Origin of the sequence: Streptomyces sp. HD, assembly GCF_028369295.1 — a bacterium.
In the GTDB taxonomy this organism is placed as follows: Bacteria; Actinomycetota; Actinomycetes; order Streptomycetales; family Streptomycetaceae; genus Streptomyces.
Genome location: NZ_JAQMYP010000044.1, coordinates 1 through 56,624, shown reverse-complemented (window position 1 = coordinate 56,624; position 56,624 = coordinate 1). Strand labels below are relative to the sequence as shown.

Below are 56,624 nucleotides of genomic sequence, written 5' to 3'. Positions count from 1 at the left end.
TGGTGACGTGGATCACCTGAGCCGGGTGGCGATGTTAGGGCCACGGCGCGTGATCCGACAGGGGGCTCGATCCTGCTCGCGCCTCCTTCCCAAGGTCACGGCGCCGCGCGAGGACCGGTTCAACTCCGAAGGCTTCTTTCCGAAGTCGCTCGGATCAGTGATTGCTGGCCCGGAAGATCAGGGATAACTTCGCTCCAGCACGAATCGTCATGTACCTGCCCGGCCACCCATCCCTGCTTCGGGCGGGCCTTCCGTTCCGGATGATGTGGAGAACCCATGGCTCATCTGCGGTCCAGACGCCGACTCGGCCTCGCCGTACCCCTCGCCCTGTCACTGACCGCCTCGCTCGGCTTCCTGCCGGCGGCGGCCTCGGCCGCACCGCTCGGGGAGCCGTCCGTACAGGCCGCGGACGCGACCGCCCTGGCGTATGTCGTCAACACCCGACCGGACCATCGCACGATCGAGTCGGTGAAGAAGGCGATCGCGGCGGCCGACGGCACCGTCGTGACGTCGTACGACAAGATCGGCGTGATCGTCGTCCACTCGGCGAACCCCGACTTCGCCAAGGTGATGCGCAAGGTGCGCGGGGTGGAGTCGGCGGGTGCGACGCGTACGACGCCGCTGACCGCCGCCGGCACCACGGACGAGGGTCCCGTCCAGCTGCTGACGAAGAAGCAGGCCACGAAGACCGCGCGGGTGTCCGACGCGGCGGCCGACAGCGAGCCCCTTGAGGCCGACCAGTGGGACCTGCGGGCGATCGGCGCCGACAAGGCCGCCAAGATCAACCCGGGCAGTTCGAACGTCACCGTCGCCGTCATCGACACCGGCGTCGACGACACCCATCCGGACCTGGCCCCGAACTTCTCCGCGTCCCAGTCGGCGAACTGCGTCGGCGGCGTCCCGGACACCAGCGCGGGCGCCTGGCGTCCGTACAACCCGACCGAGGACTACCACGGCACGCATGTCGCGGGTGAGATAGCCGCGGCCCGCAACGGCATCGGTGTCGCGGGTGTGGCGCCCGGCGTGAAGGTCGCCGGCATCAAGGTGAGCGACCCCAAGAACGGCCTCTTCTACCCGGAGAACGTCGTCTGCGCCTTCGTGTTCGCCGCCGACCACGGCGTGGAGATCACCAACAACAGCTACTACGTTGACCCGTGGCTGTACAACTGCATGGACGACCCCGACCAGAAGGCCATCGTTGACGCGGTCAACAGGGCCCAGCTGTACGCCCAGAAGAAGGGCACGCTCAACCTGGCCTCGGCGGGCAACTCCAACCACGACATGGACGCCGACTCCATCGTCGACGACACCAGCCCCGACGACTCCACGCCGGTCAACCGCACGATCGACCCGCACACGTGCTTCGATGTGCCGACCCAGCTGCCGGGCGTGGTCACGGTGAGCGCGACGGGCGTCAAGAACGAGAAGTCGTACTACTCGTCCTACGGTTACGGCGTCGTCGACATCGCGGCCCCGGGCGGCGACCGGAAGTTCCAGATCCCGACGGACACCCCGTCGCAGAACGGCCGCATCCTGTCCACCATGCCGAACGGCGAGTACGGCTGGCTGCAGGGCACGTCGATGGCCTCGCCGCACGCCTCCGGCGTCGCCGCGCTGCTGAAGTCCAAGTACCCGAAGGCGACTCCGGCGATGCTGCAGGCGCTCCTGAAGGCCCAGGCGGACAACCCGGGCTGCCCGGAGTCGTACGACCAGGACGGCGACGGCAAGCAGGACGCGGTGTGCGAGAGCGGCAAGCGGTTCAACGGGTTCTACGGGTTCGGCGTCGTTGACGCGCTGGACGCCGTCGACTGAACATATTGATTCAGTCAATACTGCATAGTGCAGTCATGACTGAAATCAGTACAGCCTGGTCCGCGGTGGGCGGCGATCCTGCCCTGCTCCCCCGGGTGTCGACCGTGGTGCGGGAGGGTGCGCTTCATGCGCGCCTTCCCGTACGGGAGTTGGCGCGCGCGTGCGTGGGCGCGTGCGCGCTGGCCGCGGCCGAGTTGGGGGCGCGGCGGGCCGGGCTCGCCGAGGTGCCCGGGGTGCGGCTGGACGACGGCGCCATCGCCACGGCGTTCGTGAGTGAACGGCATCTGCTGGTCGACGGCCGCGCACCGGTCAACTTCGCGCCGCTGTCGCGGTTCTGGCCGACGGCGGACGGCTGGGTGCGGACGCACGCGAACTATCCCCACCACCGGGCCCCGCTCCTGGCCGCGCTGGGAGTGGCCGAGGAGGACCCGGACGCCGTGGGCGCGGCCCTGGCCGAGCGGTCCTCTCACGAGGTGGAGAAGGCCGTCTATGCGGCCGGCGGACTGGCCGTGGCGCTGCGCACCCCGAAGGAATGGGCGGCGCACGAGCAGGCCGCCGAGGTGGTCCGGCGTCCGCTCGTCGAGCACGAACGCCTGGACACGGCACGCGTGCGTGCGCTCCCGGTGCTCGACGGCACTCCCCTGCTGCCCGCTGCCGGGATACGTGTACTGGACCTGACCCGGGTCATCGCCGGACCCGTCGCCACACGCACGCTCGCCCTGCTCGGCGCCGACGTCCTGCGCGTGGACGCGCCGCAGCTGCCCGAACTCGCCGACCAGCACGCCGACACGGGTTTCGGGAAGCGCTCGGCGACGCTGGACCTGGCGGCCGACCGGAGCGCCTTCGAGGAACTCCTCTCCGCTGCGGACGTCGTGGTCACCGGCTACCGGCCGGGCGCCCTGGACCGGTTCGGACTGTCGGCACACGCGCTGGCCGAGCGCCGGCCCGGGCTGGTCGTGGCGCAGCTGTCGGCATGGGGAGACCACGGACCCTGGCGCGAGCGGCGCGGGTTCGACAGTCTCGTCCAGGTCGCCACGGGGATCGCCGCGATCGAGGGATCGACCGAGCGACCCGGCGCACTGCCCGCGCAGGCCCTCGACCACGGGACGGGGTATCTGCTGGCGGCGGCGGTACTGCGGGCACTGACCGAGCAGCGGGAGCAGGGGTACGGCCGGTGCGTACGGTTGTCACTGGCGCGCACCGCGCAGTGGCTGGTGAACGGGCTCCGGCCGGGGCCGCGGGGGGAGCGGGTATACGCGGCTCCGGACGCCTGGCTCAGTGAGCGGGACAGCCCCCTCGGGCGGTTGCGGTACGCCCTGCCACCAGTGTCGTTCACGGGCGGTCCCGCCGACTGGGGGCGGCCGCCGGGGGTTTGGGGCGCGGATCCGGCGGGATGGGTCTGAGCGACGAGGATCCCGGCTCAGTGTGACGAGGCTGAGCGGTAGAGGTCCCGGTTCCGTGGGGCGGGGGCGAGCGGCAGAAACCCCGGCCCCGTGGAGCAGGGGCGAGCGGCAGAGACCCCGGTTCCGGGTAGCGAGGCTGATCGGCAGAGACCCCGGCTCCGCAGGGGTGGGCCCGCGCGGCAGAAATCCCGGCCCCGTGGGGCGGGGTCGAGCGGCAGAGACCCCGGTTCCGGATGCCGAGGCTGATCGGCAGAGACCCCGGCTCCGCAGGGGTGGGCCCGCGCGGCAGATGCCCCGGTTTCCGCGTGATGGTCTGAGCGCCGGGGCCGTCGGAAGCGTATCCCTGGGCGGAATGCCGTACCGCCACTTGTTTTCCGGCACTTGCCCGGCTCTGTGTTGCTTTGTGAAGATCCTGAGGTGACGTTGACCAGACCTTCCCCTGGTGTGTCCGCCGGGGGTGAGCCCGCGGGGCGCCCCGGTGTGGGCCGGGCCGTCGCCGTGCTCGTCCTGGTCGCGCTCGCGGCGCTGATCCCGCTGCTCGGGCCGTCGGCCGCGCTGCACGGCACCGGGGAGGCCCCCGCGCCCGGCACGGCCGGGATCGCGCTGCTGCGCACGGTGCTGTTCGCGGCGTTGTGCGTCCCGTTGGGGGAACTGTTCCTGCGTCGGCTGGCCCGCTCGATGCCCGGCACTCCCCCGGCCATGCCCCGCAGTTGGGCGCCGTACGCGGCCGCCGCCGGTTTCGTCGCCGCCCTGGGCCTCGCCTCGGTCGTCTCCACGGGCAACCTCGTGCCGACCAGCCCGGCGGACCTCGACGTCGGCGGCCTCTACGCGTCGCGCGACGGCAAGCTCGCCCTGCTGGAGGTCAACGCCTTCGCCGTGGCCGGGCTGTGCGCCCTCTCGCGCCGGCCGGCGACCCAGGTGTGGCCGCTGGCCGCGGTGGCGGTCGCCGAGTCGCTGCGGGCGCACCCCACGACCGAGCACGGCCCGCTGCTGGGCTCCGGACTGACGCTGGTGCACCTGCTCTGCGCGTCGCTCTGGGCGGGCGGGCTGCTGTACGCCCTGCGGACCCTGCGCGGGTGGGACGACAGGGAGGCGGGCGCGGCGCTGCTGGGGCTCTACGCGCGCGTGGCGGCCGTACTCCTCGCGGCCGTCACCGCGACAGGGGTGTGGAGTTCACTGCGCCGGATGCCGTCGGACACGATCCTGGAGCAGCTGACCGACACGGCGTACGGGCGCGCCCTGCTGGCCAAGGTGATCCTCATGGTGGCCGTCGCCGCGCTCGCCCTTTGGGCGCGGATCCGGCTGCGCCGGGCTGCCGACCCGCTGACCGCCTGTACTCCCGCGCGGGCCGAGGTCGTCGTCCTGGGGGTGGTGGTCGCACTGTCGGGGCTGCTGACGGCGCTGCCGGTGCCGATCCGCTGGTGAGCGGCCTCAGTTGGCGACCAGGACCTTGAGCGCGGTGCGCTCGTCCATCGCCTTGTAGCCGGCAGGGACGTCCTCCAGACCCACCGTCAGGTCGAAGACGGGCGACGGGTCGATCGTGCCGTCCAGGACGTCCGGCAGCAGCTCGGGGATGTAGGTGCGGACCGGAGCGACGCCGCCGCGCAGCGCGATGTTCCCGTCGAACATGACGCTGAGGTCGAGCCCGGTGCCGCTGCCGTGCGGCACACCGACGAAGCCGATGGCGCCGCCGTCCCGGGTGATGTTGACCGCCGTACGCATGGACTGTTCGGTACCGACGGCCTCGACCACGGCGTGTGCGCCCTGCCCGCGCGTGAGTTCGCGTACGGCCTCGACGGCCGCGTCCCCGCGCTCGGCGACCACGTCGGTGGCGCCGAAGCGGCGTGCGATGTCCGTGCGGACCTGGTGCCGGCCGAGCGCGATGATCCGCTCGGCGCCGAGGCGCTTGGCGGCGAGTACCGCGCACAGCCCGACGGCACCGTCACCGACGACCGCGACCGTGGCACCCGGGCGGGCCCCGGCGCCGAGGGCGGCGTGATGACCGGTGCCCAGGACGTCGGAGAGGGTCAGCAGGGCGGACAGCAGATGCTCGTCGGAGGCGGCGTCCTTGGGGAGCTGGACGAGGGTGGCGTCGGCGTAGGGGACGCGCACGGCCTCGCCCTGGCCTCCGTCGGAGCCGACGGACCCCCAGAAGCCGCCGTGCTCGCAGGAGGTGGTGAGGCCCTCGCGGCAGTAGTCGCAGACGCCGTCGGACCACATGAAGGGCGCGACGACGAGGTCGCCGCGCCTGACCCCGGTCACCTCGGGACCCGCCTCCTCGACGACACCGAGGAACTCATGGCCGATGCGCTGCCCCGGCTGCCGGGCCGCCTCGCCCCGGTACGCCCACAGGTCGCTGCCGCAGATACAGGCGCGCAGCACCCGGACCACGGCGTCCGTGGACTCCTGGAGCACGGGGTCGGGCACGTCCTGCACACGCATGTCGAAGGGGGCGTGGATGGTGGTGGCGCGCATGGCGAGGGTCCTTCTCGTCGCTGGTGGGGCGTGCGCTCGGGGGGTGTTCGAGCACGCGTCTCACCGTACGTCGCGGTCGGCGCCCGGCGCGCTTCGAGGGGGCCGAGCGGGTCACTGACCAGCGGAAATCGCTCGGATCCGGAGCGGGAGACGGCGAAGCGGAGGATGCCGGCGAGAACCGGGAGCACCGTGCCGGCGTGATGGTGATCAGCGGCCCAGTCCGGGCCGTGGATCCGAGAGCGGAGTCGGTGCTGTGACGGAAGTGGCCAAGGACTTACGGGAGGCCGGGTCGGAGTACGACGGTCGGAGCCTGTGGCGTCAGCGGGACTTCATGCTGCTGTGGAGTGGGCAGTCGGTCAGTGAGATGGGGTCGGCGGTCACCCAGGTCGCTCTGCCGCTGGTCGCGGTCGTCGCGCTCAAGGCGAGCACGTTCCAGGTCGGGCTGCTGACCGCCGCCACCACGGCGGCGTTCGCGCTGATCGCGCTGCCCGCGGGCGCGCTCGTGGACCGCGGCTCCAAACGGTCCGTCATGCTCGTCTGCAACATCCTCCGCCTGCTGATCATCGGCTCGGTACCGCTGACGGCCGCGCTCGGCACCGTGACGATGGCCCAGCTCTACGTCGTCGCTGTCGCAGCCGGCGTGTGCACGGTGTTCTTCGACGTCGCGTACCAGAGCTATGTGCCGTCGCTGATCCGCGCCGATCTCCGGATGGACGCCAACGGCAAGCTGGCGACCACGCAGGCGTTCGCGCAGCTCGGGGGTCCCAGTCTGGGCGGGGGGCTGGTCGCGGCGTTCGGCGCGGCGGGGGCGATGGCGGCCGACGCGATCTCGTACGCGGTCTCGGTCTTCTCGATGTCCGGCATCAGGACGCGCGAGGAGCCGCCGCCCGCGCGACGCGAGGACGAGACGTTGCGGAGCCAGATCGCCGAGGGACTGAGATTCGTGGTCCGGCACCGGATACTGCGGCGGATCGTGGCGTGTACGAGCACCGCGAACCTGTTCTCCGGCATGACGTCGGCGCTGGCGATGGTCTTCCTGATCCGGGTGCTGCATGTGAGTCCCGCGCTGACCGGGCTGATCCTGGCGGGCTCGGCCGTCGGCGCGATCGCGGGCGGAGTGTTCGCCGGCCGGCTCGCCAAGAGGATCGGCTCGGCTCGGATCATCTGGGTGTCGATGCTGGTGTTCAGCGCGCCACAGGTCATCGCGGCCGCCGCCTGGCGCGGCTGGGGGGTGCTGCTGTTCCCGCTGGGCTGGGGCATCACGGGCTTCTCCGTGATGGTGTACAACGTCGCGCAGCTCAGCTATCGGCAGTCGGTGACGCCGCCGGAGCTGATGGGCCGGATGAACGCGGCCGTGCGCTGGGTCGCGTGGGGCACGCTGCCGGTCGGCGGCGTCCTCGGCGGGGCGCTGGGGACCTTGATCGGGGTGCGGCCCACACTCTGGCTGGCCTTCGTCGGTACGTGGGCGGCCGGCTGGTTCGTGTTCTTCTCCCCGCTCCGCCACATGCGCGATGTTCCCCAACCCGCGCCCACCGCCGTTCAGCCGGGCCGGGACGGCGACGGGTGACCGGCTCACCCCGGTCCCCCGGGTCCGGCCCAGGATCAGCTCCCCTACGCCCCCTGCTCCCGCGCGCCTACACGCCCGCCCCTACACGCCCGCCACGTCCAGCAGCGTCCCGGCCAGGTAAGTGACCCCCATCGCCAGCGCCCCGCCCGCCGCATTGCGCAGCACCGCGCGTGGGGGCGCGGCGCCGCCCAGGCGGGCGCTGCTCCAGCCGGTGAGGGCGAGTGCGGCCAGGACGGAGGCGACGGTGACCGGCAGCCGCCAGTCCGCCGACGGCAGCACCATCGCGAGCAACGGCAGCAGCGCCCCGGCCGTGAACGCCACGAAGCTCGCCCACGCCGCGTGCCACGGGTTGGTCAGCGCGTCCGGGTCGATACCGAGCTCCACGCGCGCGTGCGCCCTGAGCGCGTCCCGCTCCGTCAGCTGGACGGCCGCCTCCATGGCCACGTCCCGGGACAGCCCACGGCGCCGGAGCAGTCCCGCCAGCTCCTCCAGCTCCGCCTCGGGCCGCTCCCGCAGTTCCCGCTTCTCCTGGGCCAACGCGGCCCGCTCCGAGTCGCGTTGGGTGGACACCGAGACGTACTCCCCCGCCGCCATCGACATCGACCCGGCGAGCAGCCCGGCCAGCCCGGCGGTGAGGAGGGCCGAGCGGTCGTCCGTCGCGCCGGCCACACCGACGACGAGTCCCGCGGTCGACACGATGCCGTCGTTCGCCCCGAGAACGGCCGCCCGCAGCCAGTTCAGCCGCTCGCTCAGTGCGCCGCCGTGGGCCTCGTCATGCGTTGCTTCGGTCACATGCGGAGGATCGCACCGCAGGGGACATCCCGGACGTACCGACGCTCCCGGGCGGGCACCGGGCCCGGCACGGTACGGCAACACCGGGTACACGCCGACCGGTTGACGCCCGCGTGTTCGCCGGGTTCGAACAGGCGGACGCGGCAAGGCACCTGACGGTCAGGGCTGTCAGTGGCGGCCCGTATCCTCAGTGACCATGCTCGAAGACCGTACGACCGCAGCGCCCTCCCCCCATGCGTGGCCGGCCGCGTATCCCCAGGGATACGCGGTCGTTGACGTGGAGACCACGGGCCTGGCCCGGGACGACCGGATAATCTCCGCGGCCGTCTACCGGCTGGACGCGCGCGGCGAGGTCGAGGACCACTGGTACACCCTGGTCAACCCGGAGCGGGACCCGGGCCCGGTCTGGATCCACGGTCTGACGAGCGACGTGCTCGAAGCGGCCCCCCTCTTCACCGACATCGTCGAGGAGTTCTCGAACCGGCTCGACGGCCGGGTGCTCGTCGCGCACAACGCGGTCTTCGACTGGCAGATGATCGCGCGGGAGTACGCGCGCGCGGAGCGCGAGGCCCCGGTACGGCAGCGGCTGTGCACCATCGCGCTGTCCAAGGAGCTGAGCCTGCCGCTGCCCAACCACAAGCTGGAGTCGCTGGCCGCGCACTTCGGCGTCGTACAGCAGCGCGCGCACCACGCGCTGGACGACGCGCGCGTGCTGGCGGAGGCGTTCCGGCCGAGCCTGCGGGCCGCGGCGGCGGGCAGTGTGCGGCTGCCGCTGCAGGAGTGCCGGCCGCTGACCGAGTGGCGGGACACCGCCACGCCCCGGATCGGACAGCAGGCGGGCGGGCACGGCGGTTACAGCGGGTACCGGCCGACCAGTTGGCGCCCGTCCCGGAAGAGGCCCGCCTGCCCCTACCCCAACCCCGGGCGCTACGAAGAGGGCAGAAGGCTCAAACAGGGCATGCGGGTGGCCTTCTCCGGGGACACGTCGGTCGAGCGCGACCTGCTGGAGGACCGTGCGATCGAGGCCGGGCTGCATGTGTCGACGAGCCTGTCCCGGATGACCAGCCTGCTCGTCACGAACGACCCGGACGCGAGCACCTCGAAGGTGGTCAAGGCCCGGCAGTACGGGACGCCGGTGGTGGACGAGGCCGCGTTCGGGCAGCTCCTCAGGGACGTGGAACCGGCGTCGGAGCAGTGACCGTACGGACGGGTGATTGCCGCGCGACTCGCCCCGAGCCCCCTCGCCCGGACCGCGACGACGGCTCACCCTGTGGCGCATGGCGACATGTGAAGTATGCGGAAACGACTACGGCATGAGCTTCGAGGTGCACGCGCAGGGCGCGGTGCACGTCTTCGACTGCTTCTCCTGTGCGATCCACCGTATGGCCCCGGTCTGCGAGCACTGCCGCGTCCAGATCATCGGGCAGGGCGTCGAGGTCGAGGGTCACTGGTACTGCGGCGCCCACTGCGCCCGCGCGGAGGGGAAGGTGGGGATCGTCGACAAAGTGTGACCCCGGCCGGGCCCCCACCGCCGCCCGTCCGGACCGGTACCCGCCTGAAGACACCCCACGACCGAGTTGTACGGTCGTGGGGTGTACCGCTTCCTGTTGTCCCGGCAGTGGGTGATCCTCACGCTGGTCGCCCTGCTCCTCATCCCCACGATGATCAGGCTGGGCATCTGGCAGATGCACCGCTACGAGGAGCGCTCCGCCCGCAACCAGCTGGTCGACGACGCGCTGGGCGCCAAGTCGGTCCCCGTGGAGGAGCTGACGTCCCCGGGGCACACCGTCACCACGAAGCAGCGGTACCGCACCGTGACGGCCGAGGGCCGTTTCGACACCGATCGGGAAGTCGTGGTCAGGCGGCGCGTCAACGCCGACGAGGAGGTCGGCTTCCACGTCCTCACCCCCCTCGTCCTGACGGACGGCAAGGTCGTGCTGGTCAACCGCGGCTGGATCCCCGCCGACGGCCCCAGCCAGACGGCGTTCCCCAAGGTCCCCGCCCCGCCGAGCGGCCGGGTCACCGTCACCGGGCGCCTGATGCCCGACGAGACGACCGAGGCGAGCGGCATCAAGAACCTCAAGGGCCTCCCCGACCGGCAGGTCATGCTGATCAACAGCGAGCAGGAGGCCCGGCGCCTCGACGCCCGGGTGCTCGGCGGCTACGTCGTGCAGACGACACCCGAGCCCAAGGGCGACACCCCGGAGCTGATCGGGAGGCCCGGCGACGAGAACGCCCCGCTGAACTACGCGTACGCCATCCAGTGGTGGCTGTTCGCGGCAGGCGTTCCCCTCGGCTGGTTCATCCTGGCCCGCCGCGAGGCCCGCGACCAGGCGAAGCCGGCCGCACCGGAGGAGTCGGAGACGACGCCGGCCCCGGTGTAGCACGGGGCGCCGCCCGGCAGGAGCGGCGCGGTAGGAGCGGCGCGGTAGGAGCGGCGCGGTAGGAGCGGCGCGGTAGGAGCGGCGCGGCCCCGCCGGCCTGGCAGCTCGCGCCACGGCACCAGCCGCGAGGGCCCTTTTGCCCCGGCAGCTCGGCCTGACGCCAGCTGTGAGGGCCCCGTCACGTCCCCCGTCCGGTCGTCTGGTCCCGCCAGTAGCGGAAAGTGCGTTCCGGTGCAGGCAGCAGGTCCCACGGGTGGGCGGTCATATGGCGGCCGATGCGCCGGAAGACGAGGGCCGCCTCGTCCGGGCGGTGGGCTCGGGACAGGGCGAAGGCCAGGACGTTGAGGTCGGCGACGGCTTCGGCGTGAGGTGTGGCGGCGGCGCGGAACCACCGGGACAGGGCCGTGTCGATCTCCTGCACCGCCCTGGGTTCGCTCCAGTGAGCGTTCTCGCCGAGCCCGTCGAGCGCCGACTGCTCCGACCGCGCCTGGCGGTGGGCGGCGAGTTCCACCCGGGCCGTCACCGGCAGCAGGGCGACCGGGGATCCGTGCGGTGCCTGGAAGGCTGCCTGCCAGGCGAAGTCCATCATGTCGGGGACCGTGCCGTGGCCGCGCGGGGACAGGTACCGCAGCATCAGGTGGTAGGCCGGTGGACACGGCGGTCCCAGTCGCGGCCGGTGGCGTGCAGCAGGTCGGCCACGGGTTCCCATGCGGGGCTGCTGCGGCCGGCGCCCAAGCCGTGGAGCTGCTGGGTGGGGCGGAGTTCCAGCAGGGTCCGGTGCAGGGGGCTGTCGTCGAGTTCGGGGCGGATCAGTAGGGATGATCGGCGTCTCGGCATCTGGCTCTCGCCGCGGGGGTTTCTGTCTCATGGGCGCGTGCGGGTGGTTCGTGGTTGCTCGCGCAGTTCCCCGCGCCTCTTGGGTACGTGCAGTGGACGTACTCAAGAGGCGCGGGGGCTGGATCGATGTGCGGTGTCAACAGCAGCGACTCTGCGGGTGCTCCTCCCTGTGCAGAGTCCGCAGCACCTCGTACTCCCGTCGGGTCGGCACCGGGGCATGGGGGTGATGGCGACGGTGGCGCTCGCAATAGCGGTCGTACTCGGCCTCCCCGGTCAGCTCGCGCAGATACCAGCGCACCGCCCCGGCCCACCGTCGGACGATCACGACCGGACACCCACGAGCGGCTCACCGGACTGCTCGGGCGCCTCGATACGGGACTCGACGTAGGGCGCCTCGGTCGTCGCCGGCGGATGAGGCGCGCGGACGGCGCGCACGCACACCACCGCGCAGTTGACCAGGACCGTGAGGACCAGCAGGAGGAAGACGGCCATGAGCACACCGTCGACCGTGTTGTTGAGGACGATGGTGTGCATGTCGTCCATGTTCGTGGCGCCCGGCAGCAGCTGACCGTCCTCGATGGCCCGCGCGTACTTGTCCCGCAGGGCGAAGAAGCCGATCGCCGGGTTGTCGGAGAAGATCTTCTGCCAGCCGGCGGTGAAGGTGACGGCCACGTCCCAGGCGAGCGGGATGCCGGTGACCCAGGCCCAGCGCAGCTTGCCGGACTTGATCAGCACGGTGGTGGTGACGGCCAGGGCCACCGCGGCGAGCAGCTGGTTGGCGATGCCGAACAGCGGGAAGAGCTGCTTGATGCCGCCGAGCGGGTCGGTGACACCGGCGTAGAGGAAGTAGCCCCAGGCGCCGACGACCAGGGCGCTGGTGATCCAGATGCCGGGCTTCCAGGTGACCCGGCCGATCGGCTTCCAGACGTTGCCGAGCATGTCCTGGAGCATGAAGCGGCCGACGCGGGTGCCGGCATCCACCGTGGTGAGGATGAACAGCGCCTCGAACATGATCGCGAAGTGGTACCAGAAGGCCTTCATCCCGGCGCCGCCGAGCACCCCGGAGAAGATCTCCGACATGCCCACGGCGAGCGTGGGCGCGCCACCCGAGCGGCCGATCAGGGTCTCCTCCTCGACCGCCTGCGCCGCGGCCGTCAGCTGGTCCGGGGTGATGGTGAAGCCGAGGTTCTTCACCGCCTCTGCGGCGCTGTCCACGGTCGGGCCGAGCAGGGCGGCCGGGGAGTTCATGGCGTAGAACAGGCCGGGTTCGAGCACGCAGGCGGCGATCAGCGCCATGACGGCGACGAAGGACTCCGTGAGCATGGAGCCGTAGCCGATCAGCCGGACCTGGGACTCCTTCTCGATCAGTTTCGGCGTGGTGCCGGAGGAGACCAGGGCGTGGAAGCCGGACAGGGCGCCGCAGGCGATGGTGATGAAGAGGAAGGGGAACAGGGAACCGGCGAACACCGGTCCGGCGCCGCTCGACGCGAACTCCGTCACCGGCTCGGCCCTGAGGTTCGGGGCGGCGATCAGCACCCCGACGGCCATCAGGGCGATGGTGCCGACCTTCATGAAGGTCGACAGGTAGTCGCGGGGCGCCAGCAGCATCCACACCGGGAGTACGGAGGCGACGAAGCCGTAGCCGACCAGGCAGAAGACGAGGGTCTCGGGGCTCCAGACGAAGTACTCGGCGAGCGAGGAGTCCTGGATCCAGCCGCCGCCGAGGATGGCGAGCAGCAGCAGGGTCACACCGATGAGACTGGTCTCCACGACCCGGCCGGGGCGCAGACAGCGCAGGTAGAAGCCCATGAAGAGGGCGATCGGGATGGTCATGGAGACCGAGAAGGTGCCCCATGCCGACTCCGCCAGCGCGTTGACGACGACCATCGCGAGCACCGCGAGCAGGATGATCATGATGGCGAAGACGCCGATCAACGCGGCGGCGCCGCCCACCTTGCCGATCTCGTCCCGGGCCATCTGGCCGAGGCTCTTGCCGTCCCGGCGCATGGAGAGGAACAGGACGATCATGTCCTGCACCGCACCGGCGAAGATCACGCCGGCGATGATCCAGATCGTGCCCGGCAGATAGCCCATCTGTGCGGCCAGGACCGGGCCGACCAGCGGGCCGGCGCCGGCGATCGCCGCGAAGTGGTGGCCGAACAGCACCCTCTTGTCGGTGGGGTGGTAGTCGACACCGTCCTCCAGGCGTTCGGCCGGGGTGGCGCGGGTGTCGTCGACCTGGAGGACCTTCCGGGCGATGAACCGGGAGTAGAAGCGGTAGGCGATCGCGTACGAGCCGAGGGCCGCCACGACCAGCCAGACGGCCGAGATGTCCTCACCCCGGGACAGGGCGAGCACGGCCCAGCCGAGGGCGCCGGCGAGGGCGACGGCGCTCCAGATCGCCACCGACTTAGGCGACATCGGTGATTTTTCCGGCGCTCCGCGGCGGGATTCGGGCACGGCTGAGGTGGGCATGGCGACTCCTGACCTGGACAAGGGGGTGCAGCAGAGGAAGCAGAGGTACGAATCAGCGATGTCGGTCCGTCAGCGCATACGCCGCCAGCAGACAGAGGCCGCACCCCGGTACCCAGAGGAGTTGGTACCAATAGAAGAACGGCGTGCCGGCCAGTTTCGGTTCAGCACCGGCGTACCAGGGGACCCACAGCAGTCCTGCCGCGGGCGCGAGAAGCAGTACGGCGATCGCGACACGCCGTAGCCGGTGATGACCGGTCCGTGCCATGGCCTGCGCTCCTCTCCCGCTCGCTGTCGGTCTGTGCAAGAGTTGCCCACCCCCTCGGACCGGTTGACAGCGAATTTCCAGGAAATTTCCCGCCGGTTCCCTGTCCTCCGTTCCGGCCGCCCGCGCAACTCTCCCGCGAGGGCACAGGCACACCAAGGACGGTGACCCATGGCCGACGGCGCCATGACCGCGACGTTTCTCGCCGTGATCGGCGGGGCGTCGCTGCTCGCCGTCACGGCGCGGCGGCTGCGCCCCAGCGACCGGCTTCCCGCGCTGGAGGGCTGGGCGCTGGCCGACCGCAGCCTCGGCCCGGTGTGGACGTGGCTGCTGCTGGGCGGCACGATCTTCACCGCGTACACCTTCGCCGCCGTGCCGGGTCTGGCGTACGGCAACGGCGCGCCCGCCTTCTTCGCGGTGCCCTACACGGTGATCGTCTGCCCGTTGGCCTTCGTGCTGCTGACCCGGCTGTGGACCGTGGCCGATCGGCACGGCTATGTCACGGCGGCCGACTTCGTGCGCGGCCGGTACGGCTCACCGCCGCTGGCCCTGGTGGTCGCGCTGACCGGGATCCTCGCGACGATGCCGTATCTCGCGCTGCAACTGCTCGGGATACGGGCGATCCTGACGGCCGGCGGTCTGTATCCGCGGGGTGCGGCCGGTGATCTGGCGATGGTGGCGCTGTTCGCCGGGCTGGCCGTCGCCACCTACCGGCACGGGCTGCGTGCCCCCACCGTGATCTCGGCGCTCAAGGCCGTGGCCGTCTTCGTGTCGCTGACCGCGGTGACCTGGCTGGTCCTGGACCGGGTCGGCGGCCCTGGTGCCGTCTTCGACGGTGCGGCCGAGCGCCTCGGCGGCCCGGCGCTGCTCCTCACCCCCGAGCAACAGCCCGCCTACGCCACCCTCGCCCTCGGCTCCGCGCTCGCCCTGCTGATGTACCCGCATGTGCTGACCGCCGGTTTCGCCGCCGACGGCCCCCGCACCCTGCGCAAGGCGGCCGTGTCGCTGCCCGCCTGGACCGGGCTGCTCGCCCTCTTCGGCTTCCTCGGCATCGCGGCGCTCGCGACCGGCGTGCGCGCTCCGGCGGGCGGCGCCGAGGCGGCCGTACCGATGCTGGTGGACCGGCTGATGCCGGCGCCGCTGGCCGGGCTGGTGTTCGGGGCGATCACCGTGGGGGCGCTGGTCCCGGCGGCGGTCATGTCGATCGCGGCGGCCACCAGTTTCGTACGCAATGTGTATGTCGAATACGTCCATCCGACGGCCACGCCCAAGCGGCAGGTGCGCATCGCCAAGGCGGTGTCGCTCACCGCGAAGGTGGGCGCGGTGGCGTTCGTGTTCGGGCTGCGCGACCAGGACGCCATCAACCTCCAGCTGCTCGGCGGGGTCTGGATCCTGCAGATCTTCCCGGCGGTCGCGGTGGGACTGTTCACCGGGCGGCTGCATCCACGGGCGCTGCTCGCCGGGTGGGCCGTGGGCATGGTCGCCGGAACCTACCTGGTCGTACGGGAGGGCTTCTCGTCGATCGTGGCGCTCGGCTCCGGACCGGAGATCTACGCCGGGCTCGCCGCCCTGCTGCTCAACCTGGTCGTCGCCGTGGCCGGGACCGCGGTACTCGAACGTCTGGGCGTCCCGCGCGGCGCCGATCTGACCGACCTGCCGTCACGCCTGAGCGTCAGACGGCGCCCCGAGACGGGAGCGAACAACCCGTGAGACAGCATTTGAGACCAGAGGGCGGCGGCCCACCGGTACCGGCCGTGCCGCTCGCCCCCGCGGTGAGCGACCCGGCGGACCTGGAGCGCGAGGCCGGTCTGGCCCGCCTGTTCGAGCTGAACTACGCGTCGATGCTGCGCCTCGCCGTCCTGCTCGGCGCCGACGACCCGGAGAACGTCGTGGCGGAGGCCTACTACCAGATCTACCGGAAGTGGCGGCGCCTGAGGGACACCGAGGCGGCGGAGGCGTATCTGCGCTCCACCGTGTGCAATCTGACGCGGATGCGGATACGGCATCTCCAAGTGGCCCGCAAGCATGTGGAGAAGCCGGCCGACGAGCTCGTCGCCTCGGCCGAGAGCACCGCGCTGCTGCGGGACGACCAGCGGGTTCTGATCGACTCGTTGCAGCAGCTGCCGGCCCGCCAGCGCGAAGCGCTGGTGCTGCGGCACTGGCTCGGGCTGAAGGAGAGCGAGATCGCCGCGGCGATGGGGATCTCCTGCGGTTCCGTCAAAACCCATACGGCGCGCGGCCTCGCCGCCCTGACCCAGGCGATGGAGGCCCGGCGATGACGCATCGAGATGCGACCGGGTCGCGTGGCACCGGTCCGGACCACACCGAGCGGGAACTGCGCGAGGCGCTGGCCGCGCTCGCCGACGGGGTACGGCCCCCGCCCGACGCCTATCGCACGGCGCGCGGCGAGTGGCTGCGCCGGGAACGCCGGCGCCGGCTCGTGCTCGCCGTCCTCATCGCGGTCGTGTTCGCCCTGGCCACTCTGATCGGCCTGTGGGTCCTCAACCAGGCCCCGACGGACCCCGGCGTCATCTTCTCCGGCACCGGATCGACCGCCGCCATGCCACTCCCGCGGCCCCTCCCCTGACGCATCACTCCCCCGGCCCCCACCTGGATTGGCCCACCGGCCCTCGGGGAACCCGCACTTGCGTGCACCCCCGCATCGAGGACTACGCCCTCATCGGCGACGAGCAGACGGCCGCCCTGATCAGCAGGGACGGCTCCGTCGACTGGCTGTGCCTGCCGCGCTTCGACTCGGGTGCCTGTTTCGCCAAACTCCTCGGCCACAAGGACAACGGCCACTGGCGTATCGCCCCCAAGCACACCAAGGGCCCCTGCACCCGGCGCGCCTACCGCCCGGACACCCTGGTGCTGGACACCGAGTGGGAGACCGCCGACGGCGCGATCCGCGTCACCGACCTGATGCCCCAGCGCGACCACGCCCCCGACCTCGTGCGCATCGTGGAGGGCCTGCACGGCCGCGTCACCGTGCGCAGCACCCTGCGGATCCGCTTCGACTACGGCTCGATCGTGCCCTGGGTGCGCAAGTCCCGCGGCCACCGGGTGGCCGTCGCGGGCCCGGACTCGGTCTGGCTGCGCAGCGAGCCCGAAGTCCACACCTGGGGCGAGGACTTCGGCACCCACTCGGAGTTCACGGTCGAGAAGGGCGAGAAGGTGGCGTTCGTCCTCACCTGGCACCCCTCGCACGAGCCGCGCCCACCGCTCGTCAACCCGCACAAGGCGCTGCGCGCCAGCGTCCGCGACTGGCAGAAGTGGTCGGGCCGCTGCCACTACGACGGCCCCTACCGCGACGCCGTCATCCGCTCCCTGATCACCCTCAAGGCCCTCACCTACCGGCCGACCGGCGGCATCGTCGCCGCCCCCACCACGTCCCTGCCCGAGGAGCTGGGCGGCGTCCGCAACTGGGACTACCGCTACTGCTGGCTGCGTGACTCCACCCTCCTGCTGAACGTGGGGCTGTCGGCGGGCTACCGGGAGGAGGCGGAGTCCTGGCGCGACTGGTTGCTGCGCGCGGTCGCGGGTGACCCGGCCGACCTGCAGATCATGTACGGCCTGGCGGGCGAGCGGCGACTGCCCGAGTTCGAGGTGCCGTGGCTGTCCGGCTTCGCCGGCTCCGCGCCCGTACGCATCGGCAACGAGGCCGTGAACCAGCTTCAGCTGGACGTGTACGGCGAGGTCATGGACACACTGGCGCTGGCCCGGCACGAGGGCCTGCCCATCAAGCCGCACATGTGGGCGATCCAGTCCGCCCTGATGGAGTGGCTGCGCACGGAGTGGAGGCAGCCGGACGAGGGGCTGTGGGAGGTACGCGGCGGCCGCCGGCACTTCGTGCACTCGAAGGTGATGGTGTGGGTGGCCGCGGACCGCGCGGTGCGCACCCTGGAGCTGAACCCCGGTCTGGAGGGCGACCTCGACGGCTGGCGCGAGTTCCGCGACGAGGTGCACCGCGAGGTGTGCGAGAAGGGCTACGACGCCGAGCGCAACACCTTCACGCAGTCCTACGGCTCCCAGGAACTCGACGCCGCCCTGCTGCTGATCCCGCGCGTGGGCTTTCTGCCGCCCGACGACCCGCGCGTCGTCGGCACCATCGACGCGATCCGCGCCGAGCTCAGTCATGACGGCTTCCTGCGCCGCTACGGCGTGGACGGCACGACCGTCGACGGACTGCCGGGCGGCGAGGGCACGTTCCTGGCCTGCTCGTTCTGGCTCGCGGAGGCGCTGCACATGACGGGCCGCACCCAGGAGGCGCACGAGCTGTTCGACCGGCTGGTGGGCCTCGCCAACGACGTGGGCCTGCTGTCCGAGGAGTACGACCCCGTCGCCGGCCGCCAGCTCGGCAACTTCCCTCAGGCCTTCAGCCACATCGGCCTGGTGCACACCGCCCTCGCCCTGTTCGGGGCGGACCGGGCAGGATAGGGGCCATGGATCTTGGACTGAAGGACCGGGTGTACGTCGTCACGGGGGCCACCCGCGGCCTGGGAAACGCTGCGGCGCGTGAGCTGGTGGCCGACGGGGCGAAGGTCGTCCTGACCGGGCGGGACGAGGAGCGAACCGGCGCGGCCGCCGCCGAGCTGGGCGCGAACGCCGTCGGGGTGGCCGTCGACAACGCCGATCCGGAGGCGGCGGCCCGGCTGATCGCCGTCGCACGTGAGCACTTCGGTGGGTTCGACGGCATTCTCGTCAGCGTGGGCGGGCCGCCGGCGGGTTTCGTCGCCGACAACACGGACGAACAGTGGCAGGCCGCGTTCGAATCCGTGTTCCTGGGAGCGGTACGACTCGCGCGGGCGGCGGCAGCGGCACTCGAAGCCGGCGGGGTCATCGGATTCGTGCTGTCCGGTTCGGTTCACGAGCCGATCCCCGGGCTGACGATTTCCAATGGACTGCGCCCCGGGCTCGCCGGATTCGCCAAGTCCCTCGCCGATGAGCTGGGGCCACGGGGCATTCGGGTGGTGGGGCTGCTTCCCGCGCGTATCGACACGGATCGGGTGCGGGAGCTGGACGGCATGTCCGCCGACCCCGAGGCGACCCGGGCGGCGAACGAGTCCCGTATTCCGCTGCGGCGGTACGGCGCTCCGGAGGAGTTCGGACGTGCGGCGGCATTTCTTCTGTCGCCTGCCGCTTCCTATTTGACGGGAATCATGTTGCCCGTCGACGGCGGAATGCGGCACGGTTTCTGAAAGGCCGCTCGACGCACGGTCAACTCACCCTTTCCGCACGGTGCTTGACGCCCTTCATACGGACCTCGGTCGGCAATTCCGCCAAGCCCGCTGAATTACGGGCGTGCGCGAGCGCCTCGGCGGTGAGGTAGTTCAGGGCCGTCCCGGGATCCACGTGCGGCTCCAGCAGGAGCCGTACCCGGGCCGCGGGCGTGCTGCGGCGGCCCGTCAGGTGGACGTGGGCGCGCTGGACGCCCTCCAGCCCCGCCGCCTCGCTCGCCAGTACGCCCTCCAGGGCCCGGCCCCGCAGCAGCGCGCCCTCGCCGTCGCCCGTGTCGACCAGGACCTCGGCGAGCCGGCGCCGGCGCAGGTTGGCGGTGATCCACCACAGGGCGAGCAGGACCAGGACGGCCAGCACGGCGATGACCGTCGGCCACCACCAGCCGTCGTCCCGCCAGCGCGTCCGCTCGGCGTCGCTGAGCAGGACGTCGTGCCGGCTGTCGTGGATCCACCAGGACGGGGGTTCCAGCCCGAGTCCGACGGCCAGTACGGAACCGCCGATCACGAGCAGCACCAGTCCGACGATCCCGATCAGCACCCGGTTGACCACCCTGAGCACGGCCCTCACCCCTTCCGTCCCGGCCGGCGGACATGCACCGACAGCGCGGGCGGGCGGGACAGGCCCAGGCCCCTGATGGCGTCGGCGAGTGTGGTGTCCAGGTCGGCGCGTACGTCGTCCAGCTCGCGGAAGTGGGCGACCGCGCGGACGTCGGCCCGTTTGCGGCCCATCCGTACCCGTACCGACTGGACACCGGAGACCTCCATGGCCCGGTCGCGCAGGACGAGGGCGGCCAGGTCGCGGTGGAGGCCGGCGCGGACGTCGGGGTGGGTGCGCCGCATCGGCAGCACGGAGCGCAGGCCCGGCGTGGTGGCCAGGACGAGCAGCCAGAGCCCGAGGACGGCGGCGACGCCCGCGCCGACGAGCACCCAGGTGTCGTCGAGGGGGCGCTCGGCGAGTTGGCGGGCCAGTTCCCGGCGCCAGCGCATGGCGGGCCGGTCGGCGCGCACGGAGGCGATGTCGTACAGGAAGAAGCCGGCGACGAGGAAGAGCAGGAGTGCCGTGACCGCGGCCGGGATCCGGCGCGCCGACCAGAAGCGGCCGTCGCCGTCGCCCTCGCCGTCGGCTGCGGGCGGGGGCCGGTAGTCCGCCGCCGACGCCGACTGGTCCAGCGGGTCGGGTGCGGTGTCCTTCTCGATGACCGGCAGTTGTCGTGTGGTGCCCTCGGAGCCCTGGGACTCGCTCATCGCGTCCTCCCCTGTGCCGTGCCCTGCACGGGCGCCGGGTGCAGCCGCTCCACGTGCACGACGACCTCCGGAACCTCCATGCCCACCAACGCGCCTACCCGCTCGGCGACATGCCGACGCACCGCCGAGCACCGGGCGCCGATGTCGGTGGGGTACTCCAGCTCGACATGGATACGGACCCGGGCGGTCTCATGGGCGACGACGACATTGGCGTACGGCCGGGCGGCGTCCCCGGCCGGTTTGCCCACCACCTCGCGTGCGGCCTCGGAAGCGATCTTCACGACGACCCGGTCGGCGATCCGCGTCGCCCCGCGCTCACCGGGCGGGACGGCGGCCGGCGGCTTGCGGAGCTCCACGGCCCCGCCGCTCACGGATGTCACCGCCGTTCGCGCCGGCTGTCACGCGGGCGGAAGAAGTCGCCGAGCTCGTAGTCCCCCTCCACGAACCGTCCGACGACGAACCCGGCGGCGCCCAGCGCCGCCACCAGCAGGAAGGCGCCGAATCCGCCGAAGTACCCGGCGAAGCCCAGCGCCATGCCGGCGATCATGCCGACGACGGCCATGCTCATGGTGCCCTCCGATCTGTTGTCGGTACCGCAGATGCCGCACGGATCCGGATCTCACTGGATCCGCGGTTCCGACTCCTCCTCCTCTTCCTCGGGCAGCTTCACATCACTCACCGCGATGTTTACCTCGACGACCTCAAGGCCGGTCATCCGCTCCACGGCGGCGATCACGTTCTCCCGTACGGCCCGTGCCACGTCGGCGATCGACACGCCGTATTCGACGACGATCTCCAGGTCGAGCGCGGTCTGCACCTCGCCGACCTCTGCCTTGACCCCACGGGTCACGGACTTCGACGTGCCGGGCACGCGTTCCCGTACCGCCCCGAAGGTGCGGCTGATCCCGCTGCCCATCGCGTGCACGCCGACCACATCACGCGCCGCCAGTCCGGCGATCTTCTCCACCACACCGTCGGCGATGGAGGTCCGCCCGCGGGTCGCCGGGTCCCCACCGCCGCGCTTGGTCGCCTTGCGAGTCGACGGCGGCGACATCTCTTCCTCAGGGTGCTGCGTCCGGTTCTGGTCCATGTCGGTCATCGCCGTATGTCCCTCTCGGTTTGTGTCCCCTTCGACCACGGTAAGCGCGGTTACGCCCCTGCGCGCCACGGATGCGGCAGGCTGGAGGAATGACGACAACGGACCGGACGACGGACCGGTGGACGCGGGCGGTCAGGGATCAAGTGGGGCTCGGCAGGCTGCTGCCGCTGGGCGGCGTGCGAGACGGCGCGTGGATCTCCGAGCAGGCGGCCGCGGCGGTACTGCGGCACGCGGCCCAGGGCATGCGCGGCGTGCGCCTGGGCGTGCTCCGGATCGGGCTCGCCGACCCCGAGGACGTGCACGAGCCCGCCGTACCACCCCCGCCGAGCGCCCTGCCGCCGGGCCCGCTCCGGGTGACGGCGGACTTCGCGGCGACAGCGGCCGAGCCGCTGCCGACGACGGCGGAACGGCTGCGCGGACTGCTGGCCACCACATCGACGGACCGCCTCGGCCTGACGGTGACCGAGGTGGACCTACGCGTGACGGCCCTGCTCGACGAGGACGCCGAACCCGTTCCCGTACGGCAGCCGGAGCCGGCGCGGGCGGCGAAGCCGGGCGACCCCGACGAGGAGCGTGCCGCAGCCGCCGCCCTGGCGACTGCGGGTGTCACCCGGCTGACGGGCACCCTGGGCGGGTTGGGGCATGCGGTGCACATCGAACGACGGCAGACCGGGGCCGCCCTGCCGCACCGGTATGTGCGCGTGGAGATCGCGGTGAGCGCCGACCACCGGGCCGTGGACGTGGCCCGGGAGGTCCGCGAGAGGGTGCGCGAGGCCCTGGCGGATCATCCGACGGTGGCGGTACTGGTGACGGCCGTCAGCTGATCAGCGCATGGTTCAGCGGCCCATCCGGCTCACTCGCCGAGACCGGCCAGGTCCCGCAGCCGTCGCGCCTGCGCGGCCCGCTCGGCGCCGCGCTGCTCGTCGTACGTGCGATCCACGGCACCACGAATCAGCGCCTTGGTCTCGATCACGGCATCCCGCGGCGCGGCCGCGATGGCCCCCGCCAGATCCCGTACGGCGTCGTCGAGCTGGTCGGCGGGCACCGCGAGGTTGGCGAGCCCGCTGCTCACGGCCTCCTCGGCCGACACGAACCGCCCGGTGACACAGATCTCCAGCGCACGGCCGTATCCGACCAGCCCGACCAGCGGATGCGTACCCGTCAGGTCCGGCACCAGCCCGAGGCTGGTCTCACGCATGGCGAACTGCACGTCGTCGGCGACGACGCGCACGTCACAGGCGAGCGCGAGCTGGAAGCCCGCCCCGATGGCATGGCCCTGCACGGCGGCGATGGACACGATGTCGTTGCGCCGCCACCAGGTGAAGCCCTCCTGGAACTCGGCGATGGCAGCGTCGAGTTCACCGTCGCTGCTGCGCGCGAGGTCGATGAAGGAGGGCTCGCCCTCGATCCCGTCCGGCGTGAACATCTGCCGGTCGAGCCCGGCGGAGAAGGACTTGCCCTCACCGCGCAGCACGACGACGCGCACGCTGCCCGGCAGTGAACGTCCGGCCTCGCCGAGCGTCCGCCACATGGCGGGGCTCTGCGCATTGCGCTTGGCCGGGTTGGTCAGCGTCACCGTGGCGATCACGCCGTCGACGGTGAGCCGTACGCCGTTCTTGTCGAGCAGGGGAGCGAGTTCCTGGTCGGGCGAAGCCATGGGGTGCCTCCGATGCGTGCCGTCATCATGGGATGCCCTGAGGGCACCCTCTAAGTGACTGCACAGTAACCACCCGGCCAGTCAGCCGACCGACCGGGTGGCCACCATCGAAGCCGATGGGCCGCCCGGGCTCAGGACGATGCGGCCTTTTTGCCCCGCGTCGCCCCGCCACGCCCACGAAGCGTGACGCCCGATTCACTGAGCATCCGGTGTACGAAGCCATACGAGCGACCGGTTTCCTCGGCCAGCGCCCGAATGCTCGCACCGGAGTCGTACTTCTTCTTCAGGTCTGCCGCGAGCTTGTCGCGCGCGGCGCCGGTTACCCGGCTGCCCTTCTTCAGAGTCTCGGCCACCCGTGCCTCCTCATGGGAAGTGCGCTCTGGTCTCCTCATGATCACCCCTCCGGGCCTTCATGGCCACCCATTCGGCAAGGTCCGTGAGACATGGTTTTGACGACAGGAGCACATCCCCACATGTGGAATCCGCAATTCCGCTGAGTTGCGTCCGTACGGCCGAACGGGTTCTTTCGCGAAGTGCCAGGTCAGGGACGCGGGACGGCCGAGCCCTTGTCGATAAAGGACTCGGCCGTGAAATTGATGTAGTACACACCTCGGTACGAGGAGATCTCACACAGATGATGGATCACCGATGGGCCGAATGATCCATACGCCGGTGATCACGTATTCGATCAAGCGAGGGCGACGAGATCCGCGTAGTCGGCGCCCCACAGGTCCTCGATACCGTCCGGAAGCAGAATGATCCGCTCCGGCTGGAGCGCCTCGACGGCGCCCTCGTCGTGGGTGACGAGCACGACCGCGCCCTTGTAGGTGCGCAGCGCGCCGAGGATCTCCTCGCGGCTGGCCGGGTCGAGGTTGTTGGTGGGCTCGTCGAGCAGCAGGACGTTCGCCGACGAGACGACGAGCGTGGCGAGGGCCAGACGGGTCTTCTCGCCGCCGGAGAGGACCCCGGCGGGCTTGTCGACGTCGTCGCCGGAGAACAGGAACGAGCCGAGCACCTTGCGGACCTCGACGAGGTCCATGTCGGGGGCGGCCGAGCGCATGTTCTCCAGGACGGTGCGGTCCGGGTCGAGGGTCTCGTGCTCCTGGGCGTAGTAGCCGAGCTTGAGGCCGTGGCCCTCGATGACCTCGCCGGTGTCGGGCTTCTCGGCTCCGCCGAGGAGGCGGAGCAGGGTGGTCTTGCCGGCGCCGTTGAGGCCGAGGATGACGACCCTGGAGCCCTTGTCGATGGCCAGGTCGACGTCGGTGAAGATCTCCAGGGAGCCGTACGACTTCGACAGGCCCTCGGCGGTGAGCGGGGTCTTGCCGCAGGGCGCGGGCTCCGGGAAGCGGAGCTTGGCGACCTTGTCGGAGACACGGACCGCGTCGAGGCCGGCGAGCAGCCGGTCGGCGCGCTTGGCCATGTTCTGCGCGGCGACGGTCTTGGTGGCCTTGGCACGCATCTTGTCGGCCTGGGCGTTGAGCGCGGCGGCCTTCTTCTCTGCGTTCTGCCGCTCGCGCTTGCGGCGCTTCTCGTCGGCCTCGCGCTGCTGCTGGTAGAGCTTCCAGCCCATGTTGTAGACGTCGATCTGGGCACGGTTGGCGTCCAGGTAGAACACCTTGTTCACGACCGTCTCGACCAGGTCGACGTCGTGGGAGATCACGATGAAGCCGCCGCGGTAGGTCTTGAGGTAGTCGCGCAGCCAGACGATCGAGTCCGCGTCCAGGTGGTTGGTCGGCTCGTCGAGCAGCAGGGTGTCCGCGTCGGAGAACAGGATCCGGGCGAGCTCGATACGGCGGCGCTGACCGCCGGAGAGGGTGTGCAGCGGCTGGCCGAGCACCCGGTCGGGCAGATTGAGCGCGGCGGCGATGGTGGCGGCCTCGGCCTCGGCGGCGTATCCGCCCTTGGTGAGGAACTCCGTCTCCTGGCGCTCGTACTGCCTGAGGGCCTTCTCGCGAGTGGCGCCCTGGCCGTTGGCGATGCGCTGTTCGTTCTCGCGCATCTTGCGGATCAGTACGTCCAGACCGCGCGCGGACAGGACGCGGTCACGGGCGAGCACGTCGAGGTCGCCGGTGCGGGGGTCCTGCGGGAGGTAGCCGACCTCGCCGGAGCGGGTGATGCTGCCGCCGGCGGGGATGCCCTCGCCGGCGAGGCACTTGGTGAGGGTCGTCTTGCCGGCGCCGTTGCGGCCGACGAGGCCGATGCGGTCACCCTTGGCGACACGGAAGGTCGCGGACTCGATGAGGACGCGTGCACCGGCGCGCAGCTCGATACCGGAGGCGGAGATCACGGACAGACTCCAGGGCGGGGATGGGTGGCGGGATGGGCGGCTGAGGACGTTCCCGCCGTCTAATGCGCGAGGAGAATGGCCATGAGGCCAAGTCTAACGGGGCCGTGCAACCACTTTTTCTGGGATCGGGTGTTCGGACCGGAGCCGGCCGCCTTCGTCGCGGACCTGGTTGCCGAGCGGTCTGCGGTGCGGGGTGATCCGGCCCAGGTCGTCCAGGGCGATGAGCTGGGCGGTCCGGGCCGCGTGGGGGCAGGGCCGGGCGACGAGGAGCGCCCTGCCGTGATGTACGGCACGTTCGGGCCGGAAGGCGCAGCCCTCGCGCGCGGGCAGCACCCGGCGCAGGTCGCCGTCGGCGATCCGGTACGCGGTGACGCGGGGCGGCGTCACGACCGCGAGGATGCGGCGGCCGAGGGGTGCAGGACGCCGATGCCGCCGTGAGCCGCCAGCCAGGCGCGGGCGACTCCACTCGGCCTCTCCCCCCGGTTCGGCCCTCCGCCCGGGCGCGGTACCTCGTCTCACGGGCCGTTGTCAGTGGCCGCTGCAAGACTGGGCGGCGGGTGGAATTCCCGGCCGGCGGCGGCGATTGATCACATGGGTCACAAAGGAGTGATCGGCATGGCAGGCACGAGCGGTGGGCGTCCCAGCATCTACCCGACGCTGCTGTACGCGGACGCGAAGGCGGCGGCCAGGCAGCTCACGGAGGCCTTCGGGTTCACGGAGCTGGCGGTGTACGAGAGCGAGGACGGCAAGGTGGCGCACGCCGAGCTGGCACAGGGCAACGGCGCGGTGATGCTCGGCTCGAAGGGCACCGGAAGCGCCTTCGACAAGGTGATGGAGGACGCGGGCACGACCGGGGTGTACGTCGTCGTGGACGACGTCGACGCACACCACCGGCGGGCCGTGGAGCACGGCGCGGAGATCCTGATGCCCCCGACGGACCAGGACTACGGCTCGCGGGACTACATGGCCCGGGACATCGAGGGCAATGTGTGGAGCTTCGGCACCTACGCCCCCGAGATCAGGGGCTGACGCCGGTCCCGGTCAGCTCCCCCCGGTGTGCACCTGGAAGGCGGCGCGGCGTACGGCCTTCGCGAGGGCGGGGTCGGGGTGGGCGGCGGCGAGCGCGACCAGGACCTGCACGGTGCGGGGGTGACCGACGGCGCGCACCTCGTCGAGGAGCGCGGGGACGGTGGGCTGGAGCGCGGACGCCAGGTGCCGTACGAGCATCGGGGCCTCGCCGTGGTCGGCGACGGCGGCGGCGGTGTCGACCCACAGCCAGGTGGCCTCTTCGCGGGTGAGCACCTCGTGGGCGTCCTCGGGGTCGACGCCGTCGTGCTCGGCGAGCCACAGCAGGGCGTACGGCCGCAGGGTCGGCTCGTCGAGGACGGCGCGTACGTCGGGCTCGGCGGGGGCGCCGACGACGCGCAGCGCCTCGAAGGCGAGGCCGCGCAGCAGGGCGTCATCGCCGCGGGCGGCGCCGAGGAGTTCGGTGACGGCGCTGCCGACGGGGCGGGCGGCGAGCCAGGCGCGGTACTCGTCGCGGGCGGCGTTGGGGCGCAGCTGGGCGCAGCCGCGGAGCATGTCCTCGGCCGCCTGCTCGATGTTCCCGGCGGGGCTCTGGGCGGCGACGCAGATCTGCTCCAGCTTGACCCAGACCGCCCAGCTGCCGAGCGGGGTGAGCGTGGCCTGTCCGTCGCCGCAGGTGAGGGCGCCCACGGAGGCGAGGGCGTGCAGGGCCCAGTCGAGGAGCGGGGCGAGGGGTGTGTCCTCGGCGGCCGGAGCGGCGTCGGCGACCGGCTCGGGCTGCGGGCCGTAGGCGATCTCGCAGCGCTCGGTGCGCAGCTCGGTGACGCGCTGCTCCAGCAGGTCCAGGAGCTGCTCGACGGGGACGGGCCCGGCGGACAGCTGGAGGAAGGAGAGCACCTGGGGCAGGGCCGAGACGACGTCGGCGACGGCGCCGTGCTCAAGGTCGTCGGGCTCCGGGTGGGCGAGCGACCAGGCGTCGAAGAGCGCGACCCAGCCGCGCAGTACGGCACTGTCGTCGCGGTCCCAGGCACGCAGCCGCCAGCCGGGCCGGGCGGTGTCGCCGTGCACCTCGACAAGACCGGCGAGCCGGGCGGTGTCCCAGTCGGCGCGCACCTGAGCCACGGTCAGGCCCAGTTCGCTCGCCGCCCGTTCGGCGGTCGCGTCGGAGAGGGTGCCCTTGCCGTCGTCGCCGGCGCCGTCGCGGCCGGGGCGCAGGGCGGCGTCGGCCCAGTGCGCGACGCGGGCCGCGGCGGCCAGACCGGAGCGAGCCATTCTGGCCAGCTCGGCCCGGGCCGGTGTGCCCTCCGGAGGGCGGGGTACGGGGCGGCGCGGGCGCCGCTGGTTCACGGCTCTGGGGGCGGCGGCCAGGGGTCGCGGGCGGACGAGTCGAAGCCTGGAGTCGCGCGGGATACGGGACGTCACGGGTGCAGTCTTCCGGTTGACGGTCCGAAAACCCAAACGGAATGTCACGAGGGGCGACGGGGATGGCCAACGCACGGGGTCCTGCGAGCGGTGAGGCACCCATAACAGGCCAGTGGTACGGGCTTAAACGGAACCTGTGGCACCGGTGCGGGAGGGGCGTGGAACCCAGGGGGCGAACGGGCCGGGGCCGACGGCACAAGGGATACCGGAGGCCGACGGGCGTCACATGAGCGGGGTCATGAAGCGGCGCAGGGCCTCTTCGTACGCCTCGGGGTCGGCGTTCCACATGGCGCCGTGGGGGGCGTTCTTCACCGTGTTGAGGGCCACCAGGTTGGGGTGGGCCTCGGCCAGGCGGCGGGACAGGCTCCAGGGGGCGACCCTGTCGTCGGGGCCGTGGAAGATGAGCGTCGGCACTCCGAGGATGTCGGTGGCGCCGGTTTCGGTGACGCGGTCGGTGTCCAGGCCGGTGCGGCCCTGGGCCGCGCGGACCGCGAGCGGCAGCAGCGCGCTCGGTGTGTGACGGGCCCGGGCGAGGGCGCGCAGGGTGGCCTCCCAGCTGAGCACCGGGGAGTCCAGGACGAGACCGGAGACGCGGTCCCGCAGCCCGGAGTGCGCGGCGGCCCGCAGCGCCATCGTCGCGCCGGTGGACCAGCCGAGCAGGACGAGCTGCTCGGCTCCGTACCGCACGGCGTAGCGCATCGCCGCGTCCAGGTCGCGCCACTCGGTCTCGCCCAGGTGGTTCAGGCCGTCCGGCGGGCGGGGTGCGCCGAGGTCGCCGCGGTAGGAGAGGGCGAGTACCGGGAAGTGGCGTCGGTTGAGGAACTCCATGACGTTCAGGGCGTGTTCGCGGGTGGTGCCGAGGCCGTGCACCGCGATGACCCAGGTGTCCCGCGTGGCCGGCACGAACCAGGCGGGCAGGGCGCCGAGTTCGCCGGGGATGTCGATGTCGGCGTGGTCGAGTCCGAGGGCGGCGCTCGGGTTGCCGACGTACACGTTCGGGGTGAGCCAGACGCTGTCGCCGGGTTGGAGTGTGCCGTGGGTGACGCGCTCCAGGCGGCGTACGACGGTGTCGGCGGAGTGGTTCGCCGTGGTGAGGACGGGGCCGATGACCGCGTGCGAGCCGTCGCCGGAGAGGCCGTAGGTGCCGGGGCGCAGGGACGCGAGGTCGCGGGTCAGCGCGATCTGGCCGGCGGCCGTGGCGTGCACGGTGAGCCGGGGTTCGGTGGGCAGGGGTTTCCCGGGCGGCGCCGACAACGCGGCCCCGCTGGCGAACCGCCCGGCGGCGACGCTTGCGGCGCCGGCGGCGAGAGCCACGGTGACGGCGGCGGCCGTCGCTTTGACAGTGCGCACGACTCCAGTGTCCGGGCGGAGAGGGGGACCGGCCAGTGGGAGGACGGCTTGGGGTGAGGAGCGGCGGGGGGTGCGAGGCGGTGTAGGGAGCGCAGCGGTGTGGGGTGCGGAGCAGTGTGGGGTGCGAAGCGGTGTGAGGTGCGAAGCGGTGTAGGGGGTGCGGAGCAGTGTGAGGTGCGGAGCAGTGTGAGGTGCGGAGCAGTGTGAGGTGCGGAGCAGTGTGAGGTGCGGAGCAGTGTGAGGTGCGGAGCAGTGTGAGGTGCGAAGCGGTGTAGGGGGTGCGGAGCAGTGTGGGGTGCGGTGGGGGTCGGTTCGTGGGGCGCCCGCCGCTGACGGCTTCCCGTCCGCGGGTTTCTCGCCCCCGCCGCCCCTACCCGTCCCATCCCCAGGGGCGCCGCCCCTTCGGCCCCGTCAGGGGCTCCGCCCCTGGACCCCGCTGGGGCTGCCGCCCCAGGCCCCGCTCCGGCCCCGAAAGGGCCTTGTCCTCAAACGCCGGACGGGCTGAGTGATGTGGGCCGGCGCCGAGAGGGTGCCGCCGTACAGCCCATGGAACCGCAGGCCCCACAAGCACCCCCACCGCACAGCGTCAGGCCTCCGCGGACATCCCCCGGCCCGACCCCCGGAGGCATCCCCCATCCCCATCGCCGGAGGCAACCGCCACCCCGTCGGAAGCAACCGTCACCCCCCACCGCCGGAGGCAACCGTCACCCCGCCGGAGGCAACCGTCACCCCCGCTGCCGCAGGCGACCGTCACCCCCGCTGCCCATACCCCCGCAACCGCTCCGCCGCCTCCCCCACCTGTCCCTCCGACAGCAGCGTCGGTGCGAGTCCCGGCACGGAGGATGCCGTGAGCCACAGGTGGCACATCCACTCCAGTTGGGCTGTGCGGTCGTAGGCCTGGTCCAGGGTTGTGCCGTAGGTGATCGTGCCGTGGTTCTGGAGGAGGCAGGCGGTGCGGTCGGTGAGTGCCTGGAGCATGTTCTCGGCCAACTCCCGCGTGCCGTACGTCGCATACGGGGCAACCCGGACGGGCCCACCGAGGGCGCCGGCCATGTAGTGGATCAGCGGAAGCTCGGGAACCAGGGTCGAGACGGCCGTCGCGTGGACCGCGTGAGTATGGACGACGGCACCGGCATCCGTGGCGCGGTAGACCGCGAGATGCATCGGCAGCTCACTGGTCGGCACCAGCGACCCCAGCACCTGACTGCCGTCGAGGTCGACCCCCGTCACGTCCTCCGGCGTCAGCCGGTCGTACGGCACTCCCGACGGCGTGACCAGCACGGTGTCGCCGACCCGCACGGAAACGTTCCCGGACGTCCCGACGACCAGCCCGTCGGACACGGTGCGCCGAGCAGTCGCCACGAGCGTCTCCCACGCATCCGCCTCCTCGGGCCGCACGCCCCTGCCCCGCGGCTCCCCGAGATCCCCCGCTTCCCGTGCCCCCTCCCGCGCATCCCGTACATCCCGAACGTCCCGCTCGTCCCGCCGCTCGTCAGCCATGGGGCGATCCTGCCAGTCACACCCACCACACCCCCACCACGCCCTCAAGTCCCCGACCGGCCGAGGCACTTTAGGACGGAAGCACGACGTCCGGAAGGTCGCATATCCGGATACATCACCCTCTCTTCACTCTTGGCCGGAGATCGATCGGCATTCAACGATCTTCCAGTAATCTCTGGGAGATTTGTCGTGCACGACGCCATTCCGGGGGGAAATATGGCCCGTGATCACAAACCGTCCCGTCACCGCTCCCGCCTCATAGCGGCATCCGTGGCGGCACTCGCCCTGGGGGGAACCGCACTCGCCGAGATACCGGCTGCCGCGGCCGGCAAACCCAAAGGGCACGACGTCTCTTCCCATCAGAAGGACGTCAACTGGCAGAGCTCGAAGGCGAAAGGCGCCAGGTTCGTCTACGTCAAGGCGACCGAGTCCCACACCTACCGCAACCCGCACTTCAAGCAGCAGTACAACGGCTCCCGCAACGCGGGCCTGGTGCGCGGCGCGTACCACTTCGCACTGCCGGACAAGTCGTCCGGTACGACACAGGCCCGGCACTTCGTACGCAACGGCGGCGGCTGGACGTCGGACGGCTGGACCCTGCCGCCTGCGCTGGACATCGAGTACAACCCGTACAGCAAGCACAAGTGCTACGGACTGAGCAAGGCCAGGATGGTCAACTGGATCCAGTCCTTCAGCAACGAGGTGAAGCGGCTCACCGGCCGCCGCCCGGTGATCTACACGAACACGCACTGGTGGAACACCTGCACCGGCGCCAGCCGTGCCTTCGCCTCGAACCACGCGCTGTGGACAGCCCGCTACAACGCCTCGACCGCGGGCTCCCTGCCGGCCGGATGGCAGTTCTGGACCTTCTGGCAGTACGACAACGGCGGCAGCCTGCCGGGTGATCAGAATCTCTTCAACGGCTCCATGGCCCAGCTGAGGAAGTTCGCCCGAGGCTACTGAGCCTTGCGGCGTCCGGGTCGCGCGGCGATCACCGGAGCGGGAGCCCCCGATTCATAGGGGAAACCCTCCCTCCCGGACACCGTGCGGCCTGCCCCAGTTCACCTTCCGTTCATTCAGGTTACTTACGTTCGTCCGGCCAATGACCTCGAACGATTGCCTGGGTAAATGGAAAACTTCTCGCTGATCCTCGCGATTGTGGTGGTAACCGCACTCGCGTTCGATTTCACGAACGGTTTCCACGACACCGCCAACGCGATGGCCACCACCATCTCGACCGGTGCGCTCAAGCCCAAGGTCGCGGTGGCCATGTCCGCCGTGCTGAACCTTGTAGGCGCCTTTCTCTCCGTGGAGGTCGCCAACACGATCTCCAAGGGTCTCGTCGACGAGACCGGCATCCGTCCCGAGGTCATCTTCGCCGCGCTGGTCGGCGCGATCCTCTGGAATCTGCTGACCTGGCTGGTGGGTCTCCCCTCCAGTTCCTCGCACGCCCTGATGGGCGGCCTGATCGGCGCCACCGTCGCCTCGGCCGGTATCGGCGCGGTCCACGGCGACGCGCTCATCACCAAGGTGCTGATCCCGGCGATCGCCGCCCCGCTGGTCGCGGGCATCGCCGCGCTGCTCGCCACGCGCCTGACGTACACCCTCGGCAAGAAGGCCGACGGCAAGTCCGCCGCCAAGGGCTACCGGGCCGGCCAGATAGCCTCCGCCGGCCTTGTCTCCCTCGCCCACGGCACCAACGACGCGCAGAAGACGATGGGCATCATCACGCTCGCCCTGGTCGCCGGCGGCGCCGTCGCTCCCGACTCCGACCCGCCCATGTGGGTCATCCTCTCCGCGGGTCTGGCCATCGCGCTCGGCACCTACCTCGGCGGCTGGCGCATCATCCGCACCATGGGCAAGGGCCTGACCGACCTTCAGCCGCAGCAGGGCTTCGCCGCCCAGACCAGCGCCGCGACGGTCATCCTGGCCTCGTCCCACCTCGGCTTCTCCCTCTCCACCACGCACTCCGTCTCCGGTTCGGTGATGGGCGCCGGTCTCGGCCGCAAGGGCGGCGTCGTCCGCTGGTCGACGGCCACTCGGATGTTCGTCGCCTGGGGCCTGACCCTCCCGGCCGCCGCCCTGGTCGGCGCACTCGCCGAGTACGTGACGGGCTTCGGCACGTGGGGCACGGCCGTGGTCGCCGTCTTCCTGATCGCCTCCAGCGCGGCCATCTGGAAGATCTCCCGCCGCGAGGTCGTCGACCACACGAACGTCAACGAGAGCGACGAGGCGCCCGGCGTGGTCACCACCGCCATCGCCGCCGTGACCCCGCCGCCGGCGGGCACGACGAGCGAGGAGCTGTCGGCCACGATCCCGGCTCCGGCCGCCGAGCAGACGCCTTCCCAGGCCGCGGTCTGACCCCGCCCGGTTCCTCTCCCCCGGTACTCAAGGAAGCAGCAACATGAAGATCGACTGGGCGGCCCTCGGCTCCGTCTTCGGCGTCAGCCTCGTGGTCACGGTGGCCCTGGTGGGCCTGTTCACCCTCGGCATCGCGGGCCTGTCCCGCCAGGAGAAGGCCTCGGCCCAGGGCGGCTCGGCCGCCCTCGCGGTCACCGGCGCGTACGCGTGCTTCGCGGCGTGCGCGGCGGCCGTGGCGTACGGGATCTATCTGATCGTGGCCTGACGCAACGGCACGACGAACCGGGTGGGAGGGGACCACGGTCCTCGCCCACCCGGTCGGCGTTTCCGGCCCTACAGGCACGGCGAGTCCTTCACCGCTCCGGCGCCATCGAGGATGGCGCTCTCCTCCCGGGTATAGGGGGTCCAGTGACGGCACAGGGCCTTGTGCCAGGCCTCGGGGTCGAGGGGGATGCTCAGCTCGGAGTTGCCGTGGCGGAAGGTGACATGGCCGGCCGTCACGTGGATGCCGTCCGGGACGGCGCTGAAAGGGAGCGTGACATAGGGCTCGCGGTCCCCCGGTCGCCACAAGGACAGGCCGCCGTCGACGGCCAGGAGGAGACTTCCGTCGTCGGCCAGCGCCACCACTGACAGCTTGCCGTCCGTCTCGACGGCCGGTCCCACGCGCTCGCCGGTCTCCACGTCCCATCGCTGGATGGTTCTGGAGTCCAGTGGGGTGGCCACCGTCCGGCCCCGCGGATCGAATTCCAGGCTTCGCAGATACACCCACCCCACCCACCCCCGCCCACCCCCTGTGTCCGCCACGGTGATGCCGGTTTCCCTGCGTGCCTGCCTGGTCTCGGTGTTCCAGATGACCAGTTCGCCGTTGCTGTGCCCGACCGCCACCTCCTCACGGCGTCCGGGACGGACAGCGAGCCCACGGCACGGTAGTCCCAGCTCTCCGCAGGGATGTTCGTCCAGGACCGTCTCCTCGCCCGACGCGACGTCGTACCGGACCAGGCCACGGTCCTCCAGGACGGCCACCTCGCTGTCCTGGAGGGGAACGACCGTGACGGTGCCCGGAGAGGGCCACACCCGCATGTCCTGCGGGCTGTCCGGATCCACGACGGCGACCTTGTCATCGCCCCAGACGACCAAGTGGTCGCCGTCCGTGGTGAAGAACCCCTGGGCCTCCCCGTTGAATTCCTTGAGCGTCACCGGTTCCGCCCGGCTCTCCTCACCCCGACGGGCCACGACCAGTGTCACCGTCGTCGTGTCGTTGCTGCCGTCGTTGTGAATGTGCGCGCGGTACTCGCCTCCCCGGCTTCTCGTGTACGAGGGGCCTTCCCCGCTCTCGAAACCGGGCTCGGGGTCCGGCAGCGGCATGCTGCGCTCCTCCCGCGTCCTCAGCACCATCAGATCCGAGCCGGAGGCCACCAGGATGCGCGGGGCGGCCCCGGCCTTCTCACCCGGGAGGACACCGACGGGCTGTTCCTCGCCGGTGGCGCGCCAGGCGAAGCCGGGCACGCGATACCGCCTGCCGGTCTCCACGTCGACCACCTCGTACGGGCTCACCTGGGTACCGTTGCGCACCTGCGCATAGCGACCGGTGAGGTCCGAACCCTCCGGCTCGACGGCCAGGAATCGCTGTCCCGTGACACCACCGGAGCCCGTCAGCCGCCTCAGCTGATGCCACCCGTGCCCCCGGTCCCTGACGACCCCGGCGCCCCGGTGGGAGAGCCATTCGGCATCCGGAACCGTGTCCTGGTCCCTGCCGGTCGCCAGGTTCTGCACCCGTGCTTTCCCGTGGCCCTCGTACCGACTGAGATAGACCACGTCCCGGCCCTCCCGGACCAGCGCGGCGTCGTTCGCCTCCCGACCGCTCGGCAGCCCCTGCTGCGACGTCTTCCGAGGCTTTCCCGTGCGGCTCTGCCAGACCTGGACGTGAGAGCTGTGTGCCGCCCCCGGCTCGGCGAGATCGTCGGCGACGAGGCGGAGCAGCAGCCGACCGCTGTCCGAGAAGTCGATCGCCGCCGTATGGCCCATGCGCCCGGTCCCCAGTACAGGCTGATGACCAGTCCACAGGTGTCGGTGAGCCCGAACGTCGTAACAGTGGACCGCTCCGTCGGCGGTCACGATGGCCAGCAGCCCGCCGTCATCGCTGAACTCGGCGCGTACAGGAGCTTCTCCGCCCGTCAGCCCGGGTACCGACCACGAGCTCGCCCGCCCGTCGCTCAGCCCCGTCCATACGCGGGCGTGCGCGACACCGTCCCGGCTGGCTGACGTGGTCACGGCTGTGGAGCCGTCCGGGGTGACGTCGATGCTCGAAATGGGCTCGGCCCCCTGCCCCCCATGTACGGAGATCACCGACATGCCACCGAGATAGGCCTGGAGCAGCGCCTGCCGAGCGTCCTTGCCCGGCGCGTTGTGCCACGCGGCCACCGACAGCCGCGCGGCCATGCCCGGATCGGTCGGGGCCAGCCGGGCGGCATCCTCCACCAGTCGCCGGGACGCCGCCGTCCGTACCTGTTCCTCCAGAGCCATCCGCCCGAGCCACGTCGACACCGCCAGACAACCCGCCACCAACGCCAGCACCACCATCACCGCCGTCGCCAACCGCCACCGCCGCAGGCCCCGTTGCTGATGCCGCCGACTGAGCTGCACATAGTCGCGCTCCGCCGGTGAGATGTCCGCGCGGCGATCCGGATCCTCCAGGCTCTCCACGGACGTGGCCAGCATCGAACCCCGCAGCAACGCCCCCGACTCACCTCCCGTCTCCTTCCAGTGCGCCAGCGCCTGCAGCAACCGTTCCTGCCAGGCGCGGAAGACCCGGGACTCGTCCAGCCACTCCCCCAGGCGGTCCCAGGAGCGGACCAGTTCCTCGTGGGCGAGGTCGACGATGGGGTCGTCGTCGGGGCCGTGGGTGATGCGGACGAGGTGAGTGCCGGTGGCCAGGGCCTCCGCGGCTGCCCGGAGTTCGGGCGACAGGAGCGCGAGGCGGACCGGCTTGCGGGTGAAGCCGCCCGTGTCGTCGGGGCGGGCCAGCTGGGTGAACAGTCGGCGGACCGGCGCCTCGCCATGCGCGGCGATGACGCGGCCGACCCGCTTCTCCGCATGCCCGGACAGGGCCCCGGCCACGCCGCCCAGGGCCTCGTATCCGGCGTGGGTGAGGCGGATGCCCCGCTCGCGGGACCAGAGTTCGGTCAGGGCGAACTCCACCATGGGGAGGTGTCCCGGCTCGTCCTGCGCGTCGTCGACGACGCGTTCCGCGAGGCCGGGTTCGAGGGTGAGGCCGGGGACGGTGCCCGCCGGTCCCTCGACGGCGCGCAGGAGCCCGGCTCGGCCCAGCGGTGCCACGACCTGGGCGCAGTCGCTGAGGACCCGGGCGGTGGCGGGGTCCGCCAGGCCGTCGAGGGAGGCCGAGCGCAGGGTGGCCAGGACGCGCAGCCGTCTGCCGTCGGCCGGAGCCGAAACCAGTGAGACCACCAGGCCCAGCAGCGCGCGGGCGGTGGCCGGTTCGGTGGCGACGGTCTCCTCCAGCTGGTTGAGGAAGAGCACATGGCCGCTCGGGCCGCAGTGGTCGAGCAGGCGCAGGCCGAGGTCGGCCGGGCTCGGCCCGCCCTCGGAGTCGAGCAGGTCCGCCAGGGCCAGGGCGCCGCGCTCCTGCTCGGCCGTGCCGAGGCCGGGTTCCAGGACGGGGATCAGGGCGCGGGCCAGGGTGAGCGAGGCGCGGGTGCCGGGCAGGGGGCGGATCTCCGAGACGGTGTGGCCCCGGGCCCGCAGGCGGGGCAGGACCCCGGCGCGCACGAGTGACGTCTTGCCGCTGCCGGACGGTCCGACGACCGGCACGACGATGTGCCGGTCCACCGCGTCGAGCAGCCGTTCCGTCTCCTCCTCCCGGCCGAAGAACTGCTCGGCGTCCTCCTCCCGGAAGGCGTCGAGTCCGCGGTACGGGCAGCCGCGCCGGCCCGGCTGGAGAGCGAGGAGGGCTTCCGCGGGGATGAGGTAGGCGGTGACCGAGTCGGGGCCCCGGTCGGTGGCGACCGTCATCCCGACGACGGCGCCGGACTCCTCGTCCCAGACCGGCGCTCCGCTGCAGCCGGGGGTGATGCGGTACGCGGTGCCGTCGGCCTCCATCGAGATCCAGCCCTGCCCGACCGCGCCACGCAGCCGTCCGCCGATCCAGGCTCCGTGTTCGGCGGTGGCGGGAAAGCCGAGGATGCGGAAGCGGTGGTCCCAGACGTCGCCGACTCCGGCGAGGGGGACCGGTGATGGGCCGCCCGGCGTCGCGGAGGGAACGGGGACCTCGGTCGGTTCCGGCGCCGGCTGTTCCGGGAGCCGCAGCAGCGCGATGTCGCCGCTGCCGTCGGGTGCCACCGGGCACCAGGCCGACACCGACGCCTCGTACACCGCGGAGCCGCGTTGCAGCGGGAACTCCACGGTGACCGGCAGGGTGGGGGCCGTCCCGTCCCGTGCGTCGGTACGGAGGGCGTCCGCCACGACATGGGCGCAGGTGGCGACGGTGCCGGGAGCGAGCAGGAATCCCGTGCCGACGGTCCTGCCGTCCGGCCCCCGCAGCCGGGCCACCGCCGGCCCGAGGGCTTCCGGGAAACGGGCGGTCATGCCGGGTGTCCCGGGCGGAAGGCGGCGCCGCCGTACGGCGCCCTCTCGACCACGTACGCCAACTGGCTTGTCCCTCCCGCGTGTTTTATCCCCGTACGCGTTATTGCAGAGGGCCATGACGCACAGCCGCAAGCGGGTTGTGGAAGACCGCCCCGCACAGGGGAATTGCCTCTCAAGTCGGACACCGGGGGCAGGTCGGCGTGGTAGCGGTGTGGGGTTCTCCACACTCCCCCACCGCAGGTCAACGGCAAGTTGACGCCCCTTCCAACCCCGTGGTGGACTGCCGGGGCCATGTACGGCGGCAGAAGAGGAAGCCGGTGTGAATCCGGCGCGGTCCCGCCACTGTGACCGGGGTAGATAGCCCCGGGAGTCAGGAACTCTCGTCGTCGGTCTCGTCGAACCAGGGCGTGGACACCCTGAGTGAGGACATAACGCGATGCTCGCCTGCCGATCGAGATGCACTGCCGGCCCCACGGCCGGCCCTTCGGCTGAACCGACGGTCGGCTGACCCCGATGCGTGCCGATCGCGTCTTCGCGTACGGCGCCGCCGCCGGACTCCTCGGTGACCTGCTGCTCGGCGATCCGCGCCGGGGGCATCCGGTCGCCGCGTTCGGGCGGGCCGCCGGGGCAGTGGAGAGAGTGTTGTGGCGCGACGACCGCGCGCGGGGTGCGGTGCACACCGTCGTGTGCGCCGGTGGCGCTGTGGCCGTCGGGGCGCTCGCCGCATGTGCCGTACGTACGTCTCCCGCCACCTCCGTCGCGCTGACCGCCGCCGCCACCTGGGCCGTTGTCGGCGGGACCTCGCTCGCGCGCGAGGCGCGGGAGATCGGGCGTGCCCTGGAGGCGGGGGACGTCGATGGGGCGCGGGCGCGGCTGCCCCATCTGTGCGGCCGGGATCCGCAGGCGCTGGACGCGGACGGGATCGCGCGGGCGGTGGTCGAGTCCGTTGCCGAGAACACCTCCGATGCCGTGGTGGGGGCGCTCGTGTGGGGTGCCGTCGGTGGGGTGCCGGGGCTGCTCGGGTTCCGGGCCGTGAACACGCTCGACGCCATGGTCGGGCACAAGTCGCCCAAGTACCTGCGGTACGGGTGGGCCTCGGCCCGGCTCGACGACGTGGCGGGGTGGCCGGGGGCACGGCTCACCGCCGTACTCGCCGCCGTCGCCGGGGGTGATTCCCGGGGGGCCGTGCGGGCCTGGCGTGACGATGCCGGCAAGCATCCGAGCCCCAACGCCGGGCCCGTCGAGGCCTCGTTCGCGGGGGCGCTCGGCGTACGGCTGGGCGGGACGCTGTCCTACGGCGGGCGGGTCGAGCAGCGGCCCGTGCTCAACGCGTCGGGGCGGACCGTCGGCACACCCGACATCGAGCGCGCCGTACGGCTGTCGAAGCGCGTCGGCTGGCTCGCGCTCGGCGTCTGTGTCGCCGCGCGCCGCATCACGAAGGGGCGTACGTCATGACGGGCGGTGGGCTTCTCGTCGCCGGCACCACCTCCGACGCCGGCAAGAGCGTCGTCACCGCCGGGATCTGCCGGTGGCTGGTGCGGCAGGGTGTGAAGGTCGCGCCGTTCAAGGCGCAGAACATGTCCCTCAACTCGTTCGTCACTCGGGAGGGCGCCGAGATCGGGCGGGCGCAGGCCATGCAGGCGCAGGCCTGTCGCGTCGAGCCGACCGCGCTGATGAATCCCGTGCTGCTCAAGCCCGGTGGCGAGCAGAGCAGTCAGGTCGTGCTGCTCGGGAAGCCGGTCGGTGAGCTGAGCGCGCGTGGTTTCTTCGGGGGGGCTGGGCCCGCGGCGCAGCCGCAATCAGGTGCAGTGTCCCCCGGGAAAAGGCTGCACGGCGGACGGCAGCAGAAGCTTCTCGGGACCGTGCTCGACTGTCTTGCCGAACTCCGGGGCACGTATGACGCGGTGATCTGTGAGGGGGCGGGGAGTCCGGCGGAGATCAATCTGCGGCGGACCGACATCGTGAACATGGGCATCGCCCGCAATGCCGGGCTGCCCGTGCTGATCGTCGGCGACATCGACCGCGGTGGTGTCTTCGCCTCCTTCTTCGGGACCGTCGCGCTGCTGTCGGAGGAGGACCAGAGGCTGATCGCCGGGTTCCTGGTCAACAAGTTCCGCGGCGACGTCTCGCTCCTCGAACCCGGCCTCGACATGCTCCACGGGCTCACCGGACGGCACACCTACGGCGTGCTGCCCTTCCGGCACGGGCTCGGGATCGACGAGGAGGACGGACTGCGGGTCTCTCTGCGCGGGACGGTCCGGGAGTCGAACGTCGCCCCGCCGGTCGGGGAGGACGTGCTGCGCGTCGCCGTCTGTGCCGTCCCGCTCATGTCCAACTTCACGGACGTCGACGCGCTCGCCGCCGAACCGGGCGTCGTCGTACGGTTCGTGGACCGGCCCGAGGAACTGGCCGACGCCGACCTCGTCGTCCTCCCCGGCACCCGGGGAACCGTCCGCGCCCTGGAGTGGCTGAGGGAGCGCGGGCTGGCCGACGCCGTCGTCCGCAGGGCCGCCGAGCAGCGGCCGATCCTCGGCATCTGCGGTGGCTTCCAGGTGCTCGGCGAGCACATCGAGGACGACGTCGAGAGCCGGCGCGGGCAGGTCGAGGGGCTCGGGGTGCTGCCCGTAAGGGTGCGGTTCGCCCGGGAGAAGACCCTCACCCGGCCGACCGGGGAAGCCCTCGGTGAGCATGTCGAGGGGTACGAGATTCATCACGGGATCGCCGAAATCACGGGGGGCGAACCCTTCTTGGACGGCTGCCGGGTCGGCCAGACCTGGGGCACGCACTGGCACGGCTCGCTGGAGTCGGACGGTTTCCGGCGGGCCTTCCTGCGCGAGGTGGCCGCTGCCGCGGGCCGCCGCTTCGTGCCGGCCGCCGACACCTCGTTCGCCGCGCTGCGCGAGGAGCAGCTCGACCGGCTCGGCGACCTGATCGAACAGCACGCGGACACGGACGCGCTCTGGCGGCTCATCGAGTCGGGCGCGCCGCAAGGACTGCCTTTCATTCCACCGGGAGCGCCCGCATGAGCACTGTGTTGTTGTTGTCGACCGCCGACACCGATCTGCTGGCGGCCCGGGCCGCCTCCGGTGCCGACTACCGGATCGGCAACCCGACCCGCGTGGACGTCGAGAGCGAGCTGCCCGCGCTGCTCGACGGCGCGGACCTCGCCGTCGTACGGCTGCTGGGCGGCAAGCGGGCCTGGGAGGACGGGCTAGCGAAGCTCAAGGCGTCGGGCGTGCCGACCGTGCTGCTGGGCGGCGAGGCCGTGCCGGACGCGGAGCTGATGGCCGAGTCGTCGGTCCCGGCCGGTGTGGTCGCCGAGGCGCTGAAGTACCTCGTGGAGGGCGGGCCCGCCAACCTCACCGAGCTCGCCCGGTTCCTCTCCGACACCGTGCTGCTGACGGGCGAGGGGTTCGTGGAGCCGCAGAAGATGCCGGAGTACGGCGTCCACGGCGAGCGTCCGCTCGTCGAGGGGCGGCCGACCGTGGGCGTGCTCTTCTACCGGGCCCATGAGCTCAGCGGCAACACCGCGTTCGTGGACACCCTGTGCGACGCCATCGAGGCGCGGGGCGCCAACGCCCTTCCCGTGTACTGCGGTTCGCTGCGCGGCGCGGATCCGGAGCTGTACGAGATCCTCGGCAAGGCCGACGCCCTGGTCGCCACCGTCCTCGCCGCGGGCGGCACACACGCCTCGCAGGCGTCGGCGGGCGGCGACGAGGAGGCGTGGGACATCGGCAGGCTGGCCGAGCTGAACGTCCCCGTGCTGCAGGGCCTGTGCCTGACGTCGTCCAAGAGCGCCTGGGACGAGTCCGACGCCGCCCTCTCCCCCATGGACGCGGCGATGCAGGTCGCGATCCCGGAGTTCGACGGCCGTCTGATCACCGTCCCGTTCTCCTTCAAGGAGCAGGGCCCGGACGACGTGCCCGTGTACGTGGCCGACCCGGAGCGGGCCGGGCGCGTCGCCGGGATCGCCGTACGGCACGCCCGGTTGAGGCACAAGCCGAACGCCGACAAGAAGCTCGCGCTCGTCTTCACCGCCTACCCGACCAAGCACTCGCGGGTCGGCAACGCGGTCGGCCTGGACACGCCCGCCTCCGCGGTGCGGGTGCTGGACGCGCTGGGGCAGGCCGGGTACGGGGTGACCGAGTACCCGGACAACGGCGACGAGTTGATCCACCGGCTCATCGAGGCGGGCGGGCACGACGTCGAGTGGCTGACCGAGGACCAGCTGGCGTCGGCGCCCGCGCGGGTGCCGCTCGCCGACTACCGGGCGTGGTTCGACAAGCTCGACCCGGAGCTGCGCAACGCGATGACCGAGGCGTGGGGCGAGCCGCCGGGCTCGCTGTACGTCGACGGGGACGACATCGTGCTGGCCTCCCTCCAGTTCGGGAACGTCGTCGTGATGATCCAGCCACCGCGCGGCTTCGGCGAGAACCCGATCGCGATCTACCACGACCCGGACATGCCGCCGTCGCACCACTACATGGCGGCGTACCGGTGGCTGGAGACTGCATCTTCTCAAGCGGGGTTCGGCGCCGACGCGATCGTGCACATGGGCAAGCACGGCACGATGGAGTGGCTGCCGGGCAAGGGCCTCGGCCTCAGCGGCGGCTGCGCCCCGGACGCCGTCCTCGGCGACCTGCCGCTGATCTACCCGTTCATCGTCAACGACCCCGGCGAGGGCACCCAGGCCAAGCGCCGCGGCCACGCCACCGTCGTCGATCACCTGGTGCCGCCGATGGCCCGCGCGGACACCTACGGCGACCTGGCCAAGCTGGAGCAGCTCCTCGACGAGTACGCGCTCGTCTCCGACCTGGACCCGACGAAGGCGCCCGCCGTGCGCGCCCAGATCTGGACGCTGGTCAAGGCGGCCGAGCTGCACCACGACCTGCACGTGGACGAGCAGCCGGGCGACGACGACTTCGACGAGTTCGTCATGCACATCGACGGCTATCTGTGCGAGATCAAGGACGTGCAGATCCGCGACGGCCTGCACATCCTCGGCGGCGGCCCGGTCGGCGAGCCGCGGGTGAACCTGGTCCTCGCCGTGCTGCGCGCCTCGCAGGTGTGGGGCGGGCAGGCGAACGCGCTGCCGGGGCTGCGGGCCTCGCTGGCCGAGCACTTCGGGTTGGTGGAGAAGGAGTTGCTCGCCGAGCCGGGCGCGCCGGTGAAGGTCCCGGTCGAGCTGAGCGACCTGGTCGAGGGCCCGTCCCGCACGGCCGCCGACGCCATCGACCTGCTGGAGCAGCTGTGCCGGCGGGTCGCGGAGGGGATGGAATCCAACGGCTGGGCGGTGTCCGAGGCCCCCGGCCTCGTCCGTGACGTCCTCGGCACCGAAGTCCCCGACGCCGTCGCCGTGCTGGAGTTCGCCTGCACCGAGGTCGTGCCGCGTCTCGCCCGCACCACGGACGAGATCGGCCACATCCTCAAGGCGCTCGACGGCGGTTACGTCCCGGCGGGTCCGTCCGGTTCGCCGACGCGCGGACTGGTCAACGTCCTGCCGACCGGCCGGAACTTCTACTCCGTCGACCCCAAGGCCATCCCGTCCCGGCTGAGCTGGGAGGTCGGGCAGTCGCTCGCCGACTCGCTGGTGCAGCGGTACCTCCAGGACACGGGTGAGTACCCGAAGTCCGTCGGCCTGACGGTCTGGGGCACCTCGGCCATGCGCACCCAGGGCGACGACATCGCCGAGATCCTCGCGCTGCTGGGCTGCCGCCCGGTGTGGGACGACGCCTCACGCCGGGTGACCGGGTTCGAGATCATCGGCCTCAGCGAGCTGGGGCGGCCTCGCATCGACGTCACCGTCCGTATCTCCGGGTTCTTCCGGGACGCGTTCCCGCACGTCGTCGGCCTGATCGACGACGCCGTGCGCAAGGTCGCCGAGCTGGACGAGCCCGCCGACCGGAACTTCGTGAAGGCGCACGCCGACGAGGACACCGCCGAGCACGGTGACCGGCGCAGGGCCACGGCCCGTATCTTCGGCTCCAAGCCGGGCGCGTACGGCGCCGGTCTGCTGCCGCTGATCGACGCCCGCAACTGGCGCAGCGACGCCGACCTCGCCGAGGTGTACGCCGTCTGGGGCGGCTACGCCTACGGGCGCGGGCTCGACGGGCGGGCGGCGCGCGGCGACATGGAGACCGCGTTCAAGCGGATCGCGGTCGCCGCGAAGAACGTCGACACCCGTGAGCACGACCTCGTGGACGCCGACGACTACTTCCAGTACCACGGCGGAATGGTCGCCATGGTGCGGCACCTGACGGGTGCCAACCCCGAGGCGTACGTGGGTGACAGCGCCACCCCCGACCAGGTGAAGACGCGCACCCTCGGCGAGGAGACGCACCGTGTCTTCCGCGCCCGGGTGGTCAACCCGCGCTGGATGGCGGCGATGCGCCGGCACGGCTACAAGGGCGCCTTCGAGATGGCGGCGACCGTGGACTACCTGTTCGGCTACGACGCCACCGCGGGCGTGGTCGACGACTGGATGTACGAGAAGCTCAGCGCGGAATACGTCTTCGACGCCGAGAACCGGGACTTCATGAAGAAGTCCAACCCGTGGGCGCTGCGCGGCATCACCGAGCGGCTCCTGGAGGCCGCGGACCGCGGGCTGTGGGCCGAGCCGGACGCCGACACACTGGAGCGGCTGCGCGCCACCTACCTGGAGCTGGAAGGCGACTTGGAGGGCGACGAGAAGTGACCACCCCCTTCCCCTTTACGGCCGTTGTAGGCCAGGACGACCTGCGGCTCGCGCTGCTGCTGAACGCCGTGTCACCGGCGGTCGGCGGTGTGCTGGTGCGCGGCGAGAAGGGCACCGCCAAGTCGACGGCCGTACGCGCGCTGTCGGCGCTGATGCCCGAGGTCCCGGTGGTCCCCGGCTGCCGCTTCTCCTGCGACCCGGGCTCCCCGGACCCCGCGTGCCCGGACGGGCCGCACGAGGAGACGGGCGCGGGCACGCAACGCCCCGCCCGCATGGTCGAACTGCCCGTCGGCGCCTCCGAGGACCGGCTGGTCGGCGCCCTGGACATCGAGCGCGCGCTCGCCGAGGGCGTGAAGGCCTTCGAGCCGGGCCTCCTCGCCGACGCCCACCGCGGCATCCTGTACGTCGACGAGGTCAACCTCCTCCACGACCACCTGGTCGACCTGCTCCTCGACGCGGCGGCGATGGGCGCGTCGTACGTCGAACGCGAGGGTGTGTCGGTCCGGCACGCCGCCCGGTTCCTGCTGGTCGGCACCATGAACCCCGAAGAGGGCGAGCTGCGCCCGCAGTTGCTCGACCGGTTCGGCCTGACCGTCGAGGTCGCCGCCTCGCGGGAGCCCGACCAGCGGGTGGAGGTCGTACGGCGGCGTCTCGCATACGACGACGACCCGGGCGCCTTCGCCGCGCGGTGGGCCGACGAGGAGGCCGCCGTACGTCGACGCATCGTCGCCGCGCGGGAGTTGCTGCCGTCGGTGCGGCTGGGCGACGGGGCGCTGCGGCAGATCGCGGCGACCTGCGCCGCCTTCGAGGTGGACGGCATGCGGGCCGACATCGTGATGGCCCGTACGGCCACCGCGCTCGCCGCCTGGGCCGGGCGGACCGATGTGCTCGCCGAGGACGTCCGGCAGGCGGCGCTGCTCGCGCTGCCGCACCGCAGGCGCCGTAACCCCTTCGACGCGCCCGGCCTCGACGAGGACAAGCTGGACGAGACCCTTGAGGAGTTCGGGGGTTCCGAGGACGAGGATCCGGACCCTGATCCTGATCCGGACGGTCCCGGTGGAGGCGGCGGGCAGCCGCCGCAGTCCGACGACGGCCCTCAAGGGGGTGACTCGGCCGCCGGCCCCGAGGCCGGTGAGGGCGGGGAGCCGCAGGCCTCCGGGGCTGGGGAGCAGACCCCCGTACGGGCGTCGGAACCCTTCCGTACCAAGGTGCTGAGCGTGCCGGGCATCGGTGAGGGTGCCGCCGGGCGGCGTTCGCGGGCGCGGACCGAGCACGGCAGGACCACGGGTGCCCGGCGTCCCCGAGGGGCGCTGACCAAGCTGCACCTGGCGGCCACCGTGCAGGCGGCGGCGCCGCATCAGCGGGCCCGGGGGCGGTCGGGGCCTGGGCTGGTGGTGCGCCGGGACGATCTGCGGCAGGCCGTGCGCGAAGGGCGCGAGGGGAACCTCGTGCTGTTCGTCGTGGACGCCTCCGGGTCGATGGCGGCCCGGCAGCGGATGAGTGCCGTGAAGGGCGCCGTGCTGTCGCTGCTCCTGGACGCGTATCAGCGGCGGGACAAGGTGGGGCTGGTGACGTTCCGGGGGTCGGCCGCCGATGTGGCGCTGCCGCCGACGTCGTCCGTGGACGCTGCCGCCGTTCGGTTGGAGTCGTTGCCGACGGGCGGGCGTACACCCCTCGCGGCCGGGCTGCTCAAGGCGCATGAGGTGCTGCGGGTGGAGCGGCTGCGGGATCCTGCCCGGCGGGCACTCGTCGTGGTCGTGACCGACGGCCGGGCCACGGGTGGGCCGGAGCCGGTGGCGCTGGCGGGGCGTGCGGCCCGGCTGTTCGCGGCGGAGGGCGTCGCGTCCGTGGTCGTGGACTGCGAGTCGGGGCCCGTGCGGCTGGGGCTCGCGGGGCAGCTCGCGGGTGAGCTGGGCGGTACGGCGGTCACGCTGGACGAGTTGCGCGCGGAGTCCATCGCCGGGCTGGTGCGGGATGTGCAGGGCGGGTCGAAGAGGAGGGTCGCGTAATGCCTCAGGGGCAGCCGAGTGTGGTGCCGGACGACGGGCTGACGACACGTCAGCGGCGTAATCGGCCGCTGGTGGTCGTGCACACGGGCATCGGCAAGGGCAAGTCCACCGCCGCGTTCGGGCTCGCGCTGCGCGCCTGGAACCAGGGGTGGCCCATCGGGGTGTTCCAGTTCGTCAAGTCCGCGAAGTGGAAGGTCGGCGAGGAGAACGCGCTGCGGGTCCTGGGGGCCAGTGGTGAGGGCGGGTCCGTCGACTGGCACAAGATGGGCGAGGGGTGGTCCTGGGTCCAGCGGGACATCCAGGGTGACAACTCGACCAACGAGGAGAAAGCTCGGGAGGGCTGGGAGCAGGTCAAGCGGGACCTGGCCGCCGAGACGTACAAGCTGTATGTGCTGGACGAGTTCGCCTACCCCATGCACTGGGGGTGGGTCGACACCGACGAGGTGGTCGACGTGCTGCGGAACCGTCCGGGGACCCAGCATGTCGTGATCACCGGGCGGAACGCGCCCGAGAAGCTCGTCGACCTCGCCGATCTCGTGACCGACATGTCCAAGGTCAAGCACCCCATGGACGCGGGCCAGAAGGGCCAGAGAGGCATCGAGTGGTGATGTCGAGATGAGTTCCTCGTCCGTCCCTCGGCTGGTCATTGCCGCGCCTTCTTCCGGCAGCGGCAAGACCACCGTCGCCACGGGGTTGATGGCCGCGTTCGCCGCGCGGGGGCTTGCCGTGTCCCCGCACAAGGTGGGGCCGGACTACATCGACCCCGGGTATCACGCGCTCGCCACCGGGCGGACGGGGCGGAATCTCGACGCGTATCTGTGCGGGCCGGAGTTGGTCGGGCCGTTGTTCCTGCACGGAGCGCGCGGATGCGACGTCGCTGTGGTCGAGGGCGTCATGGGGATGTACGACGGGGCCGCCGGGGAGGGTGAACTGGCGTCCACGGCTCATGTGGCGAAGCTGCTGCGGGCGCCGGTCGTGCTGGTGGTGGACGCGTCGTCGCAGTCCCGGTCGGTGGCGGCGCTCGTGCACGGGTTCGCGTCCTGGGATCCGCAGGTGCGGGTCGGGGGCGTGATCCTCAACAAGGTCGCGTCGGACCGGCACGAGGAGTTGCTGCGGGAGGCGTTGGACGCGGCCGGGGTGCCGGTGCTGGGGGTGCTGCGGCGGGTGGCCCAGGTGGACACGCCGTCGCGGCATCTGGGGTTGGTGCCGGTCGCCGAGCGGCGCGCTGCCGCGGTGGAGGCCGTGGCGGCGATGGCCGAGCAGGTGCGTGCCGGGTGTGATCTGGAGGGGTTGCTGGGGCTGGCGCGGAGTGCGGGTGCGTTGTCGTGTGCGGCTTGGGATGCAGCTGAGGTCTTGGCTTCCTCGCCCCCGCCGCCCCTTCCCGTCCCGACCCTGGGGGCTGCCGCCCCCAGACCCCCGCTTCGGCCCGAAGGACCTCGTCCTCAAACGCCGGACGGGCTGGATTGTTCGCCGGACGGGCAGGCTGATGCGCCGGACAGGCAGGATGATGCGAATCGGCGTGTGCGGGTTGCCGTCGCCGGTGGTCCCGCCTTCACCTTCTCCTACGCCGAGCACACCGAGCTGCTCACCGCCGCCGGTGCCGAAGTCGTGCCCTTCGACCCCCTCCGGGACGAACGGCTCCCCGACGGCACCCGTGGCCTGGTGATCGGTGGCGGCTTCCCGGAGGTGTACGCGTCCGAGCTGTCCGCCAACGAACCCCTCCGCAAGGCCGTCTCCGCCCTGGTGGCGACCGGCGCTCCCGTTGCCGCCGAGTGTGCCGGGCTGCTCTATCTGTGCCGTGAGCTCGACGGGCTGCCGATGTGCGGGGTGCTGGACGCCGGCGCGCGGATGAGCGAGCGGCTCACGCTGGGGTACCGGGACGCCGTGGCCGTCAGTGACAGTTCGCTCGCCGTCGCCGGGACGCGGATGCGGGGGCACGAGTTTCATCGGACCGTCGTCGAGCCGGGCTCGGGGGCGGCGCCCGCCTGGGGGGTCAGGGCCCCTCGGCCGCGGGTCGAAGGTTTCGTACAGCAGGGCGTGCACGCGAGTTATCTGCACACGCACTGGGCCGCGCGGCCCGGTGTCGCCCATCGGTTCGTGGAGAGGTGCCGGACGTCATGAGCAGCAGCAGGTTGATCGGAGTCGGGGTCGGTCCCGGTGATCCGGAGCTGGTGACCGTCAAGGGCGTCAACGCTCTGCGTGCCGCCGATGTCGTCGTCGTACCCGTCATGGACAGCGGGGAGCGGGGGCGGGCCGAGGCGACCGTGCTGCACTACGTGCCCGAGGAGAAGGTCGTACGGGTCGTGTTCGCCCTCAACGAGCGGACCGACCGGGCCAGGCGGGAGGCCGCCTGGGACGCCGCGGGCGAGCGGGTGGCCGAGCTGCTGCGCGGGCATGCCGCCGTGGCCTTCGCGACCATCGGCGATCCCAACGTGTACTCCACCTTCACCTATCTCGCCCAGACCATCGGCGAGTTGGTGCCCGACACCGTCGTCGAGACCGTCCCCGGCATCACCGCGATGCAGGACCTCGCCGCACGGTCGGGCGCCGTGCTCACCGAGGGGACCGAGCCGCTGACACTCGTGCCCGTGACCGCGGGGGCGACCGTGCTCAAGGAGGCCCTCGCCGGGCCCGGGACGGTCGTCGCCTACAAGTTCGGGCGGCAGGCGCGGGAGGTCGCCGAGGCACTGCGGGAGACCGGGCGGACCGAGGACGCGGTGTGGGGGTCGGCGCTGGGCCTTGAGGAGGAGTCGATCCGGTCGGCGGCCGACCTCGACGGCAGCCCCCTGCCCTACCTCTCGACGCTCATCGCCCCCGCTCGGCGCGACGGCGGGCGGGGCGGCAAGCTCTGACGCCGGTACGACGCCCCGCACCCCGCACACCCACCACCCCCGCTGAACCCCCTTTGCAGGAGAGGACCGTTCCCATGGCCGATGCCCCCACCGGCAAGGTGACCTTCGTCGGTGCCGGCCCCGGCGCCGCCGATCTGCTGACGTTCCGTGCCGCGCGTGCCATCGCCGAGGCCGACGTGGTGATCTGGGCGGCGAGCCTGGTCCAGGCGGAGGTCCTGCAGCACGCGCGCGAGGATGCCGAGATCCTCGACTCGGCGACCATGTCCCTGGAGGACGTCGTCGCCGTCTACGAGCGGGCTCACCGGGAAGACCTGCGCGTCGCCCGGATCCACTCCGGCGACCCCGCCCTGTGGGGCGGCACCCAGGAGCAGCTCGACCGGTGTGCCGACCTCGGTGTCGCGACCGAGGTCGTGCCCGGGGTCTCCGCCTTCTCCGCCGTGGCCGCGCTCGCCCAGCGGGAGCTGACGATCCCCGAGGTCGCGCAGTCCGTCGTACTCACCCGGCTCGGCGGCGGCAAGACGCCGATGCCGCCCGGGGAGGAGGTCAGGGAGTTCGCCAAGCACGGCACCACCATGGCGATCTTCCTGTCCGCGGCCCGCAGCGGCCAGCTGGTGCGGGAGCTGCTGGAGGGCGGGTATCCGACGTCCACGCCGGTCGTGGTCGCGTACCAGGCGACCTGGCCGGAGGAGCTCGTCGTGCGGTGCACCATCGGCACGCTGGAGGAGACCGTCAAGGAGCACAAGCTCTGGAAGCACACCCTGTTCCTGGTCGGACCGGCCCTCGACGCACAGGGCACCCGCTCGCACCTCTACCACCCCGGCCACTTCCACGGGTATCGCAAGGCCGACCCGCAGGCCCGCCGGGCGCTGCGCGAACGAGGGGCGAGCTCATGACCTCGGGCCGGCCGATCACGGTCGTCGGTACGGGGACGGGGGCGCCGCCTCCCGAGGACGTCCTCGCCGGTGCCGCACTGGTCGTCGGCGGGCGGCGGCATCTGGACGCCGTACGGCTGCCGGACGGGGCGGAGCGGGTGGTGCTCGGGGCGCTCGCGCCCGCCCTGGACACCGTCGAGGAGTACGTCGCCAAGGAGCGGCCGGTGGTGGTGCTGGCCTCCGGTGACCCCGGGTTCTTCGGGATCGTGCGGGCGCTCGCCGAGCGGTTCGGGTCGGAGCGGCTGGAGGTGCGGCCCGGGGTGTCGTCCGTGGCCACCGCGTTCGCGCGGCTGGGGCTGACCTGGGACGACGCGGTCGTCGTCAGCGCGCACGGGCGGGATCCGCGGACGGCCGTCAACATCTGCCGGGCCCATCCCAAGGTGGCCGTGCTGACCGGTCCGGGCGCCGGGCCGGCCGAGCTGGGTGCGGCGCTGCGGGACACCGGGCGCGTGCTGGTCGTCGCCTCCGCCCTGGGCGATGCGGAGCGCGAGCGCGTGGAGCGGCTGACGCCCGCCGAGGCGGCGGGCCGCGACTGGGGTACGTCGGTGAGCGTGGTGCTCTGCCTGGACGAGACGCGGCTGCTCGGTCCCGTACGGACGCTCGCGGGGCCTGAACCGCGGCCCGCCGGCTGGGCCCTGGGCGAGGCCGACTTCGCGCACCGCGACTCGATGATCACCAAGTTCGAGGTACGGGCGCTGGCGCTGGCCCGGCTCGGTCCGCGGCTCGGCGACCTGGTGTGGGACGTCGGCGCGGGCTCCGGCTCGGTGGCCGTGGAGTGCGCCCGGCTCGGGGCGGCGGCCGTCGCCGTCGAGAAGGCCCCGGACGGGGTGGAGCGGATCCGCGCCAACGCCGCCACGCACGGCGTGGACGTGCATGTGGTGCACGGCGCGGCGCCGGACGCGCTGGCGGACCTCACCGACGACCCCGACGCCGTGTTCGTGGGCGGCGGCGGGCGCGAACTGCCCGCCGTCGTCAGCGTCTGTGCGCGGCGCGCCCGGCGCACGGTGGTCGTCGCGATGGCCGCGCTCGACCGGGTGCCGGCCGCCCGGGAGGCCCTGACGAGTGCCGGGTTCTCCTGCGACGGGGTGCTGTTGCAGTCGTCCCGGCTCGCGCCGCTGCCGGGGGACGTGACCCGGCTCGCGGCGACCAATCCGGTTTTCCTGCTGTGGGGCGTGCGGCCTCAAGCCTGTTCTGAAGGAGATGCCCAGTGATCGGCCTCATTTCCGCCACCGCGGCGGGGGCGGCGGCGCGGGACCGGCTGGCCGTGGCGTGGCCGGACCGCACGCGCGTGTACAACGGTCCCGTCAAGGACGCCGTGCGGCGGGCGTTCGCCGAGTGCGAGCAGTTGGTGTGCTTCCTGGCCACGGGGGCGGTCGTCCGGCTGATCGCCCCGCTGCTCGGGGACAAGACGAGCGACCCGGGTGTGGTGTGCGTCGACGAGAGCGGGCGGTTCGCCGTGTCGCTGGTCGGCGGGCACGGCGGCGGCGCCAATGAACTCGCCCGGGAGATCGGGGAGTTGCTGGGCGCCGAGCCCGTGGTGACGACCGCGACCGATGCCGTGGGGGTGCCCGGCCTCGACACGCTCGGGTTCCCGGTGGAGGGCGATGTCGCCGCCGTCTCGCGGGCCCTGCTCGACGGTGAGCCGGTGGCTCTGCGGGCCGAGCTCGACTGGCCCCTGCCGCCGCTGCGGGTCGGCGCCGAGGGCTCGTACGCGATCCGGCTGACGGACCGGCTGGTCGAGCCCGCCGAGCACGAGGTCGTGCTGCGTCCGCCGTCCCTCGTCGTCGGCGTCGGCGCTTCGAAGGGCGCCCCGGCGGACGAGGTCCTCGGACTGGTGAAGAGCGCACTGCGGGACGCCGGCCTCTCCCCCGCGTCCCTCGCCGAGCTCGCCACCGTCGACGCCAAGGCCGACGAGCCCGGCATCGTCGAGGCCGCCGCACGACTCGGCGTCCCCCTCGTCACCCACTCCGCCGAGGAGCTGGCGGCCGTCGAGGTCCCCAACCCCTCCGACGCACCCCTCGCCGCAGTGGGCACCCCCTCGGTCGCCGAGGCCGCCGCCCTGGTGCACGGCGGTGAACTCCTCGTCCCCAAGCGGAAGTCGGAGCGCGCCGACGGGCAGCCCGCGATGGCGACCTGTGCCGTCGTACGGCGTCCCGGGCGCGGTCGGCTCGCGGTGGTCGGGCTCGGGCCGGGCGCCCGGGATCTGCTGACACCTCGCGCGAAGGCCGAACTCCAGGGCGCCTCCGTGCTGGTGGGCCTCGACCAGTACGTCGACCAGATCCGCGACCTGGTGCGCCCCGGCACACGGGTCCTGGAGTCGGGGCTCGGTGCCGAGGAGGAGCGGGCCCGGACGGCGGTCGAGGAGGCCCGCAAGGGGCAGACCGTCGCGCTGATCGGCAGCGGGGACGCGGGCGTGTACGCCATGGCCTCCCCCGCGCTGGCCGAGGCGTCCGACGACATCGACGTGATCGGCGTACCCGGGGTGACGGCGGCCCTGGCGGCTGCCGCGATCCTCGGTGCGCCGCTCGGCCATGACCATGTGTCGATCAGCCTCTCCGACCTGCACACTCCGTGGGAGGTCATCGAGCGTCGGGTGCGGGCGGCGGCCGAGGCGGACATCGTGGTCACCTTCTACAACCCCCGTTCCCGGGGCCGCGACTGGCAGCTGCCCAAGGCCCTCACGATCCTCGCCGAGCACCGGAAGCCGACGACGCCGGTCGGTGTCGTACGGAACGCGTCGCGGCCGGACGAGTCCAGTCGGCTCACGACACTGGGCTCCCTGGACCCGGCGACGGTCGACATGATGACGGTCGTGACCGTCGGCAACACGGCGACCCGGGACATCGCCGGGCGCATGGTGACGCCGCGCGGCTACCGCTGGCAGGCATCGCAGGAGGGCACCGAGTGAACCGCGTCGTGCATCCGATCGAGGAGGAGTCCTACCGGCGGCTGCGTGCCCGCCTGGACACCTCGCACTTCCCGCCGCTGACCCGGGCGGTCGTGGAGCGGGTCATCCACTCCGCCGCCGACCTCGGCTACGCGACCGACCTCGTCATGGACGAGAGCGAGTTGGCGAAGGCGCACGCAGCGCTGCACTCCGGGGCGCCAGTGGTCGTCGACGTCGAGATGGTGGCCGCCGGGATCACCCGGCGCGAGACCGTCTGCCGGCTGAAGGACGCCGTGGCCGGCCCCGACCTGACCCGCTCGGCGCACGCCGTCCGGCTCGCCTACGAGCAGGTCGGCCCGGGTGCCCTCTGGGTGATCGGCAACGCGCCGACCGCGCTGGAGGAGCTGCTCACCCTGGACGCCGCCCCGGCGCTCGTCATCGGCCTGCCCGTCGGCTTCGTCGGCGCGGTCGAGTCCAAGGCGGCGTTGCGCGAGAGCGGGCTGCCCGCCGTGAGCAACGTGTCCGAGAAGGGCGGTTCGGCGGTCGCCTCGGCCGCCCTCAACGCCCTGCTGTACCACCCCGCATCCCACTCCGAGGAGAAATCGTGACCACCCCGCCGCCCGCCCTGCTCATCGCCGGTCACGGCACCCGGGACGATGCCGGGGCCGAGGCGTTCCGCGACTTCGTACGGGAGTTGGGTCGCCGCAACCCCGAACTTCCCGTCGCGGGCGGCTTCATCGAACTGTCCCCGCCGCCGCTGGGCGACGCCGTCACCGAGCTGGTCGAGCGAGGCGTGCGCCGGTTCGCCGCCGTGCCGCTGATGCTGGTGTCCGCCGGGCACGCCAAGGGCGACATCCCGGCCGCGCTGGCCCGCGAGAAGGAGCGGCACCCGGGGATCTCGTACACCTACGGCCGCCCGCTGGGCCCGCACCCGGCGCTGCTGTCCGTCCTGGAGCGACGCCTCGACGAGGCGCTCGGCGCCGAGGGCAACCGCACGCCCGGGGACCGGGCCGACGTCACCGTGCTGCTGGTCGGGCGCGGCTCGACCGACCCGGACGCCAACGCCGAGGTGCACAAGGCGGCGCGGCTGCTGTGGGAGGGGCGCGGTTACGCGGGCGTGGAGACGGCGTTCGTGTCGCTGGCGGCGCCGGACGTGCCGAGCGGCCTGGACCGGTGTGTGAAGCTGGGGGCGCGGAAGATCGTCGTCCTGCCCTACTTCCTCTTCACCGGCATCCTGCCGGACCGGGTACGGCAGCAGACGGAGGGCTGGGCGGAGGCGCACCCGGAGGTCGAGGTGCTCTCGGCGGACGTCATCGGTCCGGAGCCGGAGCTGCTCGACCTGGTGATGGAGCGGTACGAGGAGGCCATCAAGGGCGACCTGCGCATGAACTGCGACTCGTGCGTGTACCGCATCGCGCTGCCCGGTTTCGAGGACAAGGTCGGCATGCCGCAGCAGCCGCACTTCCACCCGGACGACGACGGCCACCACCACGGACACCACCATCACGGCGCCCACTCCCATGCCCACTGAGGGCGAGCACGACCTGCGCCACCACGGCGACGCCGAGGTCCGTGACGACGGCTCGGCGCTCGTCGACCTCGCCGTGAACGTCCGCGCGGACACACCGCCCGCGTGGCTGCGGGAGCGGATCGCGCAGTCGCTGGGCTCGCTCGCGGCCTACCCGGACGGGCGGGCCGCGCGGGCGGCGGTGGCTGCGCGGCACGGGCTGCCGGTGGAGCGGGTCCTGCTGACCGCGGGGGCCGCGGAGGCGTTCGTGCTGCTCGCCCGCGCCCTGAAGGTGCGCCGGCCGGTGGTCGTGCACCCGCAGTTCACGGAGCCGGAGGCCGCCCTGCGGGACGCCGGGCACACCGTCGACCGGGTGCTGCTGCGGGCGCAGGACGGGTTCCGGCTGGACCCTGAGGCCGTCCCCGAGGACGCCGACCTGGTGGTGATCGGCAACCCGACCAACCCGACGTCGGTGCTGCACCCGGCCGCGGCCATCGCCCGACTCGCCCGTCCCGGGCGGATGTTGGTGGTGGACGAGGCGTTCATGGACGCGGTGCCGGGCGAGCGGGAGGCGCTGGCGGAGCGGACGGACGTGCCGGGTCTCGTCGTGCTCCGCAGCCTGACCAAGACCTGGGGGCTGGCCGGACTGCGGATCGGCTACGTCCTCGCCGCCCCGGACACCATCGCCGACCTGGAGCGCGCCCAGCCCCTGTGGCCGGTCTCCACACCCGCGCTGGCCGCCGCCGAGACCTGTGTGTCACCACGGGCCCTGGCGGAGGCGGCGCACGCGGCCCACCGCGTCGCCGCCGACCGGGCCCATCTCGTCACGGGGCTCGGCCGGTTCGCCTCGGCCGGGCTCCGGGTCGTCGAGCCGGCCGAGGGTCCCTTCGTCCTCGTACGGCTGCCGGAGGCGGCCACCGTGCGACGGCACCTGCGCGACCTCGGGTTCGCGGTGCGGCGCGGGGACACCTTTCCCGGGCTGGGCGAGGAGTGGCTGCGGCTGGCGGTGCGGGACCGGGCGACGGTCAGGGGGTTCCTGACGGCGCTGGAGCGGGCTCTGGACCCGGCGGACCGCTGAGCCGGGACGCCCGCCTCCGGGCGCCGCCGCTCAGACGGGCAGCCGTCCCGGGTACCGCCGTCCCTCAGGCAGGGCAGCCGTCCCCGGGTGCCGCCGCCGAGCGGGAGCCCCCGGGTGGCGTCCCTCGCTGCTCAGGCCTTCCGGCGGTGGGCCAGTGCCACCGCTCCGCCGCCCGCCACGAGGAGCGCGAGTGCGCCGCCCGCGATGTACGGCGTCATGGAGTTGCCGCCGGTCTCCGCGAGGCCGTCGTCGGCGGCCTGGCCCTGGGGCTTCACATCGCCGGCCGGGCCGGTGCTCGGGGCGCCGCTCGGGTCGGTCTGCTGCGCGGACCCGGCCGGGGTCTCGCAGGTCGCCTTGGCGAGGGTCAGGGTGCCCTGGACGTCGGCGACGTTCAGCTTCAGCGGGTTGACGGAGACCTTGAGTTCGAGCGCGGTGGCGGCGGCCGTACGCGACGTGGTCTGCGTCTTGGAGTAGTCCAGCCGCACGTCGCCGACGCCGGGCACCTCGACCTTGGTGGTGCCGCCCGCGGTCAGCGTGACCTTCTTGCCCAGCACGGTGACGTCGCCGAGCAGGTTGGACGAGGCGGTCGGTGTCTTCCCGGCCTCGCAGGTCGCCTTGGAGGTGACCTGGCCGACCTCGATGAGCGAGAGGAGCGGCAGACCGGGGAGGTGGACCTTGGCGTGGGTGAGGTTGGTGTATCCCTCGGCCTTACCGCCCTCGACGGTCGCCGTCGACTTGGCGACCTCGGCGTTCAGCACGTTGAAGGACCGGCCGCCGTCGACGCCGTTCAACTGGGCCGTCAGCGTGGCCTTTTCGGCGCTCTGCGGGGCCTGGACCTCGTTCAGGGAGACCGCGAGCGGGACGTTCACGGT

Annotated in this window: 51 protein-coding genes and 1 riboswitch; of the genes, 30 read left to right on the top strand and 21 right to left on the bottom strand. The window is 72.2% G+C overall.

The genetic code is table 11. The annotated features are described in order from the left end of the window. Positions 1-276: 276 nt before the first annotated feature. From POF73_RS33810 to POF73_RS33800, 3 genes are all read left to right on the top strand, one after another. Complete coding sequence (locus tag POF73_RS33810) at positions 277-1,812, top strand: S8 family peptidase (protein WP_272122869.1); 1,536 nt, start codon at positions 277-279, stop codon at positions 1,810-1,812. 35 nt (positions 1,813-1,847) lie between these two features. Continuing rightward, on the top strand, positions 1,848-3,215 hold the full coding sequence (locus tag POF73_RS33805; protein ID WP_272122868.1) for a CoA transferase: 1,368 nt from the start codon (positions 1,848-1,850) through the stop codon (positions 3,213-3,215). 417 nt (positions 3,216-3,632) lie between these two features. After that, positions 3,633-4,640 (top strand): CopD family protein, encoded by a 1,008-nt coding sequence (locus tag POF73_RS33800; protein WP_272122867.1) that lies wholly within the window; start codon positions 3,633-3,635, stop codon positions 4,638-4,640. Between the two features lie 6 nt (positions 4,641-4,646). On the opposite strand, the gene POF73_RS33795 is transcribed toward POF73_RS33800, so the two are convergent. Beyond that, positions 4,647-5,690 carry a zinc-dependent alcohol dehydrogenase family protein gene (locus POF73_RS33795; RefSeq protein ID WP_272122866.1) on the bottom strand — a complete coding sequence of 348 codons (1,044 nt, stop codon included), beginning with the start codon at positions 5,688-5,690 and terminating at the stop codon, positions 4,647-4,649. Between the two features lie 253 nt (positions 5,691-5,943). Here POF73_RS33795 and POF73_RS33790 point away from each other — a divergent pair, with 253 nt between their 5' ends. Next, positions 5,944-7,257, top strand: a complete 1,314-nt coding sequence (locus POF73_RS33790) for an MFS transporter (RefSeq protein WP_272122865.1) — start codon at positions 5,944-5,946, stop codon at positions 7,255-7,257. An 81-nt stretch (positions 7,258-7,338) separates the two neighbouring features. Here the strand turns inward: POF73_RS33790 and POF73_RS33785 are convergent, their stop codons facing one another. Next, entirely contained in the window at positions 7,339-8,049 is a 711-nt protein-coding gene (locus POF73_RS33785) for a VIT1/CCC1 transporter family protein (protein ID WP_272122864.1), read from the bottom strand. A 196-nt stretch (positions 8,050-8,245) separates the two neighbouring features. Between POF73_RS33785 and POF73_RS33780 the strand changes: the two genes are divergently transcribed. The 3 genes from POF73_RS33780 (at position 8,246) to POF73_RS33770 (ending at position 10,433) form a co-directional block, all read left to right on the top strand. Next, positions 8,246-9,247, top strand: coding sequence for a DEDDh family exonuclease (locus tag POF73_RS33780; protein ID WP_272122863.1), 1,002 nt, complete (start codon positions 8,246-8,248; stop codon positions 9,245-9,247). Between the two features lie 79 nt (positions 9,248-9,326). Then, positions 9,327-9,560 (top strand): hypothetical protein, encoded by a 234-nt coding sequence (locus POF73_RS33775; RefSeq protein WP_272122862.1) that lies wholly within the window; start codon positions 9,327-9,329, stop codon positions 9,558-9,560. An 81-nt stretch (positions 9,561-9,641) separates the two neighbouring features. After that, positions 9,642-10,433, top strand: coding sequence for an SURF1 family cytochrome oxidase biogenesis protein (locus POF73_RS33770; RefSeq protein WP_272122861.1), 792 nt, complete (start codon positions 9,642-9,644; stop codon positions 10,431-10,433). Between the two features lie 178 nt (positions 10,434-10,611). Here POF73_RS33770 and POF73_RS33765 read toward each other — a convergent pair whose 3' ends face one another. The 5 genes from POF73_RS33765 to POF73_RS33745 form a co-directional block, all read right to left on the bottom strand. Further along, positions 10,612-11,067: a hypothetical protein gene (locus POF73_RS33765; RefSeq protein ID WP_272122860.1), complete on the bottom strand. Its 456-nt coding sequence runs from the start codon at positions 11,065-11,067 to the stop codon at positions 10,612-10,614. Next, complete coding sequence (locus POF73_RS33760) at positions 11,067-11,270, bottom strand: hypothetical protein (RefSeq protein ID WP_272122859.1); 204 nt, start codon at positions 11,268-11,270, stop codon at positions 11,067-11,069. The genes POF73_RS33765 and POF73_RS33760 overlap by 1 nt, the downstream gene beginning before the upstream one ends. A 136-nt stretch (positions 11,271-11,406) precedes the next feature. Beyond that, complete coding sequence (locus tag POF73_RS33755) at positions 11,407-11,595, bottom strand: YbdD/YjiX family protein (RefSeq protein ID WP_272122858.1); 189 nt, start codon at positions 11,593-11,595, stop codon at positions 11,407-11,409. Further along, positions 11,592-13,745, bottom strand: coding sequence for a carbon starvation CstA family protein (locus POF73_RS33750; RefSeq protein ID WP_272122857.1), 2,154 nt, complete (start codon positions 13,743-13,745; stop codon positions 11,592-11,594). Before POF73_RS33750 ends, POF73_RS33755 begins: the two co-directional genes overlap by 4 nt. Before the next feature lie 52 nt (positions 13,746-13,797). Beyond that, positions 13,798-14,010: a DUF3311 domain-containing protein gene (locus POF73_RS33745; RefSeq protein ID WP_272122856.1), complete on the bottom strand. Its 213-nt coding sequence runs from the start codon at positions 14,008-14,010 to the stop codon at positions 13,798-13,800. 168 nt (positions 14,011-14,178) lie between these two features. Here POF73_RS33745 and POF73_RS33740 point away from each other — a divergent pair, with 168 nt between their 5' ends. The 5 genes from POF73_RS33740 (at position 14,179) to POF73_RS33720 (ending at position 19,205) form a co-directional block, all read left to right on the top strand. After that, positions 14,179-15,717: a sodium:solute symporter family protein gene (locus POF73_RS33740; protein WP_272122855.1), complete on the top strand. Its 1,539-nt coding sequence runs from the start codon at positions 14,179-14,181 to the stop codon at positions 15,715-15,717. Next, positions 15,714-16,286 carry a sigma-70 family RNA polymerase sigma factor gene (locus tag POF73_RS33735; RefSeq protein WP_443049677.1) on the top strand — a complete coding sequence of 191 codons (573 nt, stop codon included), beginning with the start codon at positions 15,714-15,716 and terminating at the stop codon, positions 16,284-16,286. The genes POF73_RS33740 and POF73_RS33735 overlap by 4 nt, the downstream gene beginning before the upstream one ends. Then, the gene (locus POF73_RS33730; RefSeq protein ID WP_272122854.1) at positions 16,283-16,594 is read left to right on the top strand and encodes a hypothetical protein; all 312 of its coding nucleotides are present in this window, start codon (positions 16,283-16,285) and stop codon (positions 16,592-16,594) included. The genes POF73_RS33735 and POF73_RS33730 overlap by 4 nt, the downstream gene beginning before the upstream one ends. Before the next feature lie 62 nt (positions 16,595-16,656). Beyond that, complete coding sequence (locus tag POF73_RS33725; RefSeq protein WP_272122853.1) at positions 16,657-18,444, top strand: glycoside hydrolase family 15 protein; 1,788 nt, start codon at positions 16,657-16,659, stop codon at positions 18,442-18,444. Between the two features lie 5 nt (positions 18,445-18,449). Then, positions 18,450-19,205 (top strand): SDR family oxidoreductase, encoded by a 756-nt coding sequence (locus POF73_RS33720; protein WP_272122852.1) that lies wholly within the window; start codon positions 18,450-18,452, stop codon positions 19,203-19,205. A 19-nt stretch (positions 19,206-19,224) separates the two neighbouring features. Here POF73_RS33720 and amaP read toward each other — a convergent pair whose 3' ends face one another. Genes amaP through POF73_RS33695 form a run of 5 tightly spaced genes read right to left on the bottom strand, consistent with a single transcriptional unit; the run spans position 19,225 to position 21,588 of the window. Continuing rightward, complete coding sequence (gene amaP, locus POF73_RS33715; RefSeq protein WP_272122851.1) at positions 19,225-19,803, bottom strand: alkaline shock response membrane anchor protein AmaP; 579 nt, start codon at positions 19,801-19,803, stop codon at positions 19,225-19,227. Between the two features lie 5 nt (positions 19,804-19,808). Next, positions 19,809-20,489, bottom strand: a complete 681-nt coding sequence (locus POF73_RS33710) for a DUF6286 domain-containing protein (RefSeq protein ID WP_272122850.1) — start codon at positions 20,487-20,489, stop codon at positions 19,809-19,811. Then, positions 20,486-20,869 (bottom strand): hypothetical protein, encoded by a 384-nt coding sequence (locus tag POF73_RS33705; RefSeq protein WP_272122849.1) that lies wholly within the window; start codon positions 20,867-20,869, stop codon positions 20,486-20,488. The genes POF73_RS33710 and POF73_RS33705 overlap by 4 nt, the downstream gene beginning before the upstream one ends. After that, positions 20,866-21,057 carry a hypothetical protein gene (locus POF73_RS33700; RefSeq protein ID WP_272122848.1) on the bottom strand — a complete coding sequence of 64 codons (192 nt, stop codon included), beginning with the start codon at positions 21,055-21,057 and terminating at the stop codon, positions 20,866-20,868. The genes POF73_RS33705 and POF73_RS33700 overlap by 4 nt, the downstream gene beginning before the upstream one ends. 51 nt (positions 21,058-21,108) lie before the next feature. Continuing rightward, positions 21,109-21,588: an Asp23/Gls24 family envelope stress response protein gene (locus POF73_RS33695; protein ID WP_272122847.1), complete on the bottom strand. Its 480-nt coding sequence runs from the start codon at positions 21,586-21,588 to the stop codon at positions 21,109-21,111. An 89-nt stretch (positions 21,589-21,677) separates the two neighbouring features. Here POF73_RS33695 and POF73_RS33690 point away from each other — a divergent pair, with 89 nt between their 5' ends. Further along, the gene (locus POF73_RS33690) at positions 21,678-22,412 is read left to right on the top strand and encodes a nucleopolyhedrovirus P10 family protein (protein WP_272122846.1); all 735 of its coding nucleotides are present in this window, start codon (positions 21,678-21,680) and stop codon (positions 22,410-22,412) included. 29 nt (positions 22,413-22,441) lie between these two features. Here the strand turns inward: POF73_RS33690 and POF73_RS33685 are convergent, their stop codons facing one another. From POF73_RS33685 to POF73_RS33670, 4 genes are all read right to left on the bottom strand, one after another. Continuing rightward, complete coding sequence (locus POF73_RS33685; protein ID WP_272122844.1) at positions 22,442-23,245, bottom strand: enoyl-CoA hydratase/isomerase family protein; 804 nt, start codon at positions 23,243-23,245, stop codon at positions 22,442-22,444. Positions 23,246-23,376: 131 nt separating this feature from the next. Then, on the bottom strand, positions 23,377-23,598 hold the full coding sequence (locus tag POF73_RS33680) for a helix-turn-helix domain-containing protein (protein ID WP_004002281.1): 222 nt from the start codon (positions 23,596-23,598) through the stop codon (positions 23,377-23,379). 335 nt (positions 23,599-23,933) lie between these two features. After that, positions 23,934-25,532 (bottom strand): ABC-F family ATP-binding cassette domain-containing protein, encoded by a 1,599-nt coding sequence (locus tag POF73_RS33675; protein WP_272122843.1) that lies wholly within the window; start codon positions 25,530-25,532, stop codon positions 23,934-23,936. Positions 25,533-25,625: 93 nt separating this feature from the next. Continuing rightward, positions 25,626-25,919, bottom strand: a complete 294-nt coding sequence (locus POF73_RS33670; protein WP_272122842.1) for a hypothetical protein — start codon at positions 25,917-25,919, stop codon at positions 25,626-25,628. Positions 25,920-26,147: 228 nt separating this feature from the next. Between POF73_RS33670 and POF73_RS33665 the strand changes: the two genes are divergently transcribed. Beyond that, positions 26,148-26,561 carry a VOC family protein gene (locus POF73_RS33665; protein ID WP_272122841.1) on the top strand — a complete coding sequence of 138 codons (414 nt, stop codon included), beginning with the start codon at positions 26,148-26,150 and terminating at the stop codon, positions 26,559-26,561. A gap of 12 nt (positions 26,562-26,573) precedes the next feature. On the opposite strand, the gene POF73_RS33660 is transcribed toward POF73_RS33665, so the two are convergent. The 3 genes from POF73_RS33660 to POF73_RS33650 all read right to left on the bottom strand — a co-directional run bounded on the left by POF73_RS33660 (position 26,574) and on the right by POF73_RS33650 (position 30,830). Continuing rightward, the gene (locus POF73_RS33660; protein ID WP_272122840.1) at positions 26,574-27,980 is read right to left on the bottom strand and encodes a hypothetical protein; all 1,407 of its coding nucleotides are present in this window, start codon (positions 27,978-27,980) and stop codon (positions 26,574-26,576) included. Positions 27,981-28,202: 222 nt separating this feature from the next. After that, complete coding sequence (locus tag POF73_RS33655; protein ID WP_272122839.1) at positions 28,203-29,330, bottom strand: alpha/beta hydrolase; 1,128 nt, start codon at positions 29,328-29,330, stop codon at positions 28,203-28,205. Positions 29,331-30,080: 750 nt separating this feature from the next. After that, positions 30,081-30,830, bottom strand: coding sequence for a class II aldolase/adducin family protein (locus POF73_RS33650; RefSeq protein WP_272122838.1), 750 nt, complete (start codon positions 30,828-30,830; stop codon positions 30,081-30,083). A gap of 216 nt (positions 30,831-31,046) precedes the next feature. Here POF73_RS33650 and POF73_RS33645 point away from each other — a divergent pair, with 216 nt between their 5' ends. The 3 genes from POF73_RS33645 (at position 31,047) to POF73_RS33635 (ending at position 33,456) form a co-directional block, all read left to right on the top strand. After that, the gene (locus tag POF73_RS33645) at positions 31,047-31,793 is read left to right on the top strand and encodes a lysozyme (protein WP_272122837.1); all 747 of its coding nucleotides are present in this window, start codon (positions 31,047-31,049) and stop codon (positions 31,791-31,793) included. 165 nt (positions 31,794-31,958) lie between these two features. Continuing rightward, positions 31,959-33,191, top strand: a complete 1,233-nt coding sequence (locus POF73_RS33640) for an inorganic phosphate transporter (RefSeq protein ID WP_272122836.1) — start codon at positions 31,959-31,961, stop codon at positions 33,189-33,191. Between the two features lie 43 nt (positions 33,192-33,234). Then, on the top strand, positions 33,235-33,456 hold the full coding sequence (locus POF73_RS33635) for a hypothetical protein (protein ID WP_272122835.1): 222 nt from the start codon (positions 33,235-33,237) through the stop codon (positions 33,454-33,456). A 68-nt stretch (positions 33,457-33,524) separates the two neighbouring features. On the opposite strand, the gene POF73_RS33630 is transcribed toward POF73_RS33635, so the two are convergent. Continuing rightward, entirely contained in the window at positions 33,525-37,793 is a 4,269-nt protein-coding gene (locus POF73_RS33630; protein ID WP_272122833.1) for an nSTAND1 domain-containing NTPase, read from the bottom strand. A gap of 259 nt (positions 37,794-38,052) precedes the next feature. After that, a riboswitch (cobalamin riboswitch) is annotated at positions 38,053-38,192 on the top strand. A 114-nt stretch (positions 38,193-38,306) separates the two neighbouring features. Here POF73_RS33630 and POF73_RS33625 point away from each other — a divergent pair. The 13 genes from POF73_RS33625 to cobC all read left to right on the top strand — a co-directional run bounded on the left by POF73_RS33625 (position 38,307) and on the right by cobC (position 55,752). Beyond that, positions 38,307-39,248: a cobalamin biosynthesis protein gene (locus POF73_RS33625; protein WP_272122832.1), complete on the top strand. Its 942-nt coding sequence runs from the start codon at positions 38,307-38,309 to the stop codon at positions 39,246-39,248. After that, entirely contained in the window at positions 39,245-40,819 is a 1,575-nt protein-coding gene (locus POF73_RS33620; RefSeq protein WP_272122831.1) for a cobyric acid synthase, read from the top strand. The genes POF73_RS33625 and POF73_RS33620 overlap by 4 nt, the downstream gene beginning before the upstream one ends. Continuing rightward, positions 40,816-44,487 carry a cobaltochelatase subunit CobN gene (gene cobN / locus POF73_RS33615; protein WP_272122830.1) on the top strand — a complete coding sequence of 1,224 codons (3,672 nt, stop codon included), beginning with the start codon at positions 40,816-40,818 and terminating at the stop codon, positions 44,485-44,487. The genes POF73_RS33620 and cobN overlap by 4 nt, the downstream gene beginning before the upstream one ends. After that, complete coding sequence (locus tag POF73_RS33610) at positions 44,484-46,496, top strand: putative cobaltochelatase (RefSeq protein WP_272122829.1); 2,013 nt, start codon at positions 44,484-44,486, stop codon at positions 46,494-46,496. The genes cobN and POF73_RS33610 overlap by 4 nt, the downstream gene beginning before the upstream one ends. Beyond that, positions 46,496-47,104, top strand: coding sequence for a cob(I)yrinic acid a,c-diamide adenosyltransferase (gene cobO / locus POF73_RS33605; RefSeq protein ID WP_272122828.1), 609 nt, complete (start codon positions 46,496-46,498; stop codon positions 47,102-47,104). Before POF73_RS33610 ends, cobO begins: the two co-directional genes overlap by 1 nt. 7 nt (positions 47,105-47,111) lie before the next feature. Beyond that, the gene (locus tag POF73_RS33600) at positions 47,112-48,617 is read left to right on the top strand and encodes a cobyrinate a,c-diamide synthase (protein ID WP_272122827.1); all 1,506 of its coding nucleotides are present in this window, start codon (positions 47,112-47,114) and stop codon (positions 48,615-48,617) included. After that, positions 48,602-49,348: a precorrin-2 C(20)-methyltransferase gene (gene cobI / locus POF73_RS33595; RefSeq protein ID WP_272122826.1), complete on the top strand. Its 747-nt coding sequence runs from the start codon at positions 48,602-48,604 to the stop codon at positions 49,346-49,348. The genes POF73_RS33600 and cobI overlap by 16 nt, the downstream gene beginning before the upstream one ends. A 74-nt stretch (positions 49,349-49,422) precedes the next feature. Beyond that, positions 49,423-50,241, top strand: coding sequence for a precorrin-4 C(11)-methyltransferase (gene cobM / locus POF73_RS33590; protein WP_272122825.1), 819 nt, complete (start codon positions 49,423-49,425; stop codon positions 50,239-50,241). After that, a complete protein-coding gene (gene cbiE / locus POF73_RS33585; RefSeq protein WP_272122824.1) occupies positions 50,238-51,491 on the top strand; it encodes a precorrin-6y C5,15-methyltransferase (decarboxylating) subunit CbiE in 1,254 nt (417 codons plus the stop codon). Before cobM ends, cbiE begins: the two co-directional genes overlap by 4 nt. Beyond that, positions 51,488-53,188: a precorrin-3B C(17)-methyltransferase gene (cobJ, locus tag POF73_RS33580; protein ID WP_272122822.1), complete on the top strand. Its 1,701-nt coding sequence runs from the start codon at positions 51,488-51,490 to the stop codon at positions 53,186-53,188. The genes cbiE and cobJ overlap by 4 nt, the downstream gene beginning before the upstream one ends. Continuing rightward, a complete protein-coding gene (locus POF73_RS33575) occupies positions 53,185-53,775 on the top strand; it encodes a precorrin-8X methylmutase (RefSeq protein WP_272122821.1) in 591 nt (196 codons plus the stop codon). The genes cobJ and POF73_RS33575 overlap by 4 nt, the downstream gene beginning before the upstream one ends. Beyond that, positions 53,772-54,698 (top strand): sirohydrochlorin chelatase, encoded by a 927-nt coding sequence (locus tag POF73_RS33570; RefSeq protein ID WP_272122820.1) that lies wholly within the window; start codon positions 53,772-53,774, stop codon positions 54,696-54,698. Before POF73_RS33575 ends, POF73_RS33570 begins: the two co-directional genes overlap by 4 nt. After that, positions 54,688-55,752, top strand: a complete 1,065-nt coding sequence (cobC, locus tag POF73_RS33565; RefSeq protein WP_272122819.1) for an Rv2231c family pyridoxal phosphate-dependent protein CobC — start codon at positions 54,688-54,690, stop codon at positions 55,750-55,752. Before POF73_RS33570 ends, cobC begins: the two co-directional genes overlap by 11 nt. Before the next feature lie 131 nt (positions 55,753-55,883). On the opposite strand, the gene POF73_RS33560 is transcribed toward cobC, so the two are convergent. Beyond that, positions 55,884-56,624: SCO1860 family LAETG-anchored protein (locus tag POF73_RS33560; RefSeq protein ID WP_272122818.1), on the bottom strand; the 741-nt coding region annotated here is incomplete at its 5' end.

What these genes read in the sequence shown, in the direction of transcription:
- POF73_RS33810 (WP_272122869.1), top strand. Translation starts at nt 277, where the DNA reads ATGGCTCATCTGCGGTCCAGACGCCGACTCGGCCTCGCCGTACCCCTC.
- POF73_RS33805 (WP_272122868.1), top strand. Translation starts at nt 1,848, where the DNA reads ATGACTGAAATCAGTACAGCCTGGTCCGCGGTGGGCGGCGATCCTGCC.
- POF73_RS33795 (WP_272122866.1), bottom strand. Translation starts at nt 5,690, where the DNA reads ATGCGCGCCACCACCATCCACGCCCCCTTCGACATGCGTGTGCAGGAC.
- POF73_RS33780 (WP_272122863.1), top strand. Translation starts at nt 8,246, where the DNA reads ATGCTCGAAGACCGTACGACCGCAGCGCCCTCCCCCCATGCGTGGCCG.
- POF73_RS33775 (WP_272122862.1), top strand. Translation starts at nt 9,327, where the DNA reads ATGGCGACATGTGAAGTATGCGGAAACGACTACGGCATGAGCTTCGAG.
- POF73_RS33765 (WP_272122860.1), bottom strand. Translation starts at nt 11,067, where the DNA reads ATGCTGCGGTACCTGTCCCCGCGCGGCCACGGCACGGTCCCCGACATG.
- POF73_RS33760 (WP_272122859.1), bottom strand. Translation starts at nt 11,270, where the DNA reads ATGCCGAGACGCCGATCATCCCTACTGATCCGCCCCGAACTCGACGAC.
- POF73_RS33750 (WP_272122857.1), bottom strand. Translation starts at nt 13,745, where the DNA reads ATGCCCACCTCAGCCGTGCCCGAATCCCGCCGCGGAGCGCCGGAAAAA.
- POF73_RS33745 (WP_272122856.1), bottom strand. Translation starts at nt 14,010, where the DNA reads ATGGCACGGACCGGTCATCACCGGCTACGGCGTGTCGCGATCGCCGTA.
- POF73_RS33740 (WP_272122855.1), top strand. Translation starts at nt 14,179, where the DNA reads ATGGCCGACGGCGCCATGACCGCGACGTTTCTCGCCGTGATCGGCGGG.
- POF73_RS33730 (WP_272122854.1), top strand. Translation starts at nt 16,283, where the DNA reads ATGACGCATCGAGATGCGACCGGGTCGCGTGGCACCGGTCCGGACCAC.
- POF73_RS33720 (WP_272122852.1), top strand. Translation starts at nt 18,450, where the DNA reads ATGGATCTTGGACTGAAGGACCGGGTGTACGTCGTCACGGGGGCCACC.
- POF73_RS33710 (WP_272122850.1), bottom strand. Translation starts at nt 20,489, where the DNA reads ATGAGCGAGTCCCAGGGCTCCGAGGGCACCACACGACAACTGCCGGTC.
- POF73_RS33700 (WP_272122848.1), bottom strand. Translation starts at nt 21,057, where the DNA reads ATGAGCATGGCCGTCGTCGGCATGATCGCCGGCATGGCGCTGGGCTTC.
- POF73_RS33695 (WP_272122847.1), bottom strand. Translation starts at nt 21,588, where the DNA reads ATGACCGACATGGACCAGAACCGGACGCAGCACCCTGAGGAAGAGATG.
- POF73_RS33690 (WP_272122846.1), top strand. Translation starts at nt 21,678, where the DNA reads ATGACGACAACGGACCGGACGACGGACCGGTGGACGCGGGCGGTCAGG.
- POF73_RS33685 (WP_272122844.1), bottom strand. Translation starts at nt 23,245, where the DNA reads ATGGCTTCGCCCGACCAGGAACTCGCTCCCCTGCTCGACAAGAACGGC.
- POF73_RS33665 (WP_272122841.1), top strand. Translation starts at nt 26,148, where the DNA reads ATGGCAGGCACGAGCGGTGGGCGTCCCAGCATCTACCCGACGCTGCTG.
- POF73_RS33650 (WP_272122838.1), bottom strand. Translation starts at nt 30,830, where the DNA reads ATGGCTGACGAGCGGCGGGACGAGCGGGACGTTCGGGATGTACGGGAT.
- POF73_RS33645 (WP_272122837.1), top strand. Translation starts at nt 31,047, where the DNA reads ATGGCCCGTGATCACAAACCGTCCCGTCACCGCTCCCGCCTCATAGCG.
- POF73_RS33640 (WP_272122836.1), top strand. Translation starts at nt 31,959, where the DNA reads ATGGAAAACTTCTCGCTGATCCTCGCGATTGTGGTGGTAACCGCACTC.
- POF73_RS33635 (WP_272122835.1), top strand. Translation starts at nt 33,235, where the DNA reads ATGAAGATCGACTGGGCGGCCCTCGGCTCCGTCTTCGGCGTCAGCCTC.
- POF73_RS33630 (WP_272122833.1), bottom strand. Translation starts at nt 37,793, where the DNA reads ATGACCGCCCGTTTCCCGGAAGCCCTCGGGCCGGCGGTGGCCCGGCTG.
- POF73_RS33625 (WP_272122832.1), top strand. Translation starts at nt 38,307, where the DNA reads ATGCGTGCCGATCGCGTCTTCGCGTACGGCGCCGCCGCCGGACTCCTC.
- POF73_RS33620 (WP_272122831.1), top strand. Translation starts at nt 39,245, where the DNA reads ATGACGGGCGGTGGGCTTCTCGTCGCCGGCACCACCTCCGACGCCGGC.
- cobN (WP_272122830.1), top strand. Translation starts at nt 40,816, where the DNA reads ATGAGCACTGTGTTGTTGTTGTCGACCGCCGACACCGATCTGCTGGCG.
- cobO (WP_272122828.1), top strand. Translation starts at nt 46,496, where the DNA reads ATGCCTCAGGGGCAGCCGAGTGTGGTGCCGGACGACGGGCTGACGACA.
- POF73_RS33600 (WP_272122827.1), top strand. Translation starts at nt 47,112, where the DNA reads ATGAGTTCCTCGTCCGTCCCTCGGCTGGTCATTGCCGCGCCTTCTTCC.
- cobM (WP_272122825.1), top strand. Translation starts at nt 49,423, where the DNA reads ATGGCCGATGCCCCCACCGGCAAGGTGACCTTCGTCGGTGCCGGCCCC.
- cbiE (WP_272122824.1), top strand. Translation starts at nt 50,238, where the DNA reads ATGACCTCGGGCCGGCCGATCACGGTCGTCGGTACGGGGACGGGGGCG.
- cobC (WP_272122819.1), top strand. Translation starts at nt 54,688, where the DNA reads ATGCCCACTGAGGGCGAGCACGACCTGCGCCACCACGGCGACGCCGAG.